Here is a 57,671-nt window from a genome sequence, read left to right on the forward strand (position 1 = left end):
GGCCGAGAACGCATTCCTTGACGATGGAAGCCATCTGGATCAAAAAGTCATCAGCGCCGATCACGCTCGGCGCAAAGAGACCTGCTGGCCTTTTCCCGCCGCTGCTTCCCAACCTAGGACGTTGTCGCTGACGATCGTTCCGGGCTTGCCACGCTGGGCGATCAGCTGGGTCAGCTCGCGCACGACACGGTGCCCGGAGATGGACGTGTCCGGCACCGCCGCTAGGCACTCCCGGGTCACGTCATCGACCACGTTCAGCACGCGGAACCGCCTGCCAGAGGCCATCTGGTCGTGAACAAAGTCCAGGCTCCAGCGCTGGTTCGCCAGCGCCAGCACCGGAGCAGGTGCCCTGGTCCCGACAGCACGCTTGCGGCTGCGTCGCCGCCTGACCGCCAGCCCTTCCTCGCGATACAGACGTTGGGTTTTCTTCCGGTTGATCATCACGCCCTCCCGGCGCAGCAGGATGTGCAAACGGCGATAGCCGAACCGGCGCCGCTGGTTGGCCAGATCGCGCAGCTTCTCACGCAGCGCACCATCGTCCCGTGTGGAACGGTAGCGCACGCTCTTGCGATCAGCATCGATGACACGGCACGCCCGCCGTTCGCTCATCCCGTGGCACGCCTGGAGATGAGCGACAGCTTCCCGCTTCGCGGCGGGCGTCAGAACTTTTTTGCCAGAAGATCCTTCAACGCAGCCTGGTCCAGCATTGCATCGGCCAGAAGCCGCTTGAGCTTGGCGTTCTCGCTCTCGAGATCACGCAGCCGCCGGGCCTCGGATACCTCCAGCCCGCCATACTTGGCCTTCCAGTTGTAGATCGTCGCTTCCGACACCCCATGCCGCCTAGCCAAATCAGCGGTCTTTGCGCCCGCCTCTGCCTCCTTCAGCACGCCAATGATCTGCTCTTCCGAAAACCTTGCACGCTTCATCGTCTGTCCTTCCTTCAAGGCCAGACTCTAATCGCTCGTGGAGGAAAATCAGGGGGTCACGTCAGGACGACCTCCGCTGCGCAAGAGCTTTCTGGCATTGATGACCTCGGTCGGGTGCATCCATGTGTTCGGCCTGTTCGCGCAGTACCGCATGGCTGCTGGCCCTGATGAAGTCCGCAGGTCGGCTCCCTAATCACGTCATCGCGCTCGAAGCGCTGTGACCCCCTGGGTTTCACCAACCCCCGGTCTGACCGGTTCGTCATCACTACTAAGCTGCTCCAACGCATCCCATCACGCGATTATCGAGTGACGGAGACCTCATGCGGCGGCGGTGTAGACCTCCTTCCGCGTCATCACGGCCCAGGCAATCCGTGCTGTTTTGTTGGCGAGCGCCACTGTCGCGATCTTCGTAGGCTTGCGCTCGAGCAAGCCCGCCATCCAGGGTTGGCGAGCCGGATTCTTGCGCGTCATTCGCATAACAGCAGTCGATCCGACGACCAGGAGCCGGCGAAGATAGCCATCGCCCTGCTTGGTTATTCCGCCGAGCCGCTCTTTGCCGCCCGAGCTGTTCGAACGCGGAGTGAGACCAAGCCAGGCGGCGAACTGACGGCCCGATCGGAACAGAGATGCGTCGGGCACTGCCGCCGCGATAGCCGAAGCCGTAATTGGACCGATACCCGGGATGGTTGCCAATCTCCGGCTCGTTTCGTCGTTACGGTGCCAGTCAAGAATCTGCGCCTCAAGCCGATCGATCTCGCTCGCTAGTGCCCTCAACTGAGCGGCAATGCCATGGAGAGCGGAACGCGCATGTGCGGGAAGCCTATCCTGCTCTTCGTGCAGCGCCTTCAGGGAAGCCGCTACGCCGCCGGCGCCGAGACCCGTCACAATCCCGTACTCAGCCAAGTGGCCGCGAAGCGCGTTGATCAACATGGTGCGCTGCCTGACCATCAGGTCGCGACTTTTGTGGAGCATCAGTACCGCTTGCTGCTCGACCGACTTCACAGCGACAAAACGCATCGTCGCGCGGGTGACCGCTTCACAGATTGCTTCAGCATCCGCGGCATCGGTCTTCCCCCGCTTCACATACGGCTTAACATAGGCTGGCGGCATGAGGCGCACCTCATGGCCGATCGCCATCAACTCACGCGCCCAGTGATGCGCCGAGGCACACGCTTCCATGCCGACCAGGCAAGGCGGCAACTCAGCGAAGAAGCGGATAACTTCGGTCCTGCGCAGCTTGCGCCGGATCAGAACTGCGCCATCGGCAGCGATAGCGTGAACCTGAAACACATTCTTCACCAGATCCAATCCGACGGTGACAACCTCCTGCTCCATGGAACGACTCCTAGACGTGGACCTACAACGACCACATCATCGCACAGCTCTGCTTGGTGCGGAGGTCGTCCACGACATCACGTCACGGGTCATGAAACCCTCAAGGGATCACACCGCCTAGCTCTGCAATTACAGATCTACTGCCTAACTCAAAACGATCCAGTTTTCCGGGATCAGATCACCGCCCCCAAGCACAAGCAGTCCAAATGCACTTATCATGTAAAGGCCGGGAATTAGCGCCCGCAAAAGGCACCAGTGCGACCGCGGAGGCCATCTCTTGTCCCCTTGAGAATATGAATGAAACTACTCCGCCTCAGGGGACCAAGAAGAATGGCAAGGCAGCAGGAAGCAATGTGAGCGAACGAAAGCTTTGCGATAAAGAATGGGTAATGACTAAAATATTCCCTTACAACAATAACATGATTTCGTGCCATGTAGTATCTTCGAAGGGGACTATGAAGCGAATGGAATGGAGTCCTGGTTGGCCTATCTCCCAGATCGTGCTTTATCCGCGCGGCTGGGACATGGAAAATCCGGTAGCCCTTCATTCTGAGCCGGAGTGAAAAATCAATATCCACACCGTCAATGAACAGGTCTTCACGAAATGGCCCGACATCCGCAAGGAGCTTCACGGGCAGCAAATTTCCCGACGTTATCGCAAAACCGACCTCGACAACATGCGAACTGCCCTTCTGGCGAAGGCCCGTACCGTAGGGAGTAAAGCAGCAATCCGGCTCCAAAGCCTCCCGGACTCTATCCAATTCCATCATGAAATCGTTCGACACTACAGTATCCTGGTCCATCGTGAGGATCCATTTGGCGTTATTGCGGACAGCCTCCTCTACGCCGCGGTTAAGCGCAGCGCCAATTCCCTTGTTCTCTTCGAACTTTATCAGAACGGCATTGTGATTCCTGGCAGCTTCTTCAACAAGGTGTCTTTCTGAAGGTCCCGACCCATTATCCACAACGATAACCCTGTCGAGCTGCGGAGACAACGCTGCCAGCGTCGCATCCAGCTTTCGCGACGAGTTGTAGCTGACCACAATTGCAATTGTCCGAGAGCTCGATGTCTTACCCATCTCTGTTGCTCATTTCGCTTCCTGCGTAGGTCGACAACAGTGGCAAAACCGCAATCACCAAGAGAAAGTCGAAGGAGCCGAGGTAGGGATTCGAGTAAGTTCCGATCAGGAATGTTACAGTACCGCACAAAAGCTCAAACGCACCCTTCACGGTACTTCTCGCTGGATCAGCAACGCGTAGCGCCTGACGAAAGTAATACCACGCCGTAACCGCGATGACGGCCGTGCCGACCAAGCCGAAGTTGAACAGTATCTGATGATAGGTGAGTTCATACAACCAAGGGGAAACATCGCTCCTGAGGTAACCTGCGCTCATGCCGAAGCCCGAGCCCATCACTGGAAAACTCAGGAAGCCATCTATCAGATAGCTGCTCTGGATAGACCTCTCATCTTCAGGAGAAAACGCAGACTGGACGAAGTCGAGCGTCTCATCAACCGGTGCAATGAGCAATGCCACCACGGCCAGCACTGCACCGACTGCCAAAAGTCGACCGAGGTTTCTCGTACGAACCATGGAATGGGACAGGATGCTAAGAACCAATATGGTTACTGGTGTTGCTAGAAGGGCGAGCCAGGTCGCGCGTCTGCCGGAAAAGATAGTGATCGCGATCGTCATGATCAGCGACACGGTCGTAAGCTTACCAAGGCCGGTCTGCTTTCCTTCGCTCCGGCAATGCCATGCTATGAGATATCCGCCCACGAACATGAGATAACCGATATTGTGGGAAGTGACCTGAACATAGCCGTCATGGAAGCCAACCATCATTGACAGGTCGTCCAGCAACCATGGCGGAAACAAGCCGATCCTGAAGTAGAAGTCATAGATGCCCAACGCATTCACAACAGCGATGGCAATGCCCGCAAGGACGATGGCATTATGCAAAATGGCGGTGGCATCGAATTGCCTGAGAACAATGATCAGCAGAAAATAGGCTGCACTCCAGCCGACGTAGAGACGGAGCGAGTCTGCAAAGGCCTCCGGATCCCCACCGTTGATGGCCCCCACACCAGTCCAGATGATCCCGAGAGCAGCGACGATCAGATAGAATACGCCAGCCGGAAGAGCTCGACGCAATTCCAGCTGTCTTCCCCGCGAGAGCGACAGAACGAGGTTCGTCGCAAGAAACAGACCAATCAGTGCGATCTTCACCTCCGCGAACGAGCGCGGAAACGTGATCATCGTTCCCAGCATCAGCACGCCAGCGATATTGGTGTCGCTACTAGCTCCCGATGATCGTCGCTCGAAACTGCTGGAGAAGGCTTGCTGCTGCATCATGCGAGCCCTACCAAACCGTCCTGATACCACGTGTAGCCGGCTGACAGCGCCGGACTGACAATCGTGTCCGGCGGGACACCATCGTGCGTTTTCCGCCTGAAACCGGTCACGGACTTCTCGAGACAGCGAAGGACGGCGACATCGTCGTCTCCCGAGATCGCTGCATGCAATTTGGTCAGTACTGGCTCGAGATTATGCCAGGGAACAAAACATTCCTGCGCCCTGAAAATACGAGGATGTGACGTTGCGACTGCCTCAGCGTCGATCAGCAATTCCTCATAGAGCTTTTCTCCTGGGCGCAATCCAGTCACTTCGATTGCGATGTCGCCCTCCTGGGTAGCCTCGTCATAAACCCGCAAACCGGACAGCTCAATCATCGATCGAGCCAAATCCATGATTCTCATGGGTTCCCCCATGTCGAGCAGAAAGACATCACCACCATCCGCCATTGTGCCGGACTGTAGAATAAGCTGAGCCGCTTCAGGCACGGTCATGAAGTATCTGGTCATTTCCTCGTGAGTGACCGTGAGCGGGCCCCCTGCCCTTATCTGTCTTTGGAAGAGGGGAATGACCGATCCACTCGAACCAAGTACGTTTCCAAACCTGACCATGGACATGCGACAGGCCCCACTGGCCTCCGACAATGCCTGAAGTACCAATTCCGCAAGCCGCTTGCTGGCTCCCATGACACTTGTTGGGCGAACAGCCTTGTCCGTACTCACCAAGACAAAGTTACTTGCACCAAACTCTATGGCTAGCCGCGATACCACTAGCGTTCCAAAGACATTGTTTCGGACAGCCTCACAGATGTTATCTTCCACGAGCGGCACGTGCTTATACGCTGCGGCATGATAGACTGTATCCGGTCTGCAGTCGGAGAATATCTGCCGCATGCGCGACGAGTCGGTAACCGAGCCCAGAAAAGCAATCACCTCCAGTGCAGCTGGAGCAAGTCGCGATAGCTCTTCCTTGATCGAATAAAGCGCAAATTCGCTGTGATCGACGATTACAAGAGTTCGAGGCTGCCCTGCGAGCAATTGCCGGCAAAGTTCGCTTCCGATCGATCCCCCGGCACCGGTGACAAGCAGTGTCTTGCCATCCACGGTGCCTCTCAGCAAAGCGGGGTCAGGGTGGACGGGTTCGCGACCGAGCAACTCGCCAATACTAACCTCCCGCAGATCCGTCACTGCCACCCGCCCGCTGACAAGATCGCTCATCAGCGGAATTGTGCGAACAATCAGGCCCTGCTCCTTTAGCATGGCCACGATGGCAGCGCGGCGCTCATTGGATACTCCGGGCAACGCCAGAAGAACGATGCTTATGTCATGCTCGCGGCACAACCGAGCTAGCCGGGCGGTCTTGAAGACCGGAAGTCCGGACACGCGACGACCGACCAAGTTTGCATCGTCGTCGATAAATCCGATGACGTCATAACCGGACTTTCGCCCCAACCCCGTGAGCAGTTGCACTCCGGTCGCACCCGCGCCATAGATAAGGGCCTTGGCCATACCTTCAGATTCAAAGCGAGGGTTCGAGACCGTACCGAGCAGGAACTGGACTGTCGCTCGGGAACAGATCAGCAAGGCTGCCAGAATGAGCGGCCCGATTATGCCCGTCGCACGGGGGATTCCCGTTATGCCGGCGACCGAAATAACAAGTATCATTGGCAAAGAGGAAAGCGCTACCGTCCGCCCGATCTTGAGGTATTCATGCGCACCGGCATATCGAACCACCGTTCGGTAGAGGCCAGAAATCACCAAGAGCGGCAGCACGGTCAGGACAGCAAGGAGGGTCAACAGTTGAAAGGCCGCCAACGTAACGTCAATCTCATCTGTCCTTAACCACCAGGCCAGCGCCATCGAAACAACCACAAGAAATGCGTCCAGGCCAAAAGCGAGGAGCTTCTTTTGTCTCGGATGCTTTGCGATCAAGCGACTGGAAAGCGCCTCGCCAACGGCCAGCACTTTCTCTCTCGGGTCGAAGGTCACGTTTTACGCGCTCCTAATGTTCAGATCAAAGGCGGCCATAAATGGCCGGAACCGAATGATTCATGACGCTTGAGGTTTTGTGCTCCAAGTGCACGAACACCGAGGCCACCCTGCTTTTCGGGTCCACCCCCAGCCGAGATGCCTTACGGGCCGCACACGCAGCGCGGCCAGAACCGCGACCCCGAACAGCATTTTCGTGAGAAGTTGCGATATGTGCCGTTCCCCACACAAATTGCCGACAGTGCATTCACAGTTGGCGGATAGATGGTGGATTCCCGTGTGATTGTCAAACAGTATTGCACTGATTTTGCCATGGCGGACAGTCTTTTGCTGCCATTGATCGATCAGGATTCACGCTGACCTTCGAGGGTGGAGGCGTAGTGAAAAGGCCTGCCTCCCACCATGCCTGCAGTGCCGCCGGGACCCGGAGCAATCGTAACCGTGGGCTGCAGGCCGCCTTGCACGGCGCGGGATGAGGCGCTGATAGCCGCTCCTTTTGCTGGGGTGGCGTAGATGGACGGTAGCGAGGCGGAGCGAGCAAGTAGTCATATGAGTGGTCATATGACTACTCGGATTGAGGTGGCCGGCCGGGTGTCCGGCCGCCGTCGCTGGACGGTGGAGCAAAAGCTGGCGATCCTGCGGGATGCGTTTGGGCCGGATGGTTCGGTCCGGGCAGCGTGTGACCGGCACGAGGTCGGCAGCGGGGCGATCTACACGTGGCGCCGGCAGGCGATGTCGGGGGAGCTGGCCGGCGTCAGGCTACAGGCCTTGCCGACATTCTCCGAAATTGAGGTTGCAGATCCGGTCGTCCGCGATGTTGCGCCGCCGGCGCCATCGCGTTGCGGGCAGATCGGCATCGAACTGCCGACTGGTGTCCGCCTGACCGTGGACGCGATGGTCGATGCCGACGCCCTTGCCCGGGTGATCGCCGTGCTCGTTCGATGATCCCGCTGCCACCCTCGACGCGGATTTACCTGGCCTGCGGCGCGACAGACATGAGGAAGGGTTTTGATGGGTTGGCGGTGCTGGTCCAGCAGGTGCTGGAGCAGTCTCCGCATTCCGGCGCGCTGTTTGCCTTCCGTGGCAAGCGCGGCGATCTGATCAAGCTGCTCTGGTTCGACGGCCAGGGGATGTGCCTGTTTTCCAAGCGCATGGACCGTGGCAAATTTGTCTGGCCGGTGACGAAGACAGGCAAGGTCAGCCTCACCTCGGCCCAGCTTTCCATGCTGCTCGAAGGCATTGACTGGCGCCGTCCCGAACGCACTGCGGTGCCGCTTCTGGCAGGATAAAAAGCCGCAGATTTGCGCGGTTTTCCTGGTGCGGAAGGACCCACTTTGCTAGTGGGTCACGGTGTCGGACGCAGCCACTTTCAGCCTTGATAAAGATGCCCGGATCGCCGAGCTGGAAGCAGCCTTGGCGGCTCGTGACACGCTGATCGACACGTTGCGTTTCCAGCTGGCGCAGTTGCGCCGCATGACGTTCGGCCGATCGTCGGAGAAGCTGTCGGCGCAGATTGAGCAGCACGAACTGACACTCGAGGAGCTCGAAGGCGAAGCCGCTGTCGCCGATTCCCGCAAGGATGCGCCAGCGGCCAAGCCCGAACGGCCAGCGCCGGTCCGCAGCCTTCCGCCCCATCTTCCTCGTGCCGAGCAGCGGATCGAACCGGAGGCAGGCCACTGCAATTGCCCTGATTGTGGGGGCGTCCTGCGCCCGCTGGGTGAGGACAGCGACGAGATGCTCGACGTCCTGCCCGTGCAGTCGCGCGTGATCCGCACCATCCGTCCCAAGTACAGCTGCCGGTCCTGCGAGAAGATCGTGCAGGCGCCAGCCCCGGCGAAGGCCATCGCCCGAGGCAAGGCCAGCTTCGCCACGCTCGCCCATGTGGTCGTGTCCAAGTTCGACCATCATCTCCCGCTCTATCGGCAGGCAGAGATGATGGCGGCTCAGGGCCTCGACATCGATCGCTCGACGCTGGCCGGGTGGGCAGGACAAGCCGCGCATCTTCTCGACCCGATCGTCTCCCGGATCCGCGAGGAAGGCCTGAAGGCCGGCAAGATCCACAGCGACGATACGCCCGTGCCGATGCTGGTCCCCGGCAAGGGCAAGACCGCGCAGGGCCGGTTGTGGACCTACGTCGTCGACGACAGGGCCAGCGGATCAACCGCCCCGACGCTGGTGTGGTACAGGTTCACGCCAGACCGCAGCGGTATCCATCCGCAAACCGAGCTGAAGAGCTTCACCGGCCTCCTTCAGGCCGATGGCTATGCCGGGTACGAGAAGCTCTATGCTGGCAACCGGATTCAGGAGGTCGCCTGCTGGGCGCATTTCCGTCGCAAGATCTTCGAGAACCACCAAACCAGCCCGACGCCGTTGACCACCGATCTGCTTGAACGGATCACGGCGCTCTACCGGCTCGAGGACGAGGTACGGGGTCAGCCCCCTGATGTTCGCAAACAAAAGCGACAGGAAAACACCAAACCGCTGGTCGATGGACTGCGCGCAGCCATCGACGACGCCTTGCGCCGCCTGTCGCCAAAGTCGGCGATGGCCAAGGCGCTCGTCTATGGTCGCAAGCGCTGGATCGCGCTGACACGCTTCCTCGATGACGGCCTGGCCGAGATCGACAACAACATCGCTGAACGCGCGATGCGCAGCGTCGCAATCGGTCGGAAGAATTGGCTCTTCGCAGGGTCGAAAGCCGGAGGCGAGCGCGCTGCCGCCATCTATTCTGTTATCGAAACGGCAAAACTCAACGGCATCGAGCCGCAGACCTACGTCGCCGATGTCATCGCAAAGATTGCGGGTGGTTGGCCAGCCTCGCGCTGGGACGAACTCATGCCGTGGAACTGGACAGCCGCGAGCCAGCCCGTCAGCCCCATTTGTGTTAACAGGGCGGCATGACCGAAACCGTCGCCCGCCTGCACATCGCGCTCCCCGATACCGACCCGCTCATCTGGCGCAGGGTCGATATGCCCGTCGATGCGAGCCTGAAGATGCTCCATGATGTCATTCAGGGCGCCATGGGCTGGCTCGATTACCACCTCTGGGAGTTTGAGGCGGATGACAAGCGATATGGCCTGCCCGACCCCGACTGGGAGGATGACAGCCTGTTCGCGGCGAAGAACATCAAGCTCAAGACCCTGCTCGACCGCGGCGTCCGTCAGCTTCTCTATACCTATGACATGGGCGACAACTGGGAACATGTCGTCACCGTCGAGGCGATCGAGGACGGCCAGCCAGGCGCCAAATATCCACGATATATCGACGGCGAGCGCCGTGCTCCTCCCGAGGACGTCGGCGGAATGCCCGGTTTCGAAGCGTTCCTCGACACCATCGCCAAACCCAGAGGCCGCGACCACAAGGACGCTGTCCAATGGCACCGCGGCTGCTACGGCAAGGATTTCGACCCGGAAGAGATCGAGGAACTCGCCGCCAAGCTCCGAATAGGCGACATCGCCAAACGCCGCGCCGCCGGCAAAGCCTCCTTCGCCAAGCGAAAGTCACCCTGACAAGACGGCCTGCCCACCACGCTTACGAGCAATCCATATCTGGCGCAGGCGATCTCGCAGCGCCGCGCTTGCAGGGGCCTCTCTCGCGGGAGATCCCTCGCCCGCCTGCTCATGAAACGCCCGTCGCTAGGCACCTCGGACAGCCAAATGAGATGAGGCGGCCCGATCTTCCCGGCATCGCAGCCTTCAATCTGCTTTGGCTAAAGTCAGATCTCCAGATCGGAATATCATTTTGTCCCGCGAGATCTGTGAGCAATTCCAGCCTAGTGTTGGGAAAGTGGCACCGAGACTACTCTTTGTATCTGCGCTCGTCGTCACGACGTCTCGAGCAAAAAGGTCACTCCCCGGTTCCCCCGCGAATGCAGCCGTAGTCCAAGGTCCGCCGGGCTATAGGGGGGCTGGCTGGTTGGCTGAAATCCTGACGCGGTCAGACCTACCTTTGCCGCCCAGGGTATTCAGGACAATCGCTAGGTCGAGAATCAAGCCTCTGGTAGCCCTGTAGCGAGCATCGGAAAACGCCAGCCGAGCAGGGTTACTCATGTCGACATCCTGAATCTGGGAGAGCCCCGTGATGCCGGGTCGCAGCACATCGACCCCAGCCTCCTTCCGAGCAAGACAGACATCCGTTTGTTCAGGCAGGCAAGGGCGAGGCCCCACCAGCGTCATCTCACCTCGAAAGAGGTTAATGACTTGCGGCAATTCGTCGAGCTTCCATCGCCTGAGGAAACTTCCAATTACAGTAATCGAACTTGGGTTGACCTCATGCGTACCCAACTGCGGAGTACCGACTTTCATGGTCCGAAACTTGTAACATGTGAAGTCCTTCCCGCCTTGCCCGACTCTAGCTTGCGCAAAGATGCCAGGACCGCTCGATTGCAGGCGAACGAGTGCCCAGATTGGCAGATACAGCCACCACATGAGGCAGACGATGATCAGACCCGCAGCGAAGTCTCCGCACCGCCTGACAGCACGATAAAAAGGGTTGCAGTCCTTGTCATCGAACAAGCAGATATCGTGACTGCCGCTTTCTTGCACACTCGAAAGCACAAATGACGCAATCTTATTAACATGCACCACCGGCTTTAACGCGGCAATGGGCGCAAAGAGCGTGTTGGCAACGCGAGGCGGCAACACGTTGAGCACCGATAGCCTCCCGGCCCACCGGCGACCATAGACCATCGGGAGGTAAACGATTGTCAACTGCTCGTCTTCCGACCGGAGGACCTCGGCCGCCTCTCGCTTCGATACACTGTATGGATCGAGTTTTGACTCGTCGAGAGCATGAAACGTCGACACAAACACGAACTTGCCAATCTGAGCAGCCTTTGCTGCCCTCAGCACGCTGTGCGCGAAGTCCACATTGACCTTTCGGAATTCCGCAAGATCGCCCTGCTGATTGTTGTTCTTGGCCGCGAGGTGCAGGAGAACATCAAATCCTCCACCGCATGCTCCAAGCTCATCGAGCGTCGCGCATTTCAGGTCAGGATAATGCGCTTTCATTCTGGACCTGTCCGGCCCTACCAGCAGCAAGTCCGCTCCGGCAGAAAGCAGGATCGGAATGATCTGCCTGCCCACAAAGCCCGTACTTCCTGTAATGACTATACGCAAACGACCTTGCACGCGTTCAATCCACCTTGCCATGTGACACCAGCTGCGGCCGCAGCCTCTGCGCGGCTATGCGCGACACCCACCGAAACAGCAACACATATTACGAACTGCTCCGACACAGATTTTGCACATTAGCACTCATGTGCGCTCCCTGCACGATCTCACTGCATTGGAATCATGGACTCACTAACAACTCTGAAAACAACATGCTTGCATTGACGCACTGTTTGGCTATCTAGACTGCCGTGTTTCAACTGTGGTGGCACTGAAGCTACGCATCTCGCGACAACCCAGTGCCCGGCGAGGAGGTGTATGAGGTATCTCATACCAATAAGTGTTTCTGTATGTCTTATGCTGACATCGTGCGCGGGCGGAATACGGCCAAAGGCTAGCGGTGACCTGACTCTGACAACGGATGCTGAGTTGCCTGCGCCAGCCATGACGGACCAATCAAGCATGACTCGCCCCTATCAAGTGGGTCCGGGCGACAAGCTGCGTATCGATGTATATGCGCTTGACGATCTCTCGCGCGAGGTCACGGTCGATAGCTCCGGATGGATCTCGTTTCCGATATCCGGCGCACTCGAGGTAAATGGCATGTCGCCCAGGCAGATTGCGGCCGCGATTGGCGCTCGTCTTTCAGCTGGTTTTGTCCGAGACCCACAGGTTTCCGTAAACTTGGTTGATGTTGCCAGTCAGATGGTAACGGTTGATGGTGAGGTGAAAGATCCCGGTCTTTACCCTGTCGGAACCCATACAAGTCTCATGCGAGTCATCGCAGCCGCGAAAGGTACCACGGAGTTTTCAAACCCGAGAAACGTAGTGATCGTCAGGACGATTGGCACGAAGCGCTATGCGGGCGTCTACAATCTCGTTTCGATCCGCTCCGGGAAATATCCAGATCCGCAAATCTATTCGAACGATGTGGTTCTTGTTGGCGACTCTTCTGCAAAGAAGGTGCTTCACGACTTCATACAGCTTTCACCGGCCGTTCTCACGCCGCTCGTTCTTCTGCTGAATTGAGAGAGCACCTTTCCAATGAACAGTATTGCCTCACCAGCAGGTGCTGATGCGCCTAACATGAATGTTTTCCAGACGCCTCCGATGCTACGGCAGCAATGGAGCGTTCTCGTCCGCCGACGCTGGATTATCATCGGCATAGTCTCTCTTGCGCTGCTTGCAGGTGTGGTTGTGACCATGTTCATGACCAAGCAATATGTCTCTTCTGTCACGCTTGAGATTTCTCGCAAGGGGGAACAGGTAGTCAAGGTCGACAATCTGGAGCCGCCATCCTCGTTCGATGACCGCGAGTTTTATCAGACCCAATACACGCTTCTCGGGGCGCGTTCTCTTGCTGAAAATGTAGCGCGGCGATTTCGACTGGCGGACGACCGCGCCTTCTTCGAAACGTTCGGTGTGGATTCGACAAGCAGCAACTTTCTCGAAGACGCAGCAAACGGGTCGGCGGCACAGAAAAGACAAAAGCGCTTTGATGCTGTTATCAAGATCCTTGGTGACCACCTTGTTATTGATCCTGTCCGCAATTCGAGATTGGTCAGAGTGGGTTTTGTCAGTCCTGATCCGGCCCTGTCTCAGAAGATCGCCAATGCCTGGGCTGACGCCTTCATCGAGAGCCAGCTTGCCCGCCGCTACAGCGCGGCCTCTTATGCCCGCAGTTTTCTGGAAGGCCGCCTGGAGCAGCTTCGTCAAAGATTGGAAGCGTCTGAAAAAGCAGCCGTCGACTTTGCCGTCAGTAACAAGATCGTCAACATTGGCACTGTGGAGACCGGCGGCGAAAGCTCGTCACGCGTCGAACGTTCACTCGAAAGCGACGATATCGTCGCCTTGAACAATGCCTTGGCGCAGGCGAAAGCAGACCGTGCTGGAGCTGCAGCACGGTTGTCGAGCAACTCCATTGATCACGGCGATGCCGGAAATCTCCTGGGAACGCTCCGGCAGCGGCGCGCGGATGTTGCAACTGAGTACGCGAAGCTAAGTGTGCGGTTCGAAGCCGGCTATCCTTCGGTAAAGGCTGCAGCAAGACAGCTTCAGGTTCTTGATAGCGAGATTGCGGCAGAGAAGAACAGGTTGCATCAGAAGCTCGTAGCCGACCTTAATGAGGCGGTGAATCGGGAAGCAACGCTCACCGCAAAGGTGGACGGCCTCAAGGACAGCCTGCTCCAGGCAAAGTCCAAATCCATTGCTTATGGCATCTATCAGCGAGATGCCGACACAAACAGGCAAGTGTATGACGCGCTGCTGCAGCGGTACAAGGAAATCGGCGTTGCAAGCGGCGTGGGCCTGAGCAATGTCGTAATTGTCGACAGCGCCGATTTGCCAAAGGAACCCTCGAGCCCCAAGCTGTTCCTGAACCTTGCACTCGCTGGTGCAGCCGGACTGGTTGCAGCGGCGTTGGTTGTGGTGGCACTTGAACAGATCGATGAGCAGATCAAAGATCCGGGCGATGTCGAGCGATTGACGCAGCAACCCCTGCTCGGCGTGATCCCGCTAAGTGACCGGGACCCGCTGGTCGAACTTGCCGATCCCCGCTCGTACATCACGGAAGCTTACTTGTCCTTACAGGCGCTTCTCCAGGTTTCGACCTCGCTTGGTGTGCCGCGAAGCCTTGCAGTCACGAGCACCCGCAAGGGTGAAGGCAAGTCGACGACCGCTTATGCAGTCTCACACTTGTTAGCGAAGGGTGGTCGGCGCGTTGTCCTGGTCGACGCTGACATGCGCTCACCATCGGTCCACAAGCTAATCGGCATCGAGAATCGGTCCGGAACCAGCAACTACCTGTCCGGAGATCATGACATTTCACGAATGCTTGTGCGGACGGAAGGCCATGCTGTCGACGTGCTGACCGCAGGCCCTACTCCGCCGAACGCAGCAGAGCTGCTGATCGGGCCTGCGATGGAAAACTTGGTCACCGAACTCCTGCGCCATTACGAGTATGTCGTTGTCGACGCCCCTCCTTCGATCGGCATGGCCGATGCCCCTCTCATCGGCCATTCCGTGCAGTCGGTACTGTTCGCAATGGAGGCTGCAGGTGCAAGGGCCAACATGATCAGACTTGCGCTGCAACGCATGGTCGGCGGCGGAGCCAACCTTCTCGGTGTCATCATGACAAAGTTTGATGCAAGCAAATCCGGATATGGCTCTGACTATGGGTATGGCTATGGCTATGGCTATGGCTATGACTATGGTCGTAAGTCGGCTGGCCTGAGCGCCTAACGGCCACTTTTTAAAGCACTTTGATGGACCGGCAATCAGGCGAACTTCTTCAGCGGCGAATGTTAGTCGTTGTATGCTGCTTCAGCCTGATTGCCGCAAACGTGTTCAATGGCTTCATTGTTTTCCAAAGACCTGCCACTTCACTCGCGCCTGAACGTCAAGAAGGCTCTCACCAAGGCCCGGTTCGCTCAAGTCGCCCGGCAACAGGCCACAAGGCAAGCACCATGATTAGTCCAATGACGCTACCGAGCGCGAGTCTGATTGCAAGCATGCTCGATCCAACCAATCCCATCCCCGTGCGCCAAGCAGCCGACGCACTTTTGGCCCAGGGCCGGATTGGCCAGGGTGAGGCACTTTACGGGCTTGCGTCGCGGCTTTCTCGCCGGGATCTGGTTACGAATGTCCACATGCTTGAACAAGCAGCCCGTGCAGGCGATGCGGAAGCCGCACTTACGTTTTACGACGCCGCGCTCCGGACCACCCCGGCTGCAGGCCCAATCTTGATGCCAAGCCTTGCCCGCGGATTTGGTCGCGAAGAACTGATCCCCGCCCTTGCCGGCCTCATGTCGAAAGACCCTCCGTGGATTTTCCAATTCATTGATTGGATGCGCCAGAATCAACCGCAAGAGGTGGGTCTCTCCCGCGTCCTAATTGCAGCACCCGGCTCACGGGCGAGCCAGAACGCCGGCATCCGCGGTGTAGTGGAGGCAAGCCTCGTGCATGAGGGGCGAATTGGCGAAGCGGCGCGGTTACACGCGGCATTCAATCGTCAATGGAAGCGCAACGGCGCCGATCTCACATTCATCTCTGCCACCTCCCCTTCCCCGTTCGAGTGGCAGGTTATGGACAACAACACTGATACCCAAGGGTTTGGTGCAGAAATTGATTCAGCAAAACTGAAGTATTGGCTTCATGGCTCGGGCGGTCTTGTGGCGCAGAAGCTCCTTGTACTGTCAGCCGGCAATTATCGCTTGACCGCGGAACAGGACGCAGCCGAAGCAAGAATCACTGCAATACTCCGGTGCTTTGCGGACAAACGGGTAATTGGCATGCTCGAACTCACCGAATCGAGACAAGGATTTGAGCTTATCATTCCCGAGACATGCAATGCTCAATGGCTGGACATACAGATTGCACCTCTCGCCAACGCTGACGAACGAGGCAACGGAACAATCGCTCTCGAAATGATCAGGCAACAAGATGACAAATAACGCAAATACAACTTCGCGGATTGGCATTGTGACTATCAATTATAACAATGCCCGCCTCACCCAAAAACTTCTCGAATCTGTTTCTCGCGCCGTCGGTGCCGACGATGTCACTGTTGTTGTAGTTGATAACGCGTCCAACGAGAACGACCGCGCCGATTTAATGGAAGTTGAGACAAGTTTTCCTCGCGCAATGTTCATCTATGAGGATGTTAATCACGGATACTTCAAGGGGATCAACGTCGGCTTAGCGGCCTTGAGGCATACTGCGGAAGCACCGGGCACTGTTATCGTGTGCAACAATGACATAGAGTTTTCGGACGATTTTTTCATAACTTTGAAGGCCTCAGGAAGATTACTCGAGGATCACGCGGTAATTTCACCACGCATTGTCACGCCGTCCGGTCGCGAGCAAAATCCCCACGTCATTCAGCCTATTTCCCGAGCACGCGTAATTGTCTGGCAGATCTACTACTCCAACTACACCCTTGCCCGCATAATATTCTGGCTCGCTCGTCATAGTGCACCAATCACAGCAAGGCGTGACTATCGCCAATACAAGGTCGCCCAGAAAATCGAGCAAGGTTATGGAGCCTGCTACATTCTGACAAGTGATTTTTTTGCGCATTACAAGGATCTTTGGGCTCCGACTTTTCTGATGGGCGAAGAATACTTTCTTTCTTGTCAGCTGAAGGCGGTCGGTAAATCAGTGTATTACGAACCGAGCCTGCGCGTCGTCCATCAGGACCATGCGACGATGGGCATGCTACCGAACAAGAAGGTCTGGGACATCTCGCGTCGATCTTTCCAGGTCTACCTTTCGTATCGCCAGAAGTACGGCCGACCGTGATGTGTGCTATGACTACTACTGCCGTTCGAGGAAGCGGTCGCAGCTATCAAGTGTGTCGCCGCTGCGTAATGGACACGAGTGACACCCATATCTCGTTCGATGAGACTGGTCTGTGCGAATACTGCCAGCATTTCGACACGACCATCGCGCCTAACTGGCAGCACGGTGGTGATCCCGCGCGCCAGCTGCCCGAGCTTGTAAGAAAGATAAAAAAGGTCGGCCAAAGAGCCCGTTACGATTGCGTGATAGGGGTCAGCGGCGGTTTGGACAGCTCCTATGCAGCATATGTAGCCGTAAAAAAACTCGGCCTCAGACCCCTCCTGTACCATGTGGACGCCGGCTGGAACACCGCCCATGCCGTGAGGAATATTGCTTCACTTGTCGACGGCCTCGGCCTGGATCTGGTTACTGATGTCATCAACTGGTCCGAAATGCAGGATCTGCAGCTCGCTTTTTTCAAGGCTCAAGTACCTGATCTTGACATGCCGCAAGACGTTGCCTTCTTCTCCTCACTCTACAGGTATGCCCGGCGCAACGATATAAACTTTGTGGTTACGGGGACGAATTTCTTGACGGAGTGCTGCCGCGAACCCGAAGAGTGGGGCGCATACCCAGGCATTGATCGGGGACTGGTGCGGGACATCCATCGAAAGTTTGGCCATCGCAAGCTAAGAACGTTTCCGATCGCCGATGTATTAGAATACAGGATTCTGTACCACTACATCTATCGTATACGTCGCGTCGATATCCTCAATTTCATTCCATACTCCAAGTTGCAGGCGGAGCAAGAACTGGCAGAAAATCTGGGTTGGCAACCGTTTTTACACAAGCATCACGAATCTCGCTTTACGAGGTTCTTCGAGGATTACTGGCTTCGCGAGAAGTTCGGTTATGACAAGCGCAAGGCGCATTTCTCCAGTCTGATAATGACCGGTGAGATGACAAGGGAGGACGCAGTGAAACGCCTCGAATCCCCTGAATTGGACGAACAGACTATGGCTGGTGAGTTCTCTTTTATCGCCGCTAAACTTGGAATTGCAGAGAACGACCTTAGGCAGCTTTTTTCGGGACCAAACGGAACGGTCAGAAGCTTCCGTAACAAGCACATGTTGATCTCGGCAGGATGGAATTTGCTCAGGCGAGTGGGCCTTGAGAGGAGGCTGCTCAGATGATCCGTGTGCTCGATTATGGAGTTGGCAACGTTAAGGCTCTTCTGAACGTGTTGCATTCCAGGGGTGTCCAGGCCGAAAGGGCCACTTGCCCCGAGGAGCTTCGCGATGCTGCGGGTCTCGTGCTGCCAGGGGTCGGCGCTTTTGATCATGCAATGCAACGTCTCAACGCCAGTGGCCTTCGCTCAGAGCTTGAGAGACTGGTGCTTGAGGAGAAGCGTCCACTGCTTGGGATTTGCATTGGCATGCACATGCTGTCTCAAGGCAGCGACGAGGGCATTGAACCTGGACTTGGATGGCTGGAAGGCCGTGCGAGGCGTCTTGACAGTGGCGACGCTGCGTTACGGCTGCCGCACATGGGCTGGAACGAGTTGCAGGTCATGCAACTCGACCCTTTGATAGGCGCCAAAAATCGGCAACGCTTCTATTTCCTGCATTCCTTTCACCTTGATGGAATTGCGCGGAACGAGATCGTAGCGAAGACTTCCTATGGCATCGAGTTTCCCAGCATGGTGCGCAAAGGAACGATCTGGGGGGTACAGTTTCACCCCGAGAAGAGCCATCGCTCCGGCGAAGGCCTGCTTCTGTCATTTGCGCGAGAAGCAGGATGCTGAGGCCGCGGATCATCCCAACCCTGCTGATGGCCAACGGCGAACTCTTCAAGACGAGGAAATTCAGCAATCGGCGTTATCTGGGTGATCCCCTGAACACAGTTCGGATCTTTAATGACCTCGAAGCCGACGAAATCGTTATCTTGGACATTGATGCTACCCGCAGGGGTACCAGACCAGATTTGGCCCTCATCTCACGACTTGCGGCCCAGTGCCGGATGCCCGTGTGTTACGGAGGGGGCATCACCGAACTGGATGATGCACGCAAGCTCATCGAGAATGGCGTCGAAAAGGTTGCAATCGGTGCTGCGGCACTGTCCGATCATTTGCTGGTGAGCAGGATTTCCGAGCGCTTCGGCGCCCAGAGCGTCTGCGTGATCATCGACGTCGGCGTAGCGCGCGACGGTGGGTACGAGATTCTAGCCGAGCAAGGCACGCGATTTACCGGACGAAATCCGTTGACGATGGCGCGGGTGATGGAAAAGCGGGGCGCTGGAGAAATCCTCTTCAATTTCGTTCACAGGGACGGATTATGTGAAGGGTACGACTTGGCCTTTGCCACACAGGCGTCTGATGTTCTTCATTGTCCCTTGACAATGCTTGGTGGTGCTGGTTCTATCTCCGACATTGAGAATCTGTTCCGCATAAGCAGTACTATAGGTGCTGCTGCGGGCAGCCTGTTCGTGTACAAGGGTGCCTTGAGCGCGGTTCTAATCAACTATCCTACGCAGGATATACGCGATGCGCTCGCTCATCGTGTTATGGCGGAGCCTGAGAATTGAAGAATACGGTTCATCTGCTCGAACGCGTGGCCATGTTCGAGAATGCGACATTGCTGATAACCGGCGGAACAGGCTCGTTCGGCAGCACACTCCTTGCTCATCTTGCCGAATGGCCCTTTCGCGAAATACGCATCTTCAGCAGAGACGAGAAGAAGCAGGACGACATGCGCCGCCTGCATATGAACAGCAGGCTGAAATTCTACATAGGCGATGTTCGTGATCCACGAAGCATTGCCTCAGCGATGGCTGGAGTGGATTATGTTTTTCACGCCGCAGCGTTGAAACAGGTCCCATCTTGTGAATTTTATCCGCTTGAAGCCGTCAAGACGAATGTTCTGGGAACGGAAAACGTCCTCGAGGCAGCGGAAAAGTACAAAGTCAGGCGCGTTGTTTGCCTGAGCACGGACAAGGCGGTCTACCCGATCAACGCAATGGGCATTAGCAAGGCGCTGATGGAGAAAGTTGCGGTCGCAAAGGCGCGCAGCATGGCGGATGACGGACCGGTCATTTGCGCCACGCGGTATGGTAATGTGATGGCTTCACGTGGTTCGGTGATACCGCACTTCATCCGGCAAGTCAGTTCAGGGGTTCCGCTGACGATTACGGATCCGGCAATGACCCGCTTCATGATGTCGCTGGATGACGCGGTTGAGCTCGTGCTCTACGCGTTCGAGCACGGCCATAGTGGCGATCTTTACGTCCAGAAGGCTCCGGCTGCGACCGTTGGAGATGTCGCACATGCGGTCCTTGAGCTAATGGGCCGGCCAGATCATCCTATCGAAATCATTGGAACACGGCACGGCGAGAAGCTGTTCGAAACACTGCTCAGCCGCGAGGAGTTCGTTTCGGCGCATGACCAGGGTGGCTACTATCGCGTCCCACCCGATACACGCGACCTGAACTACGAGAAGTTTGTGGATCGGGGAGAAGTCGCGATAAGCGGAAGTGGCGATTACACCTCGCACAACACGCAAAGGCTGACGCGCAGCGAGGTTGTGCAACTCCTATGGGGACTGCCCAGCGTCCGCAGGCTTTTGAACGGCTCGGAAATGGAGACGGCGTGAGATGCAGGTTCTGGTGACGGGATCTGATGGATTCATCGGCAAGAACCTGCTCGTGCATCTCGCCGAGCGCGGCATAAAGAATGTTCTGAAATTCGGACGGCAACACAATGTGGATGATCTTGTTCAGTTGGCGCGCCAAGCTGACGTGATCGTTCATTTGGCCGGCGCCAATCGGATTGAGCACGGCCAAGATTTCCAACGGGACACGGTGAACCTGACCCGGGCGCTTTGCGACGCACTTGCGACGCGAGTTTCACCAGTTGCGGTCTACTTTGCATCATCACGACAGGTCGGCAACGGCTCCGACTATGCGGCGAGCAAGCAGGAGGCCGAGAGGATGCTTCTTTCGGTGGCACGCCACGCGAAGGTCACTCTGCACATAGAGCGGCTCCCGAACGTGTTCGGCAAGTGGTGCAAACCAAACTACAACTCAGTCGTGGCGACATTCTGCCATAACCTCGCTCGCGAGCTGCCTGTCGATTGCCATGATGCTTCTGCCGCTGTCGATCTAGCATACATTGACGACGTGTGCGCTGGGATTTCCTGCTTCATCGACCAGGCCTCCGGTGGAAGGGAAACCGCCATCGGCGAACTTCCCTGTTATCGAATGTCTGTAGGGGAATTGGCGAATGTCCTTACGGCGTTCAGAGACGGCCGAGACCGCATGACTACAGAAAATGTGGGAGTATCACCCTATAGAGAGCTGTATGCAACTTTCCTAAGCTATCTGCCACATGATGATTTCGTCAGAACTCTGCCCCTGCACGAAGACAAAAGGGGTGTTTTTGTAGAAATGCTCAAGACTCCGTCTGCAGGTCAGTTTTCCTATTTTACCGCCGGTCCTGGAGTCACGCGGGGCGGACATTATCACCATACCAAGAGCGAGAAGTTTCTTGTTTTGCAAGGACAAGCCCGTTTCAGGTTTCGAAACATCGTTACCGGAGAGCAGCTGGATTTCACGACTTACGGAGACTCGCCTGCAGTAGTGGACACAATTCCCGGTTGGTCGCACGACATTACCAATATCGGCGATTCGCAATTGCTTGTCATGCTCTGGGCGAGCGAAGTGTTCGACAGGGATCGGCCAGATACTGTTCCGGCAAAAATTGCATGAGAAAGCTTCGCGTCATGACGGTTGTGGGAACACGACCGGAAATCATCCGCCTATCGCGGGTGATCCCCGCGTTGGATGCTGCAACGGATCATATCTTGGTCCACACTGGCCAGAACTACGACTTCGAGCTGAATGATGTGTTCTTTTCTGATCTGGGCATTCGGCGACCGGACCATTTCCTTGGTTGCGGCGGCGGAAGCGCCGCAGAAGCCGTTGGAAAGATTATCTCGTCGGTCGATATGGTGCTGGCGAATGAGCGACCCGATGCCTTGCTGGTGCTCGGAGATACAAACAGTTGCCTTTCGGTCCTGGCTGCGAAGCGTCGACATATTCCGATATTCCATATGGAGGCGGGAAATCGATGCTTCGATGAGCGCGTTCCCGAGGAAATGAACCGGCGCATTGTGGATCACGTCGCTGATCTCAATCTGCCTTACACCGCCATCGCCCGTGAATACCTGCTTGCTGAGGGCAGGCCGGCAGATCGCATTGTGGTTACGGGAAGTCCTATGCGCGAAGTGCTTGAACACAATCGCCAAGCGGCGGAGCAGTCCGACATTCTCGATCGGCTCGGTCTGTCATCCGGCCAGTACTTTGTTGTCAGCGCGCATCGCGAGGAGAACATCGAGCCGGTTGCTTCATTTAATCGCCTTACCACCCTGCTGGACGCGCTGGCTGACAGGTTCGGGCTCCCGGTAATCGTGTCGACGCATCCGCGGACCCGCAACAGGATAAATGCCACGGGACACGTGTTTCATGAAGGCGTGAGGTTGCTGAAGCCCTTGGGATTTCACGATTATATCTATCTACAGATGCATTCGCGAGCCGTACTCTCGGACAGCGGGACGATCAGCGAGGAATCTTCCATCCTGGGTTTCCCGGCGATCAACATTCGCGAGGCACATGAGCGCCCCGAGGCGATGGAACATGGCGTTGTCATGATGACCGGTATAAACGTGGCTAGGGTCATGCAGGCCCTAACAGTGCTGGAACTCGCCGACAGCCGCAATCTACGGCCGGCGCCTGTTCCGGACTATGCGCCAAGGACGGTTTCCGAGGTTGTTGTAAAGGTAATCATTAGTTATACCGACTACATCAGACGCAAGGTCTGGCAGGAAGGCACTTGAAGTTGCGCATTCTTGTCATGACCCAATGGTTCGACCCCGAGCCGACACTCAAAGGTGCAGCCTTTGCCCAAGCCCTCCAAGGACTGGGGCACAAGGTCCACGTGATAACTGGTTTTCCCAATTATCCAGGCGGAAAGATTTATGACGGATTTCGGATCCGCCTCCTGCAACGTGAGACCTGCGGAGATGTCGTGGTCTGGAGAGTTCCCCTTTTCCCCAGCCATGATTCTAGCAAAATAGGACGGATCGCGAATTACCTGAGCTTCATGTTTGCTGCAGTCATTGCGGGACTTCTTGCACCGCGACCAGACGCCATATATGCATATCATCCGCCATTGACTGTCGGCATTGCGGCCGCGTTCGTCGGGTGGCTTCGTCGTGCCCCTGTATGCTATGACATACAGGACCTGTGGCCTGACACGCTTCATGCGACTGGAATGATCCGGAGCGACCGGCTTATCGGTCTCGTTGGCTGGGTGTCGCTCTGGACATACCGGAGGATGACCCGCATCGCAGTCTTGTCGCGTGGCTTCCGGCGGACGCTACATGCCCGAGGCATACCAGCTCATCGCCTCGAACTCATACCCAACTGGGCACCAGCAGAACTCGATTGCCTTGCCCCCACGCCGCCCCAACCCCATGATGGCCCCGTGAAGGTCGTTTTTGCAGGTAACATGGGCCGCGCCCAAGGACTGAGGTCTGTCCTGGACGCAGTGAAGGTCGCGAACCTCGAAAAGCCCATCGTCGAGCTTTTGCTTGTCGGTGGAGGGATCGAGTGCGAGGGACTCAAGGACTATGTAGCAGCCAACGCGATTGCAAACATTAAGTTTCACCCCCAGGTTCCTTCAGCGAGCATTCCGTCCTTTCTCGCAGAAGCTGACGTCCTCCTTGTGCATTTGCTTCCTGACGAACTTTTCGAAATTACCATTCCATCGAAAACGCAGGCTTATCTAGCTGCCGGTCGTCCCATTGTCATGGGCGTGTCCGGAGACGCTGCGGATATTGTTATGGAAGCAGGCGCAGGAGTTTTAGCAACACCTGGAAATGTAGCCTCGATTGCCCAGGCTCTACGGGAGCTTGCGACTGCATCGCCGGAGGAACGTTCAGACATGGGTCGTCGGGGGCGCAGGTATTACGACCGGGAGCTGTCCTTCAGGCGCGGAGTCATGCACTTCCACGCGATACTAATGGAAATGACCGAACGAAGCCAAAGGCGACGCTGACCGAGTGAGAATTCGAGTGTTCAGCAGTATCAACGCCGCTTTGTAGCACTCCCATGCCGCTTTGGTATTTTCACTTGCTACTGGACCGCCCAAGACCTAAGGTGACTTTGCATAGAGTGCTCGAATCAGGCATAGCTTTTGGAGTGTGCTACCATGAACAGAGTTGGCAAGATCGTTTGTCTGGCATCGATCGTTGCGTTGGTTGCCAGTTCGCCTCTTTCGGCAGAAGTGGTTTCTGACAATGTGCCATTGACCTTCTCGGACGCGACTGCAGTGTTCGAGTTGCCAACAGACCAGGCCAGCCTGGCTCTCATTCCTGATTTCGCGCTGGATGGCTCACCATCTGCTGCCAATCTGATGCTGGTCGGTCAATCGGCAGGGGGTGGCGGGGCCGTTGGTTCTGGCGCTGCGGGCGCTGCAGGTGCTGCTGGTGCGGGCGCTGGGGTTACTGGACTCGTTGTGGGTATTGTTGCCGCAATTGCTGTAGCAGCCGGCATCGCGAAGGCCGCTACCGCTTCCGAAGATCCCGTCAGCGCGTAATCGTATTGGTGCGTTGGGGCCTGTATGATTTCCTAGAGAATGCAGGCCCTTCCCCTCTTCCGCCGTCTCCGTACCAGCGAAAGCTTCGTTCTGGTAGCTTGGCTTTGTGTTGTTTTTGCGCTTGGTGGCGCCTCTCGGGGCGATGAGCCCGCGCAGCACGTACTCCGCTTAATTGCCGTGACTTTGTGCTCCGTCTTGGCTTGGCGGCGACGCGATAAAGCCAGTTGTTTTCCAATTTGGATCAGTCGGACTTTGGCGGGGCTCGCTCTCTGGACCTTTCTCCAAATCATTCCACTTCCGCCGAAGGTTTGGCTGACCCTGCCAGGGCGGCAATCTCTTGTCCCGCCTCTTGCGGAGTTCCGGGATATCTGGAGACCGATGAGTTTGGCGCCGTTGGCCACGTTCAATGCTCTTCTGGCCTTATCTATACCCGTTGCCACAATAAGCGCATGTCAGACTGTCTCCTTCCGACGCATCCCCGATGTTGTGTTTACGATAGTTGTTTTGGGCTGTGTTAGTTGCATCCTCGCTGCTCTTCAGGCGTCTGGTCTCATCATCCATTCGCAATTTGACACAGTGTCCGAGCTTAGTGCCATTGGCCTGTTTGCCAACCGTAATCACCAAGCCTTGCTGCAGGCCTGCTTGCTACCTTTCCTAGGATGGCTGGGTGCAAGGTTTTTGCAAGGTCCCAGCCGTTCGATCCTGCGTTTTGTGACTGTAGCGAGTGCCGCTCTGTCTATCCTGGCTCTCTCAGCCATAACGGGTTCGCGCTTCGGGCTCTTCCTGTGCTGTGGTGGTGCGATTTTGGCTGTTCTCATCGCGATCCGCGAAAGTCGCCAACGGGTGTCTGCACTAGCCAGGGCATGCTTCTGCGCGGGAACAGTGGTCTTCCTTCTGTTCTCGTGGACTGCGGTTCGGCATTTGCCAAGGGCGGAATCAATTGTACGCCTGATTTCGCTCGATGCCGACCAGGATCTCAGATGGGCCGTACTGCCCACCACCACAACCCTAATCGGGAAATACTGGCCGATAGGGGCTGGTGTGGGAAGCTATGCATCAGTGTACCGAGTGAGCGAGCCACTCGCTACACTGGGTCCTTCCTACGTAAACCACGCACACAATGATTTGCTCGAGAGCTTAGTCGAGGGGGGCATGATCTCTGGAGCACTGCTCACTTCAACACTGGGCTGGATATTGTTCCGCGCTTTCGGAACATCGCGACGCGGAATAGATGCAGCTAACGCCGGGCCAATTCGCTTGGCGGCCGTGTTCCTGCTCTTGGTGTGCGTTGCCAGTCTAGTCGACTATCCAATGCGAACGCCAATTTTCCAAGCGTTGTCGGTCATAGCCGTTTGGATTCTTGGCGCACCTTCAGGTTCCAGAGATCTCGAGTACAATCAGCCGCTCGATAATGGGGCTGCAGGGTCTGTGCGCAAATGATCAATGCAGGCCGGTTTTCGGTTGGACGATGGCGAACCAACGTTCATCCAATCACCGACGTGCTGGAGGTATCACTTCACGGTGACGTGACCGCCAGCTTTTCCCCGGCTTGGATAAGATCCAGACCGTTTTGTTGCGCGTGAGCGCAGCGTAAGCAGTGCTTGTCGAGCGGAGCTCTTGAGCGCTTTTCATTCATTTCGGTTCATAGTCGTATGATTTGAGGTGATTGGCGCATTCGGCGGGCTGGAAGATGTCTACGAGCCTCCCGATCATATCCCGCAAACCGTCGACCTTTCGCTCGCTCACCTTGCGGAGCATGACCTTGAGCCGTGAGAAGGCCTTCTCGAAGGGATTGTCGCTAGAGACGTTGTCCATGATGACAATGTCGCTGTACTGCAGTTCGGGCACCAGGACTTGCGCCACATAGGCTTCGAACCAGTCACCGGATCATCATCGGCGCGACCATACCGGTCATGCGCAGACCCGGGCCCGGCGTGGTAGTCTTGCGGCGGCCGTGCGGGAAGCCAATCCGCAAAAGCTCACCCCGGCACAGCGGTCATGGCCGCGCGTCATGTTGGTGGCGGTCCCGGTCGCATTGATGAACACGAAGCGATCGCGTTCGATGTCGATCGGGGCGTAGAACCAGTGCCGGCTAGCGCCTGGACGTCGGGAGGGTCCCGCTCGATCGCGCGCCCGGTCTTTTTTCTTGCGCGTGATCCGTGACGAACAAAGGGCCGATGCAGCGTGCCGATCCCAACGGAGGCGCCGCGCCAAATCTGCCGCGCCTGTACCTCGAGCAAGTCCATGTCTCCATGTTCAGCGATCAGTCCCTGGATAAATCGGCAATGTGCCTCGATCTTGCCCGAATGCCGATCACCGCCGCGCGGCTTGACTACAGCCCGACCATGATCGAGCGCGCGTCGCCGTCAACGGATCGCGCTCGACCCGCTGATCCCGACGCGGGCCGCCGCCGCACGGCAACTCAGGCCCACATCAATCGCTGCGACCACCCTGTCACGAAGATCATGTGAAAGCGTTCGTGCCATCCTCGCTGGCCTCCTGCCACCAGCAGGAAATCTGAATGTCGCGCGACGATCAGGGTGAGAAAGCGCGACAATCAAGATGAGAATCCGGTGTGTCGGGATCGGCGGAGGGCGTAGCCCGTAGCCGGTCCCGACACACCGGAGGCCCTCTTTGCGAGGTGCCTGTGATGGTCGTGGTGGCCGCTATGTGTTGGGTTTTCCGGGGAGGAGGACCTGACGTGTGGCTGGCCGACACATCAACGATCATCAGGTGAGACTTTTCATGACCAACAGACGTAATGACCCCGTCGCTCTGGCGGCGGCTAAGGCCGGGTTCAGCCCGGCAACGGGCTATCGGGTTTTGCAGGACGCCCGGTTGCCATCACAGCGGCAAGCACCGCGCAGCCGGCGCCGACCCGACCCCCTTGCCGGTATCTTCGATGAAGTGGTCGTGCCGATGCTTGAGGCTGCTCCCGGCCTCCGACCTATCGCGATCTTCGAGGAACTGCGACGCCGATACCCCGAGACGGTGTTCGGTTCCCGGCGAACCCTGGAGAGGCGCATTCGCGACTGGCGCGCCATGAACGGGCAGGATCGCGAAGTCATTTTCCGGCAAGTGCACGAAGCGGGACGGCTCGGCCTGTCCGACTTTACGTGCATGGACGATCTGGCGGTTTCGATCGCCGGACAGCCTCTGGACCACCTGCTTTATCACTTCCGGCTTCCTTGTGGCGGCTTCGAGCATGGGCACATCATCCTGGGCGGCGAGAGTTTCGTTGCCTTGGCCGAAGGGCTACAGAACGCGCTCTGGTCCGCAGGCGGCGCGCCGAAGCTTCATCGCACCGACAGCCTCTCGGCCGCTTTCCGCAATCTGGACGCGGATACCAGGATCGACCTGACCAAGCGCTATGATGCGCTTTGTGCCCATTACGGAATGGAGCCCACGAGGAACAACCGCGGCATTGCCCATGAGAACGGCGCGATCGAGAGTGCCCATGGCCACATCAAGGCTGCCGTGAAGGATGCGCTGCTGCTGCGCGGTAGCGCCGACTTCGCCGACCTTGCCGACTATCGCCGTTTCATCGACGAGGTCGTAAATGCGCGCAACCGGCGGCACGGCCCCGGGATCGATGCCGAACGCAAGTTCCTGCAACCGCTGCCGGATGTGCGTACCACCGACTACGAGGAGATCCTCGTGACGGTCACGTCCTCGGGCGGCTTCACGCTGCGCAAGGTGTTCTACACGGTCCCATCCCGCCTGATCGGGCACCGTTTGCGGGTCCGCCTGTATGATGATCGTCTCGACGTCTTTATCGGCGGCACGAGGCTCATGACCCTGTCGCGTGGCCGTGCCGGCATGAACGGGAAGCACGGCCATGTTGTCGATTACCGCCACGTGATCCATTCCCTGCGTCGCAAGCCCATGGCGCTGCTGGGGCTGGTCTATCGCGACAGCCTGTTCCCGCGGGATGCCTATCGCCTGATGTTCGACCACTTGCTGGAGGTTCAGGGTGAACGGGAGGCCTGCCGTACCACCGTAGAACTTCTGGCCATGGCCCACGAACGCGCATGCGAAGCCGAACTCGCCGGGCTCCTGACCGAGGACCTGGCCGCGCGCCGAACACCGTGCCTGACAACCTTGCGCGCCCGGTTCAGTCCCGATCCTGCCGACCTACCCGAAGTCGTGGTCGAACTGGTGCCGCTCTCGATCTACGATGGACTGATCGAACAGGGAGAAGCCGCATGAACGCCGCTCCCATGATCGATGCACAGCGCCTGAGCCTGATGCTCAACGAACTGCGCTTGCCCACCATCAAGCACATCTGGGGGGACTTTGCCGCCCAGGCAGACAAGGAAGGGTGGCCTGCCAGCAGGTTCCTCGCCGCGCTCGCTGAGCACGAACTCGCCGAACGGGATCGCCGCCGGATCGAACGCCATCTGGCAGAGGCCCATCTACCCGCAGGCAAGACCCTCGACTGCTTCGCCTTCGATGCCGTGCCGATGATCTCAAAAGCGCAGGTCATGGCCATGTGCGCTGGCGATGGCTGGCTCGAACAAGGCGCCAATCTCATCCTGTTCGGCCCGCCCGGCGGCGGCAAAAGCCATCTTGCCGCGGCAATCGGCTTGGCGATGGTCGAACGGGGTTTGAGGGTTCTGTTTACCCGAACTTCCGACCTCGTGCAGCGCCTGCAGGTCGCTCGGCGCGAACTCGCACTCGAATCCGCGATGACCAAGCTCGACAAGTACCATCTGCTCATCCTCGACGACTTCGCCTACGTCTCGCGCGATCAGGCCGAGACGTCGGTGCTCTTCGAGCTGATCAGCGCCCGATACGAGCGACGGTCATTGCTGATCACTGCCAACCAGCCCTTCGGCGAATGGAACAGGGTCTTCCCGGATCCTGCCATGACGCTCGCCGCCGTCGACAGGCTCGTGCACCACGCCAACATCTTCGAGATGAACGTCGAAAGTTACCGGCGGCGTACCGCACAGGCCAGGCGCACCGGCGCCGGACGCCCCGCTGCTTACACCACACCAAAGGTCATCGAGACCATCCGCGACAATCAGGATGAGAACGACGAACTTGCCAGCGACAATCAAAACGGGCACTGATCGACGCGCCGCGACAATCACATTCTCATCCTGATTGACGCGCAATCCTCATCCAGTTTGTCGCGCTACAATCTGAATCACAACGCAGCCGAAAAGTGTATCCTCACCGAGTCAGGTCGTGTGGAAACCGCTTGTCTTATGACATTCTCGTCCATTTGGGTCATGCTGGATTGCCCGGGCCGGGGTGGCCACCCCGGCCCGGGCGGAAGGGGACGGATCGCGAAACCGCCGGTCGTTCAGGGACCGGGCTAGAGTAGGATCGCCCCTTTCTTTTCCATCAGGCCCGAACGGATACCGGGGTTTTTGCCCCGGATGACAAGCATGGGATAGCGGAGAAGATGAGCGACAATCTATCACAGACGATCGGCATCGACATCTCCAAAGCGAGCCTTGATTGCCACGCCCACCCCGCCGGCGCCGAGCGCCAGTTCGCCAACACCGCCAAGGGTCACAAGGCGTCGATTGCCTGATTGCGACAATGGCCGGTCGAACGGATTGCCTCTGAGGCAACAGCGACCTACCATCGGGCGCTGGAGGCAGCCTTGGCCGACTGGCCGTGCGTAAAGCTCAACCCGGAACGTGCTCGGCGCTTCGCCCAGGCGACCGGCACCCGGGCCAAGGCCAATCGTATCGACGCCTTGCTACTGGCCCGCATGGCTGCAACCCTGCAACCGCCGATCAGGCCAGCACGGTCTGCGCAGCAGGCACAGATGGCCGAACTCATCAATGCACGCGACGGTCTGGTACGCGATCGCACTGCGCTCAAGAACCGCGAGAAAAACCTCACCATCGCCTTCCTTAAGCGCCAGTGCCGGCAGCGGCTTGAACAGATCGATCGGCATATCGAAGCCCTCGACGCCGAGATCGCCAACCTGATCGCCACCGATGCCGCACTTGCCCGCCGGCACCGCATCCTGACCAGAATCGCTGGCGTGGGAACGCTGACCGCCAACCAACTCATCGCCACCATGCCCGAACTCGGCAGCCTCGATAACAAGCAGGCCGCATCCCTCGCCGGCCTCGCCCCCGTCGCGCGGCAGTCCGGCCAGTGGAAAGGCAAGAGCTTCATTCGCGGCGGACGCGCCAAACGTCCACCATGCGCTCTACATGCCGGCCCTTGTTGCCGCCCGGTTCAACCCTGATCTCAAGGCCAAGTATCAGAAGCTCATCGACGCTGGAAAGCCCGCCAAAATCGCCATCACCGCCGTCATGCGTAAGCTCGTCGTCACTGCAAACGCTCTGCTCAAGGCAGATCGCTGCTGGTCGCAATATCCGGCTTGATCATCACGGATACTCTAGTGCGTAGCGTAGCGGAGGGGGCCATTACTTGGGCAACTCGGTGGGGAAGGCTGCGGGGTCTCGCAGCCAATGGCTTAGTGCGGTCACTCGTGTTGTAGTCGTCCACTCACGCCGCGATCTGGACGCGGGCATGGTCCATGCTGAGGAGAATGGGGTCTCGTCAAGCAGTTCGTCGCGCATGCGGTCATGGAAGCTCTCCAAAAAACCGTTCTGCATCGACTTACCCGGCGCAATGTAACCATGCCACCTAAGCCTTCCGACACCAAGCCAGCGCGGCCTTGGAAGTGAGTCACGTGCCATTATCGCTGACGATCATACCGCGCTTGCCACGTTCGGCAAGCAGGTCGGTCAGTTGCCGCACGAGACTGCGCCTTGAGATCGAGGCCCCCGGTACGACCCGCGTACACTTGCAGGTCAAGTCAGCAACAATGTTCTGCATCTGCCCGCGCTACCGACGGGTCGGACTCTACCGTGCTTTGGGGAAATCAGTGGAGCACGTCCATGTAGGCCGACCCCCATGTAACTCAAAATAAGAAATTAAAATAACATAAACCACAAATATACATTATGTATTTATGCAGAATCATAAAATTAATATGGATCAATTGGGACGAACATTTAATGCTCGTATCCTTAGAGATTATCTATCTATACAGTTTTCTTTTCTATGAAATATCCAAACCCGGACCGGCTCCTGATGTCGAGGAGCCGCGCCACTTTCTTTCGGAGGATGGAGACTGCAACACGCAAGGCGTTCATTTTCGCTACGCCCCTGCCCCCACCGACCACATCTAGCAAGTCGTCATAGCTGATGCCCACAGGAGAGTGGCTTATGAGTGCCTGCAACATGAGGGTTTCACGATATGTCAGCTTAATCGCAGAAAGCGCGTCGGCGTGCGATGGGCCGCAAGCTCGCTCATGTTTGAGTGAAACGGCCTTTCGTATCTGCATCCGCCTTGTGTGAGCTCTCACTCGAGCTGCAGCTTCCTTCTTGGCACACTGTCGAGTAATGACATCGTCCGCCCCGGCCATCAGCAGAGCTGCCCGCTCGCCTCCTCCCCCAGTACAGTAGAGACAGATGATCGCTTTGCTTGGAAGCACCGATCGGATTTCCCTTACGAGGCGTACCATCCGCGTGAGGTCTTCGCCGTGGAGAATGTAGATATCAGTTAGCCTCGATGACTGAAGGAGATAGGACCAGTCGCCATACCGATACCGGTAGATGTCCGTGGTTGAGAGCCAGCTCAAGAGCCAGTCAAGCCGTTCCGCATACCCCTCATTCCCCAATCCCACAATGCGAACATGCAGTTCGTCCAAGTTCAATGGAGCACCAAATTGGCTTTCACTCCAACGACGGGCGGCATGCCCCAACGTTGCATCGACGTCCCCTTGATCGACCAGCGACACCACCTGCGGACTCCCCTTTCAGATCAGGGTGAATCAGAGATCAGCCATGCAGCTTCGACAATTCGCCGTGTCGCAACTCTGCTTGCATTCAGAGTCTACTATCGCTCCTGAATTCAGCCTTCCGCGCGTCCCGAGTTAGCGCACTGCGCGTTCGGACCGAATGACGTGCCAATTTTCCCTCTGGAGAGCCGCCCATTGCATTTAGGATTAGAGCGGTGGACTGTTGGATTATGCAATGGAAGGCAAGTCGGATTCGAAGAGCAGGATGCGCCGAGACCTCGGTCCGTGCCGCACTGTCAAGCAATACTGCCGGACAGACTTTGTCAGAGAAGGGTCTTAATAGAACCTTTTTTGCTTGAGTGCTTGCACATCCCAAGCGATTGTGGGATTGCAAAGTCGAGGTAGCACTGTGGGACCAGCCGCGGTGTCGGGCGATTTGTCACGCCGTGCCAGGCTATTGCGGCCTGCGTCTGCAGTGTTGCCTCGTCAGTTTTTTACACTCCGGAGGGGCGGCGCGGCCGTCTCACTGTTTGTGAGCAGCCGCCTGAATTTGAAGGGCTTGCGCCCCATCCGAGGTGATCCCATACAGTCCGATTTGTTACCCTTCCCGAAGTAGGGACGAGAAGATGCTATCTTCTATTTTCCGCAGTAACCCACGGGAAAGTTCCGTCAGACGTTGAAATATGTGGCAAAGCATGTACCGGTATGTTCTTGTCGGATTTACAGCGCGTCAGGAAGCGCAGCGGCACTGCATATGCCTTAAACCGGGCTGAGAATTCGCGCCGGCGCGGATCGAAATGCCTGCTGACATCCGTGAGTGGCGGTAGGATCGTTCATTCGGCCAGGCGCAACGACGCATGCTTAGCTCAATGCGGAACTGTTAAGACGAGTATATGGCTTACACGAATGGTAACGCCATCTTTGGCGACAGCATCGCCAACCGCCGCTTCAAGGAACAGAGCGAGTTCCGGCTACGCCCCGCCGATGCGAAACCTCCGCGGCCGGATACCCTCGCCGGATAATCTGGGCCACCGCGTCACGCTTACACTCAACGCTGGGAAAAGCCTTCCCCATCGCCCCCGTCTGCTCCTCAAAATCCAGGATAAAGGGCGTTCGGAATCTAGCGGCCACTCACGCGATCAGTCTGGCGTTTGCGATACAGCGCGGATCCACTCATCAATCTCGGCCTCAACCCAGACTGCGCATTTGGGACCAAGCGACCGCGACTTGGGAAATCGTCCGTCACTCATCCGCTGGTAAATCGCGGATCGCCGCAAGCCAACACGCACCATGACTTCTGGCAAGCGAAGCAGCCTCGCCGGAGGAGCAGCAGCTCTAACAACATCTGTTTGATTTGGTTCGCTCATTTCCTGTCTCTTTTGCAAGGTTCGGTCCCCTCCGAACTCAAGGACTTACCGGGACAGCGACATCGCAATGTCGCTACCCACAAAATCATCGATGTGCTTGGCAAGCATCCTCGCAACGAGCTGCGAGGTGCCGCTAGCCCACCTTGGCCGCAGGTCTTCAACCCGCCGCCCCAGGGTCCGATGCAGATGGATTGGAAGACTTGTGAAAAATTCCTCGAGAAACTCCCCCATCTCGCCATGCATCCACTCGCATGCGAGGTCCTCGTGCCCGGCGAGAGCGAGAATCATGGTCGCGCGAGGGGGCGCGCCACAAGCAGCGAGCACACGCGCTGCTTCATCAAGCCCGATAGATCGTTCTCCGCGCGCGACGCGAAGCAGGGTCTCGCGGTGCATGCCGCTTTCAGTGGCAATTCTGTGGCGGGGCTTGCCAGCGACTTCAATTGCATGGGCAAGGACATGAGCCAGACTGTCATTGGCCTTCCTGGCGACGGTAGTTGGGAGGTGCATTGTAGTCTCCTTTCTCTTGCACTTGTGCGAATCGCAGACATATCGCGAAGCATCCTACGTAGGAAAATAAAAAGAACATAAATGGAACATCTCGTTTAGCAGCGAATCAGTTCCTCTAGCCGAGTCGTCGCCGAATCCCGGCTGCGGTGAGGGTTCTTACCGGCACAAAAGACTGACTTTACGTCCTTATCGTCGATTTCATGCGCTGGGCTGGAAAAGATGCGTCCGCATCCTTCCACCTCCAGAAGGTATTGCCGCTGAAAACTTTCCTACGACCGTTTCCTAGATGCATGTGGAACACACACAGCGAACGCAAGAACGCTGTGACCACCCTCCAATCGGAGCTTCACATGCAGTCTCTCACCCTCCCCCGGCGCGCCAGCGTCAAGGGTCTCGGCCCAAAGATACTCGGCAGTGCCCTCAACATTGCCATCCCGGTCGCAATCGCGGCGCTTGCAGCTAGCGCGGCCTACGCCGGTACCGATGCAACCTTCACCCCTGCCCTCACCAAGTTCACCAACTTCCTGCAGGGCTCGGGCGGCAAAATCATCACGGTCCTCAGCCTCGCCAGCGGCCTGATCGGTTTGGCATCCGGCCGCTTTTCGCTCGGTCAGGTCGCCGTACCGGTGGGCGTCGGCATCGGCGTCGGCACGGGCGTCCCGATCGTCACTTCGGTGATCACCGCGGTCATCTGAGCGCGGCAGCGGAAGGCGGCGTTGCCATGTCAGACCCATACATCATTCCCCGGCGGCTCAATGACCCGGAGCTTATCGGCTTCTGGACCATCGACGAGTTCGCGGGAATGCTGGTCCCCTTCACCTGGGGGATCCTCACCCAGCATATCTTTATCGGCATCATCGTCGCCTTCGGCGCCTGGTTCGCATTGCGAAAGGCAAAAGCAGGACGCGCCAGCTCCTGGGTAGCCCACGCCGCATACTGGTATCTGCCTGCAGGATTTCTGGGCCTCAAGGCAACGCCGCCTTCCCACTGCCGACTACTCGCCGGTTGAGAGGCACTTCCATGTTTTCCGACATATCCCACGAACGGCAGCAATCGCTGCTGCGCCAGCGGAACCTCTTTGCGCTCACCAGCGCCGGCCTTGGCCTAGCACTGGTCGTCACGGCAAGCCTTGCCGCCACCCGCGACCGCGAAGTGGTGCTGGTTCCGACCGTTCCCAAAGCGCTCACCGTGAGCAGTGCCGGGGTCGAGGCCGATTATCTCGAGCTCGTCACCCGCGATGCGGCTCTTGTTCTTCTCAATCGCAGTCCGGAAGGCCTCGATTACTGGATGAACGAGATCCTGAAGCTCGCTGATCCTGCAGGCTATGGCCGACTCAAGGCCGAGCTTGTCCGGATCGTCGAAGAGCAGCGGGGCTCGGACGTCACCCAGGCGTTCGTGATCCAGTCGATGACCGTCGACCCCAAGGGCCTGACCTCGGATGTGACCGGCACGCTCAATACCTTCGTCGGCGCGCAGGTGATTGCCAGTGACGAACGCCGCTTCCGCTTCAGCTGGACTTACCGCGGCCTGCGCCTGGCGCTGGCTGGCTTTGCCCAGCTCCCCCCACAGGACAAATCCAAGGAGGCCCAGTGATGGCTTACCGACCAGCGGCCCACGCACGGGTCCTACTTCTGAGCGCGGCGGCGCTGCTCGCCGTAGCAACTACCCCCGCTCATGCGGCCGACCAGTTCAAACAGGCCGCGGATGGCGCCGCGATCGAATGCAGCATTTCAGCGCGCGAGCTCACCCGCTTCGCCTTGGTCGACGACCAGTTCGCCAGCGTCTCGAAAATCTCGACAGGTACTCCGTACAACGACTTTGCCGTGACGAACGAGCCGGTGCGCGGCGACATCTACGTGTCCGTGCCCGAAACCTACGCGGCGCGGGCCATCAGCTTCTTCGCCACCACCAAGAGGGGTTTCGTCTACAAGGTTGCGTGCCGGGTCGAGCAGATCCCGGCAGCGCAGATCTTTGTGACCAACCCGGGAATCGCGAAAACCAAAGCCGCTGACTGGGAAAGCCAGACCCCGCTCGAGACAAGCGCCGTCAGGCTCATCCAGGCGATGGCCAATGACCGGTCGGTCGATGGCTTCGAGGTCCGCCAGACTACCGCTAGCCCTGCGCGCGTTGGCGATCTCGAACTCCAATTGATCGCCGATTATCGCGGCGCCAGCCTCACCGGCAAAGTCGTCCGCATCCACAATCGCGGATCGAAGAGCGTGACGCTCGCCGAACGCGATCTCGCACCGCGCGACACGCTCGCCGTCTCGATCGCCGAGCTAAAGCTCGAACCCGGGGCCAGCACCACGGCCTTTGTTGTCGGCGCAAGCGGGGAGACCGGCCATGACTGATGCAACCCATACGCCAGGCACTGCCCCTTTGCAGGCCGAGAGCGCGGCATCGTCCGAACTTTCCGGGCTCAACGCCCGCACCGCGCGTCGTCAGAAGCTGCTGCTGGGGTCGCTTGGAGCACTCGCCCTCATCGGCGGAAGCTGGTTCATCCTTGGCGGCGACGACAAGGCCAAGACCGGTGATCCCGATGCGGCGCAGACGATCGACACGGCAGGTCTCGTCAACCGCGATCTGTCCGAGCGCGAGTTCGTCGCGACCTATGGCAACCGGCTTGATGCAGTCACGCGCGAACAGAAGGCGCTGAAAGACGGCAGCATCCCGCGAAGCGAGATCGAAGCGCAGCTGGCGGCTCTCAAAGCCGAGAACCAGGCCATGCGTGCCGATGGACAGGCTGCGATCGATGCTATCTCGGCAGAGAACGCCGAGCTCAAGACCCGGCTTGCCGCGCAGCCTGCATCACCGGCGCCGGCTGTACCGCCACCGGCTTATGGGCCGCAGGCAGGCGGGTATGATGCACGGGCCCATTCATCTCAAACCAGTACCGGCGCCGCAGCAGGCGATCCGCAGGGCGGCATGATCCCTTCGCCTGGCGAGGTGAAGCTGATGAGCTTCAGCTCCGACAAGGCAGCGACCAATGGCCTCCGTGTGGGCCGGCCCGATGCGCCACCGGTCGTTGTCGAGGATTCGCCCGATTATCTGCCGCCCAACTCCTACGCGTCGGCACGCGTAATCGTCGGCGTCGATGCCTCGGCAGGCGTCGCCAGCCAGACCGATCCGCTGCCTGTGGTGCTTCGGATTACCGGCCCTGCTCGTTCGGTCATGCAGAACGGAAAGGTTCTGACCACCCGGATCCAGGGCTGCGTTGTCAACGGCGCGGCACGTGGGGATCTCAGCAGCGAGAAGGTCTATGTGAAGCTCGCCCGCATGACCTGCGATCAGCCTGGCGGCAGGGTCGCAGTGAGCGAGGTCAAAGGCTTCATCAGCTTCGCTGGCAAGTCCGGGGTCCGCGGCCGCGTCGTCAGCCGCGAAGGCAGCCTCATCAGCCAGGCCCTGCTGGCCGGGATCGTCGGCGGCTTCGGGCGTGGCTTCTCGGCCAATGCGGGCAGCGTCTTTTCCGGCGTCACGGCCAACTCCGACGGCAGTCGCTCCAAGTTCTCAGGCAGCGACATTCTCGGTGGCGGGCTTGGCCAGGGTGCCGCCGACGCTGCCGACACTACAGCCAAATACCTGATCGAGCGCGCCGAACAGTACCAACCCGTCGTCGAGATGCCGACCGGCATCGAGGTCGAGATCGTGTTCCTCGACGGCGTCTACGTGAGGAACTCCCAATGATCGAGAATTCATCCCAAGAGAGGGACAATCGCCGGCGCCGCTGGTTGCGTACCAGCGCCGGACTGGCGGCGATCATCGCCGTCTCGGCCGCGACGGGATGGGGTGTGGCAAGCCTTGCTGCCCCTGCTGCCGTTCCGGACACGGCGAAAGTTCGAGAGGCGCTCAAGCTGCGCCTGCCCAAGACGCCGATCGACGCGATCAACTGCAAGGGCCTTGGCGGCCTGTGCGAGGTCGCGTCCAAATCGACGCTCTTTTACGTCGACCGGGCCGCAAAGTATCTGGTGATCGGCCGGGTCTACGACATGGAAGCCCGTCAGGATCTGACGGCTGCCCGGTTGCTTGCCCTCAATCCGGACTTGTTGGCAGCGGGGGCAGCGCGGCGCAGCAATCCTGAAACACAAGCAGAAGGCGGCCCGAGCGCAGCCGCAGCTTCAGCCCGGAACACCCCGCCGCGCCATGTCCCGCTCGGCAATCTTCCCGCCAAAGGCGCGATCACCTGGGGTCCTGCCAACGGTCCGCGTGTCGTCGTCTTTTCGGACTTCCACTGCGGCTATTGCAAGAAGCTCGAGGCAGAATTGAAGGCGATCGGAGCGCGGGTCGAAGAGCGGCCGATCTCGATCTTCGGGGCGGAAAGCCGGCGCGATGCCGAACGGGTTCTGTGCTCGCCGCGGCCTGAGCTGGCGCTGCATATGGCCTATTCGGGTCTCGCGCTCGCCAATCCCAAACCCTGCGACACGAGCGGTCTCGATGCCAACGAGGCCTTCGCGCGGGCGCACGGATTTGGCGGCACCCCTGTAGTCGTCCGCCCCGCCGATGGCGCCGTTCTTGAAGGCTTCCGGCCTGCAGCTGTGCTCCGGGACTTCCTGCGCGCTGGCCCCTCCATGGCCCCCACCCCTGCTCCCAAAGGATAGACCCATGCGTTTTACGACACGTCTCCTTGCCTGCGCCTGTCTGGCCGGTCTTGCCAGTGGCTGCGCCACGTTCGGCACCAACGTCGAGGGCGATTTCACCTGCCGCGCGCCGAAGGGCGACTGCGCACCGGCTCACGTCATCGATGCCAAGGCGACGGACAATCTTTCGAATGGCGCGCTGCTCCATGCTGACGCGCGGCAGCGGTCAGGCGTCGTGGATGCCGATACCAGCCGCACAGCGGAACGCACCTTGCGCGTCGTCTTCCCGGCTCATGTCGATGAAGCTGGAACGCTGCATGACGAAGCGGTCGCCTGGACCATCGTCGAAAATCCGCGCTGGGCGACCGAGCTGCGCCGCAAGGTGGGCGAGGACCAGGGCGGATCCCTGATGCGCCAGGTCCGTCGGCAGCTGAAAGCCGCTCAGAGAGCCCCTGCACCGGACGGTGCGGAGGGAGACCCGAACGTAGCTGACGAGGCGTCGCCCTTCTCGTCTGCACGCGACGACGCGGGTCAGGCTGGCGGCAGCTCGGGCGCCGATGCCCCCAGTCCCTTCAACGAAATTTCAGATGCCTCGCCGCTGGTCCTCCCCTCCACGGCGCGCGAGGCCGTTGCCGGTGCCAAGGCACCGGCGGTCGAGGGGTTCGACACGTCGCCTCCCCCGCGTGATCGAGCCCCTCGGCCTGAGGCAGGGCAGAGCGCTCCGCTGTTCCCGAGCGCAGCGGCGATTGAAGCCGCGAAAGCTGCAATCCGCCCGGCAGTCAGAAACGGCGAACAGCCAATCGTCAGCACCTCGCAGCCCAAGGAGCCCAAGTGATGGCCGAACAACTCAAGACCGTCGTCGATCGGCTGCTCAGCGGATTGCTAGGTGATGCCGAGCACGCCGAGAAGGCCCGCCCGCAGCTCATGGTCGACATGCTCTCCGACTGGCTCCCCTACCGGGTCTACGATCCGGCAACCCGCCTGTACTTCAACGCACGCTCGAAGGGCTTTGTCCTTTCGGTTACGCCGCTGATCGGAGCCGACGAGCGCACCGGCGAAATCCTGGGACAGTTCTTCTCGGAAGGCCTGCCAGCGGGCGCCTGCCTGCAGGTGCTCCACCTTGCAAGCCCGCGCATCAGCAGGATCATCGCCCCGTGGTTCGCCCCACGGTACATTCAGGGCGGGGTATACGAGGCGATTGCCCGGCACCGGGCGCGGCGGCTCTATTCGCTCGTCTGGGAGTCCGGCTCGCCTGACGCGCCCTTCCATGCGCGGCATCACCAGGTCATCGTCTCGGTCGGGGTGCCGACGTCCAAATCGGTCAGCAATGAGGATCTCAAGCAGACCCGCGAGGGCCTGATGGCGATGCTCAAGTCGCTCAATCTCGGCGTGGTCGAAGTCGGGCCGGAAGCGCTCATCGCTGTCATCGATGATCTGACTTCGCCCACCACCGCCCCGCAGGACGATGCGGTGCCCTACAACCCGAACGATCCGATCGCCTCCCAGGCGATCCGCCAAGACATCGAACTGGTGGTGGCTGAAGACCGCATGCGGCTCGTGACCGAGCGTTTCCGTCCCACTGGCAAGGTCAATGACGGCGTGCCCGAAATCGGGACCGTCTATCCCGATGCCTTCGATGTCCGGCATTTTGCCGTACGCAACATGCCATCGCGCTGGGCCCCGTGGGAATGCGCGCGGCTGATCGGCGACCTGTTCACCGACAAGCTGCGCTTCCCCTGCCCGGCCGCCACCATTCTCTGTCTCGTCTATCCGGACCAGGAGGCGGCTTCGGCGAAGGCCGGGTTCAAGTTCATGCGGACAACCAGCCTCGCCGGGACCCGCAGCGCCCGGTTCCTGCCGCGGATCGGCGAACAGGCCGCCGAGTGGCAGCATGTGCAGGCCGAGCTTCAGGAAGGCCGCCGGCTCGTGCGGGTCTTCTACGGCGTGACGGCCTATTCGCCACTTGGCCAGGGCGACCGCCACGAACGCGCGATCAAATCGATCTACAAGGCGGCGGGCTGGGACCTTACGGACGAGCGCTACCTCCAGATCCAGGGATTGCTCGCCGCGATGCCGCTCACCCTGGCTGACGGACTTGGCGCCGACATGGAACGGCTGAAGCGGTTCAAGACCGTGCTGTCGACGACCGCTGCCAATATCGCGCCCATGCAGGGCGAGTATCTCGGCAGCGCCCACCCCCACCTGCTGTTCGTCGGGCGGCGCGGCCAGCCCTTCTTCTGGTCCCCGTTCGAGAACGAGGCCGGCAACCACAATGTCGCGATCTGCGGCAAGTCGGGATCGGGCAAGTCGGTGCTGCTCCAGGAGATGTGCGCCGCGCTGCGCGGTGCGGGCGCACAGGTTGTCGTGATCGACGATGGCCGCAGCTTCGAGCACTCGGTCAAGCTGCAGGGCGGGCGCTTTGTCGAGTTCACGATTGCAGCGGGCTTCTGCCTCAACCCGTTCTCGATGATCGATGGGACCCGCGCCGCCGAAGACGAGGACTACCGTCTCGACTGCTTCGGGATGATCAAGGCCATCGTCGGGCAAATGGCTCGCCACAGCGCGAAGCTGACGGATACTGAGCGCGGATTGATCGACCGGGCGGTCAACCTCGTCTGGGCGCAGCACGGCGCGGCTGCCACAGTTACGACCGTCGGCGAGATGCTGGCCAGTCTCGGCCATGACACTGCGGCAGATATCGCAACCGCGCTTGCCCCCTACATGGCGGGCGGAACTTACGGCGCCTTCTTCGAAGGCCAGGCAAGCCTCGACCTCGATGCGGACTTCACAGTCTTCGAGATGTCCGACCTCGCGAGCCGGGAGGATCTGCGCAGCGTCGTGCTCTCAGCCATCATGTTCATGACCAGCCAGGCCATGACGCGAAGCCCAAGGTCACTGCGCAAGCTTCTGCTGATCGATGAAGCCTGGTCGATGCTCAAGGGCGGTTCGATGGGTGAATTCGTCGAAACCTACGCCCGCACCTGCCGCAAATATGGCGGCGCGCTGGCGACCGCTACCCAGTCGCTCAACGACTACTACAAGTCCGACGGGGCAACGGCGGCGCTCGAGAACAGCGACTGGATGCTGATCCTCCAGCAGAAGCCGGAGACGATCGCCGATTTCAAGGCCAGCAAGCGCCTCGACATGGACGATCGCACCGAGACGCTGATCCGCAGTCTCAAGCGCTCCGGGAGCGACTATTCCGAGGTGTTCATCAAGGGTCCGGAGACCGAGGCGATCGGGCGGCTCGTGCTCGATGACTATTCGGCAACGCTCTTCTCGAGTTCGCCCCAGACCTTTGCCGCCATCGATGCCGAGGTCGCCCGCGGCCTGCCGCTCGCCGAGGCCATCGAGCGCGTGGCGTTCGCGGCCCGCAACTGATCCAGAAACAAGGAAACCTCCATGTCAATCGATACCCGACACCCTTTTGACGACCGCTTTTCCAGTACGCACGGCGATCTGCGCGAGCGGATCGAGAGACGCGAGTCACTGCGGCAGCGCGGCGCCGACCTCTGCTTCATCGCGCTCAAGGGCGCGATGTTCCTTGCCTCGTCCTACCTGATGGCACTGGGGCTGCCGCTGCTGTTCTTCCTGCTGCTCTCGGGCGGCCATGCCGACGCCCTGTTTGGCCATATCGCCAATCTTGCCGAGCGTTTCCTTGCCGCTGACGTGCTGCGCCGCGCCAACTTCCTGAGCGAGTTCAAGACGCTCCTGATCGGCGCAGCGACCCTGGTCGTGATTGCGCGCCTTCCCCGCTTCATCCGCGATCTCGACCGCGAACTCTCGGGAGAAAAGTTGTGAAGAACATTATGGCAACATTGCGCCTGCGCGAGCGGCTGGCATCAATCAATCTCACCGCTGCCGTGGTCGGCGCCGGCATGATCGGTCAGACGCTATGGGGGATTTGGGCGACCGACAAGCTGCTCACCCTGGAAAGGCGCGAAGTCGTCACGGTCCAGCTGAGCCGGATCATGGGCGACTTCATCGAAGCCGAAGCACGTGCCGGTCGGCCGCCCGAAGAAACCAGACTGCGCGTCCAGGCCTACCTCAAGGCCGTGGAAGCCTCGGTACAGAAGCTCGGCCGCGAAGGCCGGACGGTCCTCGTCGCCGAAGCCGTTGTTGCCGGGAGCACGCCGGACCTGACGCAGTCTGTGCGTGCCGACGTCGTGCGCCGCATGGGAGCACTTCCCGATGCAACCCGCTGATCGCTTGATCCGCTCGGCGTCTGCGCGCCCTCTCGCGCGACGCCTCGTGCTTTGGGGCGGGCTTGGCGCCGGGGCGCTGGCGCTCTCCTCGCTTGCCGCCTTCGCGCAGGGCCATGCGCTCATGATCAATGTGAGCCCCAGCCTGCCCTACTGGGCCATCTGGGTCACGCGGGGGGCACCCGTGCATCGCGGGGACATCATCCTGTTCGACCCGCCCACCTCGCCTTTGTTGGTCAAGCATTTCGGGGCGAAGCCAAAACCGTTCGGCAAGCGTGTAAGCGGTGTGCCGGGCGACATCGTCACCGAGCAGAACCGCATCTTCTTCGTCAACGGTGAGGCCGTGGCGCAAGCCAAGCTTTTGAGCCGCCTCGGCGAAACGCTGGCGCTTGGACCTACGGGGCGCGTGCCGAAGGGCTGCTACTTCGTCACCAGCGAACACAAGGATGGCTTTGACAGCCGCTATGCCGCGATCGGTTGGGTCTGCCGCCCACGTATTCTCGGGGTCGGGAGGCCGATCCTGTGAGGCACCTCACTTTGCCGGTTTGCGCCACGGCGCTTGGCATTGCCATCGCACCACAGGCAATGGCTCGCGATTACGGCCAGCACGGCGCGGTATGGCCGGTCATCGAACCGGACCTGCTTCAGCAGATCCATGCCAGGCTCACCCAGCTTGAGAAGACCGGCGAAACGGCCCGTCTTAATGAAGAGCTGAAGCGGCGGACCATCGCTCGGGTCAACCGGCCCGAGCCTGTCGCAGGCATCTCCCTCGCCTCGGCGCTCCGCAGCTGGCGCTTCGATCCGACGATCACCGTGGAGCGCGATATTGCCGACGACAAGGGCCGCGTCATCATTGCCGCAGGCCGCCAAGTCAATCCTCTGGATACCGTTCCGCTCCGGGCTCCTCTCGTCTTTCTCGACGGCGACGACCCGGCACAGCTCGCCTGGGCCACCCGTCGCTATGCCAGCACGAAGGCCAAGCTCATCCTCGTGCGGGGTGCGCCGCTCGAACTCATGAAAGCCCGCCAGCGGCGCTTCTACTTCGATCAGGGCGGCAGCCTCGTGAAGCACTTCGGCATTCGCGCGGTGCCGGCAACCGTCGAGCAGCAGGGCCGCGCGCTCATCATCACCGAACAGCCCATGCCTCTCAAGGAACGTGCGCCGTCATGAGCAAAAGAAAACGCCTTCTGTCATGGCTTTGCGGAGCACTTCTGCTCACCAGCCTGAGCGTCATTTCCAGTGCCCCGGCCCAGGCTGCGGCCGGTCCTGGCCGCTGCACCGGCAAGTTCGTCAATCCGATCACGGACATCTGCTGGTCATGCCTGTTCCCGATCTCGATCGGCGGCCTGAAGATCTGGCCGTCGAGCCGTCCCGATACGAGCAACCCGGCTCTCCCCGTTTGCCTCTGCGGCTTGCGGCCGGGCATCGCCATGGGGTTCTGGGAGCCGGTCCGGCTTGCCGACGTCAGCATGAAGCCGTGGTGCTTCGTCAATCTGGGCGGGATGAAGCTCGATCCGGGGTTCGACATCGGCTTCAAATCGATGGCGGGGCCATCTGCGGTCGGCGGCAACACCCAGTACAATTCGCAGTGGCATGTCCACTGGTATGCTTATCCGCTGATCTACTGGATGGAGATCGTCGCCGATTTCCTGTGCCTCGAGTCCGGCTCGATCGACATCCTCTACATCACCGAGATCGATCCGCTCTGGCAGGACAGCGAACTCACTGCGATCATCAACCCTGAAGCGGTGCTGTTCGCCAATCCCTTGGCGCTTGCGGCCTGTGCTGCGGACTGTGTGGCGGCAACGGCCAAGCTGCCGACCGACGAGCTGTTCTGGTGCGCGGGCTGCCAGGGCACGATGTATCCGCTCAACGGCAATGTCTCGGCAACGATCGGCCATGTCCAGGCGTCACGGCTCGCGCTCGCCCGCTTCTCCTACAAGCTCCACCGCGAGCTCGTCGCCTGGGGGACGATGGGCAGCAAAGGGCTTTGCGGCAAATACCTGATGCCGGTGATGCGCAAGCAGCAGTACCGCTTTCAGGCCACCAATCCCAATCCGCAGACCAAAGGCCGCTACGCCTGCGCAGCCCTCGGTGCCTCCACCACCTTCATGTCGGGGACCCAAGTCTATCCCGCCATTGGCGAGGACATGGGCTATCTGGTCTGGCGCAAGCGGAATTGCTGCGCGCTATGAAAAAGCTTGCCTACCCTCTTGTAGTCGCTTCGCTTTCAAGCCTTGCCGCTTTGGCGGGAGCCTCGGCACAGACGGCCGAGCCGGACCTCGATCTGGCTGCTATCCGGGCGCGGGCCAGTGCTGGTGCCCCCGATGCCGACGCGCTGTCTGCCAATGCCCGCGCCAGAGCCGAAGCCCTGGCGCGGGAGGCGAGGACCAGCTCCGACGAGGCCGAGGCGCACGCCCGCCGCTACACGCGTGAAGCCGCCGCAAACGCGAAGCCTGGTGAGGCCAGCACATTCGATTTTGACCGGATGGTGGCCGACGCCGGCACCATGACCAGTGATGGCATGGGCGAGGCTCCGAGGTTCATCGCCTTTGCTTCGCTATCGATGCCGCCTGCGGCGCTGCGTGCGATGATCGACGACGTGACCAGGGCTGGCGGTGTTGTTGCCTTGCGCGGGCTGCCCGGCAACAGCGCCAAGGCTCTCACGGCAGCATTGGCCAGAGTTGCCAAGCCCGGCGAGCAGCTGGACGGCGTCGGCATCGACCCGCGGCTGTTCCGCGCCTTCGGGATCGAGGCGGTGCCCACCTACGTCGTCACCAGCAGCGACTTCGATCTGTGCGACGGATTCAACTGCCGGACGCAAGTTCCGCCGCACGACCGGATGAGCGGCAATGTCAGCGCAGCTTACGCGCTCGAGACCTTCGCGCGCGGTGGCGGCCCCGGCGCCTTGCTCGCCGCCCAGCACCTCGCACGTCTTGAAAGGCAGGTTCCATGAAACGATCGGTCCTCTCGCTCGCTGGCGTGGGCGCGCTTCTGCTCGCCCTCGTCGGCCAGCTCCACGCCCAAACCACAACCGATGCTGCCAAGGCCGACGGCAAGGCTTTCGGTCGGGACAAGGCAGCCTCGGCGCAAAGCGCGGCAACGACGAACCCGGATGCGAGCCGCATTCCCAATTTCCGCGGCACGCCGAGTGAGGCAAGGTACTTCGACGATCCTGACCGGATGAGCCGCGAAGCGGCGAGCCAGGCGACGACCAACGCCGGCTACAAGGCCATGCGGGATTCGATGGACCGGCGCGCCCGGTTTGCGCCGCAGGATCTCGACGCAACGATCGCGCGCAGCAATGTGATCAGCGATGACCCGCTCGCCTATACGAGCGGAATGGCCATCGGCGGTTCACAAGGGCGGTGCGTGCCCTTGCCGCCGGCCAGCGGAACCGCGGCGCGCTACATGGCGACCTGCAATGTCGGCTATACGGCGACACAGGAAACGCGGACCTGCCCCGTGACGTTGACCGCGCGTGTCGAGCAACTGCAGGTCTACGGCTACTATTGCGTCGGTGGCAGCGGTGTGGACCCGGCTTCGGTCTACAATTGCAACCGCTACCCCGCGCCGCAATGCACTGTCACGCAGTCCTATCCGATCAACCTTTGCGATCCCTATTTCGGGATCACCTGGGGCTGTAACTCGGGCGATCTGAGGGTCGATCTCGTGAGTTGCAAGGCGCCGGTCGATGGCGCCACGCCCTACACGGTGACAGGCGAGAACGTCGTCACGACCTCGCGCGATGAAAGCCAGTGTGCTGGTCTCGCGGCCGATACCTCGTGCCAGCAGGACACCGAGACGTGCACCGACAGCGATCCGGTGACCCGCATCGTCGATGGCATCGCCGTGACGCAGCCTTGCTGGGCTTGGAGCCGCAGTTACAGCTGCGCGCAGTTCACTGAGGCCCAGGACTGCCAGACACTTGAAGCCACGCCGGGCTGCAAACTGGTGCGCGAAGACTGCCTCGCGGGGGAGCCCTGCCGCACCTGGGAGCGGGTCTATGATTGCCCGGTCCCAGACCAGCCTGCGACGACCGGCCAGTTCATCTGCGACGGCGACGTCTACTGCATCGATGGCTCGTGCGAGACCATCCAGCGCGAAGCCAACGACGAGTTCAAGGATGCCGCTGTCGCGCTCAATGCGATGGCGCAGGCCCGGCGTGAGTTCGATCCCGACACGCTCACCTTGTTCAAGGGCACGCGCAACACCTGCTCGTCCAAGGTCTTCGGTGTGCTCAACTGCTGCAAGGGCAAGGGCTTCCCGCTCATCCCCGGCATCCAGCTGCTCGTCGCGCTGGGCTGCAGCCGCGAGGAGATGCTGCTGCATCAGACGGATGCGCAAGGGTTGTGCGCCTACGTCGGCACCTATTGCTCGTCCTCGTTCCTTGGCGTGTGCCTGACCAAGCGCAAGGTCTACTGCTGCTTTGAATCCAAGCTTTCGCGGATCCTTCAGGAGCAGGGCCGCCAGCAGCTGAAAAAGCCCTGGGGCAAGCCGAAGACCGAGCAATGCCAGGGCTTCACCATCGACGAGTTTGCCCGGCTCGACCTCTCGAAAATGGACTTCAGCGAGGTCTACGCCGAGTTCACCGACGCTGCCCGCCTGCCTGACGAGCTGCAGGCCACCCAGGACATCCAACACAAGATCGAGGACTACTATGCCCGCGCCCGCCAGTAAGGCCGCGTGGCGGCTGCTCGCCGCCTGCGCGATTACCAATTCCGTTTTTCAGTTTTCTCCGGCGACCGCCCAGCCCGTCGCAAGCCGGACCGATGTGCCGCCCAGCGCACAATCGGCCGAGCGCCAGGATAGCTTCTATTGCGAGGAGCGGCGGCTCGGATACTGGTTCTACTGCGAGCGGCCCAAGAAGCCGGAGCAGAATTCGCCTTCGCCCGGACCTGCGGCCAGCGCGACCAGCCAACTTGACGCGATCACGGCGACGTTGCGCGAACTGAAGGCCAAGGCGATCCTCGAGCCGACGCCAGCCAATGTGACGGCCTATATCCGGTTCCAGCGCGCGCAGCTCGACCGGGCATCGCTCTTCAGCGACGTCTGGCAGCGGGCGATCTGGCAGGATCCCGAGCTCGACTACACGCTGCAGCGCCCGGTCTCGACACTTGGCAAGCGCCAGTGGCAGGATTCGCGAAGCGCGGAACGGAACGCTGCGATGGCCCAGCTTTCCGTGCGCTACGGGCTGTTCTACTTCTTCGCCCAGAGCTGCGGCGCCTGCGAAGTCATGTCGCCAATCGTGCAGAGCGTTGCCTCGACCTGGCATATCGCCGTGCGCGCGATTTCCACCGACGGCGGCCCGTCGCGGCATTTCCCGAACTACACGGTCGAGACCAACCAGCGCAGCCGCATGGGGCTCGAGCCCAAGATCACACCAGCGGTCGTGCTCTGGGACGCGCGGACCGGCCGCCCCATTCCGATCGGCTACGGCGTCATGAGCGCCGACGAGCTTCAGGACCGGATTTACCTCCTCACATCGAAGGAAGCTGGACGTGACTACTAGGATGAAAAGAACCGTCGCTGCGCTTCTTGCAGCCGCCATCCCCTTCGCCCTCCCGCTGTCTGGCGCATCGGCCGACGTCGGCAGTTCGATGGACTCGTTTCTGAACGACGTCGGGGGCGCTGCCAACGTCAACGGACCGACCGCGTTCCAGGGGCAGTCTGCTGGCTATTACAGCCTCGGCAATGTCTGGACGCGGTTCCCGCAGAAGACCACCAACATCGCCAATCTGCAGTTGCCGCGCGCTCGCGCCGGTTGCGGCGGCATCGACATCTTTGCGGGGTCCTTCAGCTTCATCAACGCGAGCGAGATCGTCGCGATGTTGAAGGCAGTCGCGAACAACGCTGTCGGCTTTGCCTTCAGCCTGGCGATCGACACGGTCTGCCCGGAATGCTCGAAGATCATGCAGGAGTTCAGCCAGAAGGCTCAGCTCATGAACAACCTCAACATCAACTCCTGCGAAATGGCGCAGGGTCTGGTGGGCGGGATCTGGCCGAAGGGCGACCTTGCCGACAAGGCGATCTGCGAAGCGATCGGCAACTCCGAGGGCATCTTCACCGACTATGCCGCGGCCAAGCATGGGTGCGGCACCAGGGGGCAGCGATCGAGCACGACCGCGCAAGGCTCGGGCAAATACGATGACGTCAATCCGGGCGTGCCGCGAAACTACACCTGGACGATCCTCAAGAAGTCGGCGTTCTTCTCGCCGGGCGGCCGGTTCGACGAGGAGCTCGCCGAATATGCCATGACGCTGCTCGGCACGATCATCTACGTGCCCCCCAAGGACGACGAGCCGGGCAAGTTCGTGCCGATCGTCGGTGAGGCATCGTCCACCCTCGTGACTTCGCTGCTGGATGGCACTTCGAATGGCAACGTCCTCATCTTTGACTGCGACGAGCCGGAGAAGTGCCTCAACCCCGGCTTCAAGTCGCTGAGCCTGCCGGCATCGAAAGCGCTGCGACCGCGGGTGGCCGCGCTCATCGGCGGTATGGTTCAGGCCATCCGCGACGACACCGCGATCAGCGAAGAGCAGAAGGAGCTGCTGCAAGTCGCGTCCATCCCACTCTACAAGATCCTGACCGTCCAGGCGGCCTATGGCCGCGGCATGCCGACCGACGACCGGGAGACCCTGGCCGAGATCGCTAGTGTTGATCTGCTGTTTGCCGTGCTCGACCGGATCGTGAGCGAGGCGGGCCGCTCGATGTCGAGCTTCATCGGGGCCGACGAAGCCAAGATCGCGATGTGGCAGAACCAGGTCAATGTCGTGCGTCAGGCTCTCGCTGACCGGCAGGCCAACACGCATCTCAAGGTCAATGCGGTGCTGCAGATCATTGAGAAGACGGCGTTCATCGAGAACGTGCTGGCCGCCTCGATGTCGCCCGGAATGGCCGCCTCGCTGGACTGGTCTCGCGGCGTCCAGAGCCGCGCCCTCACCCACTGACCGGGCCAACCACATCCAGGCGGGATAACAGACATGGTCGAGATTTTCACGGTCGGCGGCGGGGACTATCTGGTCAACGTCTTCCAGGCGGTCGCCGCCTGGACCGGCAACGGCGGCTACAAGAGCCTGCTCCAGGTGGTGATGGTGATGGGGCTTGGCCTGTCCGCCCTGACACTTGCGTTCAATCAGGACTGGCGCGCCTGGATCAACTGGTTCCTCGGTGCCACGCTCATCTACTCCTGCCTCATGGTGCCGCGGCTCGATGTCCATGTGACCGACCGGCTCAATCCGAGCCTTGCCCCGGCCAATGTCAGCAACGTGCCGCTGGGCTTGGCCTTGATGGCGAGCTTTACCAGCCAGGTCGGCGACTATCTGACGGGCTCGGCTGAAGTGGTGTTCGGCCTGCCCGGTGATCTCAACTATTCGAAAAACGGGATGATCTACGGCGCGCGGCTCTACGATGCGACCCGGTCCTTGCGGATTTCCGATCCGGAGTTTGCTGCCAATCTCGACGAGCATTTCCGGCAATGCGCGTTCTACGACGTCCTGCTCGGCCGCTACTCGATGAAGGAGCTGGCGGAAACGGGCGACATCTGGGCGACAATCGCGCCGGGAAGCCAGGCGCGCGCGCAGCGATTCCTGACCCGGGATACCACTTCAGGCCAGGTGAGCTCAAACATCGTGACCTGCCGCGAGGCCTACGACACGCTCAATGCGCAGTGGGCCGGCCTCGTCGATGCGATGGGATCGGTGTTTGGCCGTCAGCTTTACCCCAACCAGACGGCCGCGCTCGCCAAGGCGAAGCTCTTTGCCGACCTGCCGGTGGCCTATCAGTACCTGACCGGCGTCTCGGCAAATGCGACAGAAATCTTCAAGCAGACGCTGACCATCAATGCGATTGAAGCTGCCATGCACTCGATGTCCGGCACCAGCGGCGCGGGCAATGTCGACGTCTACGCGCAGACCCGCGCCGACATTCAGACCGAGCGGACCTATGGCTCGATTGCGAGCAACGCGATGAAGTGGGTCCCGCTCCTGAACGTCGTGCTGACCGTGCTGTTCTACGCGCTGTTTCCGGTGCTTTTCCCGCTGTTTCTGCTCCCGAAGACGGGACCTGTCGCACTCAAGGGCTACGTGACGGGCTTCTTCTATCTCGCGGCCTGGGGACCCCTGTTCGTGATCCTCCACATGATGCTGATGTACAAGGGCGCGGCTGACATGAGCGCGGTCACGGGCAGCAACGGCCTCAGCCTGGCGAGTTTTACCGGCATGGCCGACGTCAACAGCGATATCGGTCTTCTGGCAGGCTATCTCATCGCATCGGTGCCCTTCCTGGCAGGGGGTGTGGCCAAGGGCGCCATGGCGATTTCTCATCACGCGACGAGCTACCTCAACCCGAGCCAGAACGCGGCCGAGGAAGCGGCCCGCGAGGCGAGTACCGGCAACGTCTCGCTGGGCAACACCAGCTTCGAAAACTCGAGCGTTCTCACCCGCCAGTTCGCACAAGGCACGATCGCGCCAAGCTTCACCTACGGCGCGCCGCAGACTCGGACCTTCAGCGACACCGGAGCAATGACCACGAGCTTTCCTGACGGCAGCTACGACCAGATCCCGACCTCGAGCTATCCCTTCACGCCGACGCTGGGCCAGGAGTTCACGGCGCGCCTTTCGACGATGGCATCGCAGGCCCGCGCCAACAGCGAGACCTATGCGAATGTCGCGACGGAATCGACGACCAGCGCCGTGACGAAGTTCCGCGAACTGAGGGACCAGTTCAGCCGCGGCGCATCCTTCGAGAGCGCGACCGGCACCTCGAATTCCGACAGCATCCAGACCGCATTCAGCGAGGTCGATCAGGCATCGACCAGTCTGCAGCGGCAATTCGGGCTGTCGCGCAGAGCAGCGGACGACATCACTGTAGCGTGGTTCTTGAACGGGGAAGCTGGCGCGAGCGCCGGTGTAACGAACGGCGTCGCGTCCGCCAATATCGGCGCCAAGGGAGGGCGCAACCAAACGTGGACAGACAGCGACATTGGCATTGCATCGGAGGATCGCTCGCGGATCTTCGGTAGCTTGGCCCAGATGTCCGACAGCAGGAATTGGTCGAGTACCCGCGATGGTTTCGTTCGATCGGTCAGCACCTCGAGCAGCTCCTCAATTTCGAGCACGGCAAGTGGCATGAACGCGTCCCTCACCGAAGCGCAAAGCTACAGCCGCGAGGCAAGGCGCGCCGAGGAGCTTGCCAACCGCCTCGAAAGCCAGGCGTCTTTCTTCAAGGGCAACAGCGCGGCAGGAAGCCTCAATTTGTCCCAAGCCTACCGTGAATGGGGATTGGCCGAGATTGAGCGCAACCGAGACTTCTACGGCAATGTGCGGTTCGACGACGTGACCTTCCAGCTCAGTCCGGAAGGCCAAGCCTTGCAGGCCAAGTTCATTGAAGGTTATGCCGAGCAGCTTCGGGACGGGATCGAAGATCGCCTGGTTCTTGCCCCCGGAAAGTCCGTGTCCCGTCCAGCTATCTCTGACGCCGGATCAGTACGCGGGCGCGCGCAGACTGGCGGAGGCGGTTCCGGCTCAGTGCCCCAAGTGGGCGCCGGCGATCTCCATGATGAGGTACAAAAGGCTCAGGCTGCTGGTCGCCAGAAGATCGAAGGATCCAGGGGACGCCTCGACGCGGTCACTAAGGGAGCGCAGGGCGCAAGTGCGGAGGCCGCCGATGACGTCAAAGAGTGGTAGGCGTCAGCCCCTGAGGAGATCCCAGTAGATCACGAACCCCGCAAAAAGGGCGAAGATAACTACGACAATGATGCTCAGGATCCGCGACCACGGATCAGCCCAAGCTTTCTTGATCCGATATTCTGTCAGACGGTTTTCGCGGATTGCCTGATCGATTTCAGACAGCCCTTCCCACTTGCGGGTTCCGTGCGCCTCGGCGCTTTCAATGTCGAAATTCGTCATGATGGCGTTCATCTCAGGTCTCCTTGGAACATAGCAGAAACGAGGCCGAGGGACAGGAAATTCTGACCCCCAGCAGCTGATGCAACCTCTCCTCAACTTCCAAGCTTTCCGCGATAGAGATGCGAACAGATAGGGAACACATTTTGCTTGTAAAGCGTCTCTTTACGCGCCACAGTGCCTCAAATCAGCTCGGGGCGGAAAGGCTATGTATGCAAACCGATAGCAATCCATTGTTATGTGGCCATCCTGGAGACTTCCTAAAAAGCGCAATCATCGAGGCCAATGGCTTGTCAGTGACGGATGCCGCTCAGGTTCTTGGCGTGACTCGCCCTGCGCTTTCTGCACTGCTTAATGGCCGCTCGGATCTCACGCCTCAAATGGCGATTCGAATAGAGAAGGCGTTCGGCGTCTCCATCGAGCAGCTGATGGAGATGCAGACAAGTTTTGACATCGCGGAAATCCGAAAACGAGCCGACGAAATCATTGTAGCGCCATTCAGGCCGAAAACGGCTAGGGCACGGCCAAGGGGGAAGATATGACAAATCCCATATCAGCTGCACGCTTGAAAAAGCCCGCGACGGCCGACTCAGCCGCAGCGGTCGACGTCAAACGTGTCGAGCTGGCGCGCGCCCGTGTTATCTCGAGGGCTTGGGCAGAAACAATCCCGGAGACACGCCGCACCAGCCAGGCAGCCCTTTTTGCCAGAGCAGCCATTGAGGCATTTGCCGCCTGCGTCGCGCCTGAACTGACCCTCAGTCCTCCCTTCGTGACTGTGCGGGCAAGGTTGGACGCGACCCCGCGCCAGCTCGCCACATCCATCGGGCGCGAGGCGGCGACGCTGCCGACCCTAGAAGGTTGCCACTTCCTAACCAGTCTCTACACAACCCTGTTACCAAGGAAGGAGCGCAGCGCCCTCGGGGCATTTTACACGCCCCCGGCGCTGACTCAGCGCTTGCTCGATCTCGCAGATGAAGGGGGCGTAGATTGGTCAAGTGCACGTGTGCTCGATCCGGCGAGTGGTGGGGGTGCCTTCCTGTTGGAAGTTGCCGCACGCAAGCGCCGGGCGCTTGAAAAGTGCGAGCCGCCTTTTGTACTTGCTCATCTCGGGACTCATCTTTCGGGCCTCGAACTCGATCCGCATGCGGCGTCACTCTCCCAGGCCGCGCTTGAAATCTTCCTATCTGATCTCAGCATGGCGAGCGGCCGCGACGCGCCCGTCTTCGTGAAAGTCTGTGACTCGCTGGAAGAAACGCCGGTGGCACAATATGACTTGGTAATCGGTAATCCGCCTTATGGGCGCGTGACGCTCTCCGCCGCGCAGCGCTCGCGCTATGCACGCAGCCTTTACGGCCATGCCAATCTCTATGGGGTGTTCACAGACGTTGCGCTGCGATGGACGCGGCCGGGCGGGGTTATCGCTTACTTGACGCCCACAAGCGTCCTGGGCGGGCAGTATTACACTGCCTTGCGCCAGCTTCTCGCAGCCGAGGCTCCGCCTGTCGCGATTGATTTCGTGCATGCGCGCCGAGGCGTCTTCGAGGATGTGCTCCAAGAAACCCTCCTCGCGCTCTACCGGAAGGGCGGAAAGCGCAATGCTTTCCAGGTCCATTATCTCCATGTTGATAATGAGGGCGAGGCGCGCTTAACTAAGAATGGCAAGGTCGGTTTGCCGGAGGCCGCTGGCGCGCCCTGGCTCGCGCCGCGCGAACCCGGTCATGTTGGGCTTATCAAAGCGGCAGAGGGCATGGCCTCGCGCCTCTCTGACTGGGGATATGGTGTTTCGACCGGCCCGCTCGTCTGGAACAGGTTCAAGCCGCAGATGCGGACTCGCGCGGCGCGTGGGCTGCTTCCACTGATCTGGGCAGAGGCGGTGACAACCGACGGGCGTTTCGTTTTCCGTGCGCAGAAGAAGAATCATGCGCCCTACTTCAAGACGGAGGCCAGTCATGACTGGCTCATTGTCGATCAGGGGTGCGTCCTCGTGCAGCGGACGACGGCCAAGGAGCAAGCGCGTCGCCTCATCGCCGCAGAGTTACCACAGGAGTTCATTGACGCGCAGGGCGGCGTCATCGTCGAAAACCACTTGAATATGGTGCGCGCGATCGGAAAGCCGAAAGTGACCCCCGCTGCCGTTGCCGCCGTGATCAACAGCGATGTAGTCGATCAGGTGTTTCGCTGCATTAGCGGGAGTGTCGCTGTGTCGGCGTTTGAATTGGAGGCCATTCCGCTGCCGCCTGCCTCGGCCATGGCGGAAATCGAGCGGCTTGTCGCAAACGACGCTCCGCGTGCAACAATCGAGAGGGCTCTGCGCGGCCTCTATGGCCTCAAAGCATGACGCTCCCTCCACTCCTACCGTGGAAGGAAATCCACGCGCGCTTACCGGAAATTTTCCCCGAAGGTTCCGCAAACCGCGAGCATTCGATCTGGGAGATCGCAGCCAAGACGATTTTTGTGATGCTCTACGTCGGCGCTGTGGAAGGAAATGGAGCTTGGCTCCGGCCTGATCAGGTGACGCGAATGACGGACGCGCAGGCGGCATTGACAAGTGCCGATGATCGCGCAGCTTGGGTGCCCGTCTCGATGAAATCCAGCAAAGGCTTGAACATCCCGGACCGTTGGTATGCGGTCAACACGCGGGAATCGATCCGGGACGATACGATCCGCTACGCTCTGCTCCAAAACGGCGCCGTCATCGATCGGCCGGTGGCCACCACATCGTCGGCAGGGAGGTATGCCCTACAGGCGGAGTTCGCGGAGCTATTTTCACCTGATCTGAACGAGGCGACCTTTATCGCCAAAGCAGCCGCGTGGCGCGAGAAACACCTCAATGCGGGTGCTCTCGCCCGCATCGCGATTGTGCGCAAGGGTGCTGCCGCAGGCGGCACTTACGAGCTGGTCACGTTCCCCAATGGTGAAACCCGCCGCATGGCGACCGGGCCGAGCGCTGATATCTCCAAAGCGGTTGTTGAGGTTTTTGCGCCAAAGTTCCTGCAAAAGCCTGGCGTGATCACGTTGAGCGAGAGCGGAAACAAAGTGGTCGCACGGGACGACGAGCTCGCCAAGGCAATCGGCCTGACCATCCCGGCCGACAAGAGTTTGCCCGACATTGTGCTGGTCGATCTTGGCCCAGCGCATCCGCTATTGGTGTTCGTCGAAGTTGTACATACGGATGGTCCTGTGAATGATGCGCGCAAGACTGCGCTCCTGCAAATCGCAGAGGGCGCGGGTTTTGCACCCCAACACGTCGCGTTTGTGACCGCATATCTGGATCGCGCCTCAGCAACTTTTCGAAAGACTGTGAGCAGCTTGGCTTGGGGCAGCTACGCTTGGTTCGCATCCGAGCCTGAAAGCCTTATGGTCTTCAGTGGCAAACCGCTTCAGATTGAGGGTGGCTAACGGCATGGCCTACTCAGACCATACTTTCGACAGCGGTGGCGCCGAGGAGCGTCAGCCGCGCGAGGGAACCAAACAGGCACTGCTCGTCGCTATGCTGTCACAGAAGACCGGCGTGACTATTTCAGAACTCGTCGATGCCACGGGCTGGAAAACCAATACGGTACATGCCGCACTCTCAACTTTCCGAAAATCTGGAAAAAATATTGTTGTAGAAAATATCTCAGCAAGGCGGATTTATCGCATCCACAACAAAGGCCAACGCTAAATAATAGGAGGTTTCATTAATAATATCTACATGCTCGATAGATTTGGAACACTACTTTAATTTTTGGAATTTCCTGACGGAGCTATGAGCGCCTTCACCCTCGCCTGCGTTGTCAAGCGCGGTCGCCGACCTTCTCGCAAATCTTTCACAAATCGCGGGTCTCCAACCGCCAACCGACCAAAGGTGCTCGGCGGCGTGCGTGTTTGTGCCAGATATGCCTCGATCTGCTCCAGTAGCTCCATCGCTCTCGACTCGCTTTAAGCTTGCGTTCTTGCTATGTTCTTACTAGGAAGGCTTCCTAGAGTCTAGGATCGATTTTCCTAGGTGCCCGCGATAGGACTGGCAGTCATGGACGACGCACGGAGAGCCCTGGACGAATTGATCCAGCAACGAGGGGTAAATTACTCCTCGGTTTCGCGCCTGTTGGGGCGCAATGCCGCTTACATCCAGCAGTATATTCGGCGCGGCAGCCCGAGGCAGCTGGACGAGCAGGATCGCTCGGTTCTGGCCCGATTTTTCGGGGTCGATGAGAAGGTTCTTGGAGCCCCTGCCCGCCGCTCAGGCCCGGTGGTCGAGCTCGTCCATGTGCCTTTGCTCAATGTCGAGGCATCAGCCGGCCATGGCGCTCTGGCCGAAATGGAAGCCAAATCCGCGCAGTTCGGCTTCGACGAGAAGTGGCTGCGCCGACTCACCGCGAGCAAGGCATCGAGCCTCTCGATTATCGCGGTCCATGGCGACTCCATGGAGCCTACCCTCCACGATGGCGACGAGGTCATGGTCGATCTCGGGGATGGCCAGTCGCGGCTGAGAGACGGGATCTATGTGCTGCGCATGGATGACATGCTGAGCGTAAAGCGGATTGCCCTCGAACCACAGGGCAAGCGCGCGTCAGTTCTGAGCGACAACCCTGCCTATCCAAGCTGGCGTGGCCTTGAGAAACGCACGCTCAATATCGTCGGACGGGTTCTCTGGTTCGGGCGGGCGCTCTAAGGTGGTCTTCTGATGCTTGCCCTCCTTGCCGCTTCGAT

At 59.8% G+C, this 57,671-nt stretch carries 52 protein-coding genes and 4 pseudogenes (1 of these 56 running past the window's edge); 44 read left to right on the forward strand and 12 right to left on the reverse strand.

What is annotated here, in order from left to right:
• Positions 1-120 precede the first annotated feature (120 nt).
• The 5 genes and pseudogenes from I2488_RS14080 to I2488_RS14100 all read right to left on the reverse strand — a co-directional run.
• A pseudogene (locus I2488_RS14080) lies at positions 121-926 on the reverse strand (IS3 family transposase); the annotation flags it as partial.
• 318 nt (positions 927-1,244) lie between these two features.
• On the reverse strand, positions 1,245-2,261 hold the full coding sequence (locus tag I2488_RS14085; protein ID WP_196276459.1) for an IS110 family RNA-guided transposase: 1,017 nt from the start codon (positions 2,259-2,261) through the stop codon (positions 1,245-1,247).
• Positions 2,262-2,494: 233 nt separating this feature from the next.
• Positions 2,495-3,340 (reverse strand): glycosyltransferase family 2 protein, encoded by an 846-nt coding sequence (locus I2488_RS14090; RefSeq protein ID WP_196276460.1) that lies wholly within the window; start codon positions 3,338-3,340, stop codon positions 2,495-2,497.
• A complete protein-coding gene (locus tag I2488_RS14095) occupies positions 3,333-4,613 on the reverse strand; it encodes a hypothetical protein (protein WP_196276461.1) in 1,281 nt (426 codons plus the stop codon). Before I2488_RS14095 ends, I2488_RS14090 begins: the two co-directional genes overlap by 8 nt.
• Positions 4,613-6,604 (reverse strand): polysaccharide biosynthesis protein, encoded by a 1,992-nt coding sequence (locus I2488_RS14100; protein WP_196276462.1) that lies wholly within the window; start codon positions 6,602-6,604, stop codon positions 4,613-4,615. Before I2488_RS14100 ends, I2488_RS14095 begins: the two co-directional genes overlap by 1 nt.
• A 561-nt stretch (positions 6,605-7,165) precedes the next feature.
• Between I2488_RS14100 and tnpA the strand changes: the two genes are divergently transcribed.
• The 4 genes from tnpA to I2488_RS14120 all read left to right on the forward strand — a co-directional run bounded on the left by tnpA (position 7,166) and on the right by I2488_RS14120 (position 10,113).
• On the forward strand, positions 7,166-7,549 hold the full coding sequence (tnpA, locus tag I2488_RS14105; RefSeq protein ID WP_196276463.1) for an IS66-like element accessory protein TnpA: 384 nt from the start codon (positions 7,166-7,168) through the stop codon (positions 7,547-7,549).
• Complete coding sequence (tnpB, locus tag I2488_RS14110) at positions 7,546-7,893, forward strand: IS66 family insertion sequence element accessory protein TnpB (protein ID WP_196276464.1); 348 nt, start codon at positions 7,546-7,548, stop codon at positions 7,891-7,893. The genes tnpA and tnpB overlap by 4 nt, the downstream gene beginning before the upstream one ends.
• A 61-nt stretch (positions 7,894-7,954) precedes the next feature.
• On the forward strand, positions 7,955-9,505 hold the full coding sequence (gene tnpC / locus I2488_RS14115; RefSeq protein ID WP_196276465.1) for an IS66 family transposase: 1,551 nt from the start codon (positions 7,955-7,957) through the stop codon (positions 9,503-9,505).
• The gene (locus tag I2488_RS14120) at positions 9,502-10,113 is read left to right on the forward strand and encodes a plasmid pRiA4b ORF-3 family protein (RefSeq protein ID WP_196276466.1); all 612 of its coding nucleotides are present in this window, start codon (positions 9,502-9,504) and stop codon (positions 10,111-10,113) included. Before tnpC ends, I2488_RS14120 begins: the two co-directional genes overlap by 4 nt.
• A gap of 387 nt (positions 10,114-10,500) precedes the next feature.
• Here I2488_RS14120 and I2488_RS19430 read toward each other — a convergent pair whose 3' ends face one another.
• Positions 10,501-11,754 carry a hybrid nucleoside-diphosphate sugar epimerase/sugar transferase gene (locus I2488_RS19430; protein WP_214652391.1) on the reverse strand — a complete coding sequence of 418 codons (1,254 nt, stop codon included), beginning with the start codon at positions 11,752-11,754 and terminating at the stop codon, positions 10,501-10,503.
• Between the two features lie 423 nt (positions 11,755-12,177).
• Between I2488_RS19430 and I2488_RS14130 the strand changes: the two genes are divergently transcribed.
• The 13 genes from I2488_RS14130 (at position 12,178) to I2488_RS19895 (ending at position 26,083) form a co-directional block, all read left to right on the forward strand.
• Positions 12,178-12,744, forward strand: coding sequence for a polysaccharide biosynthesis/export family protein (locus I2488_RS14130; protein WP_196276467.1), 567 nt, complete (start codon positions 12,178-12,180; stop codon positions 12,742-12,744).
• Between the two features lie 15 nt (positions 12,745-12,759).
• Positions 12,760-14,955, forward strand: a complete 2,196-nt coding sequence (locus tag I2488_RS14135) for a GumC family protein (RefSeq protein WP_196276468.1) — start codon at positions 12,760-12,762, stop codon at positions 14,953-14,955.
• A 59-nt stretch (positions 14,956-15,014) separates the two neighbouring features.
• Positions 15,015-16,166 (forward strand): hypothetical protein, encoded by a 1,152-nt coding sequence (locus tag I2488_RS14140; protein WP_196276469.1) that lies wholly within the window; start codon positions 15,015-15,017, stop codon positions 16,164-16,166.
• The gene (locus tag I2488_RS14145) at positions 16,156-17,013 is read left to right on the forward strand and encodes a glycosyltransferase family 2 protein (RefSeq protein WP_196276470.1); all 858 of its coding nucleotides are present in this window, start codon (positions 16,156-16,158) and stop codon (positions 17,011-17,013) included. The genes I2488_RS14140 and I2488_RS14145 overlap by 11 nt, the downstream gene beginning before the upstream one ends.
• A gap of 8 nt (positions 17,014-17,021) precedes the next feature.
• A complete protein-coding gene (locus I2488_RS14150) occupies positions 17,022-18,185 on the forward strand; it encodes an N-acetyl sugar amidotransferase (protein ID WP_196276471.1) in 1,164 nt (387 codons plus the stop codon).
• Entirely contained in the window at positions 18,182-18,796 is a 615-nt protein-coding gene (gene hisH / locus I2488_RS14155) for an imidazole glycerol phosphate synthase subunit HisH (RefSeq protein ID WP_196276472.1), read from the forward strand. The genes I2488_RS14150 and hisH overlap by 4 nt, the downstream gene beginning before the upstream one ends.
• A complete protein-coding gene (locus I2488_RS14160) occupies positions 18,790-19,575 on the forward strand; it encodes a HisA/HisF-related TIM barrel protein (protein WP_196276473.1) in 786 nt (261 codons plus the stop codon). Before hisH ends, I2488_RS14160 begins: the two co-directional genes overlap by 7 nt.
• A complete protein-coding gene (locus tag I2488_RS14165; protein WP_281390081.1) occupies positions 19,572-20,639 on the forward strand; it encodes a polysaccharide biosynthesis protein in 1,068 nt (355 codons plus the stop codon). Before I2488_RS14160 ends, I2488_RS14165 begins: the two co-directional genes overlap by 4 nt.
• A 1-nt stretch (position 20,640) precedes the next feature.
• Positions 20,641-21,753: a polysaccharide biosynthesis C-terminal domain-containing protein gene (locus I2488_RS14170; RefSeq protein WP_196276474.1), complete on the forward strand. Its 1,113-nt coding sequence runs from the start codon at positions 20,641-20,643 to the stop codon at positions 21,751-21,753.
• Positions 21,750-22,880: a non-hydrolyzing UDP-N-acetylglucosamine 2-epimerase gene (gene wecB, locus I2488_RS14175; RefSeq protein WP_196276475.1), complete on the forward strand. Its 1,131-nt coding sequence runs from the start codon at positions 21,750-21,752 to the stop codon at positions 22,878-22,880. Before I2488_RS14170 ends, wecB begins: the two co-directional genes overlap by 4 nt.
• Complete coding sequence (locus I2488_RS14180) at positions 22,877-24,103, forward strand: glycosyltransferase family 4 protein (RefSeq protein ID WP_196276476.1); 1,227 nt, start codon at positions 22,877-22,879, stop codon at positions 24,101-24,103. The genes wecB and I2488_RS14180 overlap by 4 nt, the downstream gene beginning before the upstream one ends.
• A 153-nt stretch (positions 24,104-24,256) precedes the next feature.
• On the forward strand, positions 24,257-24,643 hold the full coding sequence (locus tag I2488_RS14185) for a hypothetical protein (protein ID WP_196276477.1): 387 nt from the start codon (positions 24,257-24,259) through the stop codon (positions 24,641-24,643).
• 378 nt (positions 24,644-25,021) lie between these two features.
• Positions 25,022-26,083 (forward strand): O-antigen ligase family protein, encoded by a 1,062-nt coding sequence (locus I2488_RS19895; protein WP_196276478.1) that lies wholly within the window; start codon positions 25,022-25,024, stop codon positions 26,081-26,083.
• A 192-nt stretch (positions 26,084-26,275) separates the two neighbouring features.
• On the opposite strand, the pseudogene I2488_RS14195 reads toward I2488_RS19895, so the two are convergent.
• Positions 26,276-27,129: pseudogene (locus I2488_RS14195) on the reverse strand (transposase).
• 217 nt (positions 27,130-27,346) lie between these two features.
• On the opposite strand from I2488_RS14195, the gene istA reads away from it, so the two are divergent.
• From istA to I2488_RS14210, 3 genes and pseudogenes are all read left to right on the forward strand, one after another.
• Positions 27,347-28,852 (forward strand): IS21 family transposase, encoded by a 1,506-nt coding sequence (gene istA / locus I2488_RS14200; protein WP_196276479.1) that lies wholly within the window; start codon positions 27,347-27,349, stop codon positions 28,850-28,852.
• A complete protein-coding gene (gene istB, locus I2488_RS14205) occupies positions 28,849-29,718 on the forward strand; it encodes an IS21-like element helper ATPase IstB (protein ID WP_196276480.1) in 870 nt (289 codons plus the stop codon). Before istA ends, istB begins: the two co-directional genes overlap by 4 nt.
• A gap of 338 nt (positions 29,719-30,056) precedes the next feature.
• A pseudogene (locus tag I2488_RS14210) lies at positions 30,057-30,999 on the forward strand (IS110 family RNA-guided transposase).
• Between the two features lie 127 nt (positions 31,000-31,126).
• Here the strand turns inward: I2488_RS14210 and I2488_RS19625 are convergent.
• The 4 genes and pseudogenes from I2488_RS19625 to I2488_RS14230 all read right to left on the reverse strand — a co-directional run.
• Positions 31,127-31,465 (reverse strand): annotated as a pseudogene (locus tag I2488_RS19625) (integrase core domain-containing protein); the annotation flags it as partial.
• A gap of 200 nt (positions 31,466-31,665) precedes the next feature.
• A complete protein-coding gene (locus I2488_RS14220; protein WP_196276482.1) occupies positions 31,666-32,334 on the reverse strand; it encodes a winged helix-turn-helix domain-containing protein in 669 nt (222 codons plus the stop codon).
• A 1,229-nt stretch (positions 32,335-33,563) separates the two neighbouring features.
• Entirely contained in the window at positions 33,564-33,791 is a 228-nt protein-coding gene (locus tag I2488_RS14225; RefSeq protein ID WP_196276483.1) for an AlpA family transcriptional regulator, read from the reverse strand.
• 45 nt (positions 33,792-33,836) lie between these two features.
• A complete protein-coding gene (locus tag I2488_RS14230; protein WP_196276484.1) occupies positions 33,837-34,298 on the reverse strand; it encodes a transcriptional regulator in 462 nt (153 codons plus the stop codon).
• A 350-nt stretch (positions 34,299-34,648) separates the two neighbouring features.
• On the opposite strand from I2488_RS14230, the gene I2488_RS14235 reads away from it, so the two are divergent.
• From I2488_RS14235 to I2488_RS14320, 18 genes are read left to right on the forward strand one after another with little or no spacing between them, the layout of a single operon-like run.
• Positions 34,649-34,993: a hypothetical protein gene (locus I2488_RS14235; protein ID WP_196276485.1), complete on the forward strand. Its 345-nt coding sequence runs from the start codon at positions 34,649-34,651 to the stop codon at positions 34,991-34,993.
• 26 nt (positions 34,994-35,019) lie between these two features.
• The gene (traL, locus tag I2488_RS14240) at positions 35,020-35,307 is read left to right on the forward strand and encodes a type IV conjugative transfer system protein TraL (RefSeq protein ID WP_196276486.1); all 288 of its coding nucleotides are present in this window, start codon (positions 35,020-35,022) and stop codon (positions 35,305-35,307) included.
• An 11-nt stretch (positions 35,308-35,318) separates the two neighbouring features.
• Entirely contained in the window at positions 35,319-35,891 is a 573-nt protein-coding gene (locus I2488_RS14245) for a type IV conjugative transfer system protein TraE (RefSeq protein ID WP_196276487.1), read from the forward strand.
• The gene (locus tag I2488_RS14250; RefSeq protein WP_196276488.1) at positions 35,891-36,649 is read left to right on the forward strand and encodes a type-F conjugative transfer system secretin TraK; all 759 of its coding nucleotides are present in this window, start codon (positions 35,891-35,893) and stop codon (positions 36,647-36,649) included. The genes I2488_RS14245 and I2488_RS14250 overlap by 1 nt, the downstream gene beginning before the upstream one ends.
• On the forward strand, positions 36,642-37,982 hold the full coding sequence (locus I2488_RS14255; protein ID WP_196276489.1) for a TraB/TrbI/VirB10 family type IV secretion system protein: 1,341 nt from the start codon (positions 36,642-36,644) through the stop codon (positions 37,980-37,982). Before I2488_RS14250 ends, I2488_RS14255 begins: the two co-directional genes overlap by 8 nt.
• The gene (locus tag I2488_RS14260; RefSeq protein ID WP_196276490.1) at positions 37,979-38,893 is read left to right on the forward strand and encodes a DsbC family protein; all 915 of its coding nucleotides are present in this window, start codon (positions 37,979-37,981) and stop codon (positions 38,891-38,893) included. Before I2488_RS14255 ends, I2488_RS14260 begins: the two co-directional genes overlap by 4 nt.
• A 4-nt stretch (positions 38,894-38,897) precedes the next feature.
• Positions 38,898-39,707, forward strand: a complete 810-nt coding sequence (locus I2488_RS14265) for a conjugal transfer protein TraV (protein ID WP_196276491.1) — start codon at positions 38,898-38,900, stop codon at positions 39,705-39,707.
• Positions 39,707-42,253: a type IV secretion system protein TraC gene (traC, locus tag I2488_RS14270; protein WP_196276492.1), complete on the forward strand. Its 2,547-nt coding sequence runs from the start codon at positions 39,707-39,709 to the stop codon at positions 42,251-42,253. Before I2488_RS14265 ends, traC begins: the two co-directional genes overlap by 1 nt.
• A 21-nt stretch (positions 42,254-42,274) precedes the next feature.
• The gene (locus I2488_RS14275) at positions 42,275-42,673 is read left to right on the forward strand and encodes a hypothetical protein (protein ID WP_196276493.1); all 399 of its coding nucleotides are present in this window, start codon (positions 42,275-42,277) and stop codon (positions 42,671-42,673) included.
• A complete protein-coding gene (locus tag I2488_RS14280; protein ID WP_196276494.1) occupies positions 42,670-43,077 on the forward strand; it encodes a TrbI F-type domain-containing protein in 408 nt (135 codons plus the stop codon). Before I2488_RS14275 ends, I2488_RS14280 begins: the two co-directional genes overlap by 4 nt.
• The gene (locus I2488_RS14285; protein ID WP_196276495.1) at positions 43,064-43,600 is read left to right on the forward strand and encodes a S26 family signal peptidase; all 537 of its coding nucleotides are present in this window, start codon (positions 43,064-43,066) and stop codon (positions 43,598-43,600) included. Before I2488_RS14280 ends, I2488_RS14285 begins: the two co-directional genes overlap by 14 nt.
• Entirely contained in the window at positions 43,597-44,244 is a 648-nt protein-coding gene (gene traW / locus I2488_RS14290; protein WP_196276496.1) for a type-F conjugative transfer system protein TraW, read from the forward strand. Before I2488_RS14285 ends, traW begins: the two co-directional genes overlap by 4 nt.
• A complete protein-coding gene (traU, locus tag I2488_RS14295; protein ID WP_196276497.1) occupies positions 44,241-45,269 on the forward strand; it encodes a conjugal transfer pilus assembly protein TraU in 1,029 nt (342 codons plus the stop codon). Before traW ends, traU begins: the two co-directional genes overlap by 4 nt.
• On the forward strand, positions 45,266-46,030 hold the full coding sequence (gene trbC, locus I2488_RS14300) for a type-F conjugative transfer system pilin assembly protein TrbC (RefSeq protein WP_196276498.1): 765 nt from the start codon (positions 45,266-45,268) through the stop codon (positions 46,028-46,030). The genes traU and trbC overlap by 4 nt, the downstream gene beginning before the upstream one ends.
• A complete protein-coding gene (locus I2488_RS14305; RefSeq protein WP_214652394.1) occupies positions 46,027-47,754 on the forward strand; it encodes a conjugal transfer protein TraN in 1,728 nt (575 codons plus the stop codon). Before trbC ends, I2488_RS14305 begins: the two co-directional genes overlap by 4 nt.
• A complete protein-coding gene (locus I2488_RS14310) occupies positions 47,735-48,586 on the forward strand; it encodes a conjugal transfer protein TraF (RefSeq protein WP_196276499.1) in 852 nt (283 codons plus the stop codon). The genes I2488_RS14305 and I2488_RS14310 overlap by 20 nt, the downstream gene beginning before the upstream one ends.
• 1 nt (position 48,587) lies before the next feature.
• Positions 48,588-50,024, forward strand: coding sequence for a conjugal transfer protein TraH (locus I2488_RS14315; RefSeq protein WP_196276500.1), 1,437 nt, complete (start codon positions 48,588-48,590; stop codon positions 50,022-50,024).
• A 33-nt stretch (positions 50,025-50,057) separates the two neighbouring features.
• Entirely contained in the window at positions 50,058-52,760 is a 2,703-nt protein-coding gene (locus I2488_RS14320) for a conjugal transfer protein TraG N-terminal domain-containing protein (protein ID WP_196276501.1), read from the forward strand.
• A 3-nt stretch (positions 52,761-52,763) separates the two neighbouring features.
• On the opposite strand, the gene I2488_RS14325 is transcribed toward I2488_RS14320, so the two are convergent.
• Entirely contained in the window at positions 52,764-52,994 is a 231-nt protein-coding gene (locus tag I2488_RS14325; protein ID WP_196276502.1) for a hypothetical protein, read from the reverse strand.
• A 197-nt stretch (positions 52,995-53,191) separates the two neighbouring features.
• Between I2488_RS14325 and I2488_RS14330 the strand changes: the two genes are divergently transcribed.
• From I2488_RS14330 to I2488_RS14355, 6 genes are all read left to right on the forward strand, one after another.
• Positions 53,192-53,521, forward strand: a complete 330-nt coding sequence (locus I2488_RS14330) for a HigA family addiction module antitoxin (RefSeq protein WP_196276503.1) — start codon at positions 53,192-53,194, stop codon at positions 53,519-53,521.
• Positions 53,518-55,317 carry an HsdM family class I SAM-dependent methyltransferase gene (locus I2488_RS14335; RefSeq protein ID WP_196276504.1) on the forward strand — a complete coding sequence of 600 codons (1,800 nt, stop codon included), beginning with the start codon at positions 53,518-53,520 and terminating at the stop codon, positions 55,315-55,317. Before I2488_RS14330 ends, I2488_RS14335 begins: the two co-directional genes overlap by 4 nt.
• On the forward strand, positions 55,314-56,378 hold the full coding sequence (locus I2488_RS14340; protein ID WP_196276505.1) for a BsuBI/PstI family type II restriction endonuclease: 1,065 nt from the start codon (positions 55,314-55,316) through the stop codon (positions 56,376-56,378). Before I2488_RS14335 ends, I2488_RS14340 begins: the two co-directional genes overlap by 4 nt.
• A gap of 4 nt (positions 56,379-56,382) precedes the next feature.
• Entirely contained in the window at positions 56,383-56,643 is a 261-nt protein-coding gene (locus I2488_RS14345) for a DUF3489 domain-containing protein (RefSeq protein ID WP_196276506.1), read from the forward strand.
• Positions 56,644-56,991: 348 nt separating this feature from the next.
• Complete coding sequence (locus I2488_RS14350; RefSeq protein WP_007688341.1) at positions 56,992-57,633, forward strand: S24 family peptidase; 642 nt, start codon at positions 56,992-56,994, stop codon at positions 57,631-57,633.
• A gap of 12 nt (positions 57,634-57,645) precedes the next feature.
• Positions 57,646-57,671, forward strand: partial view of a thermonuclease family protein gene (locus I2488_RS14355; RefSeq protein WP_196276507.1) — the 5' portion only. Its footprint extends 400 nt past the window's final position; only the first 26 of its 426 coding nucleotides appear in the window; the start codon lies at positions 57,646-57,648; the stop codon falls past the right edge of the window.

The organism is Novosphingobium jiangmenense, assembly GCF_015694345.1.
GTDB classification, from domain to species: domain Bacteria; phylum Pseudomonadota; class Alphaproteobacteria; order Sphingomonadales; family Sphingomonadaceae; genus Novosphingobium; species Novosphingobium jiangmenense.

Excerpts from the sequence above, each read along its gene's own strand:
- I2488_RS14085 (WP_196276459.1), bottom strand. The coding sequence starts at position 2,261 with ATGGAGCAGGAGGTTGTCACCGTCGGATTGGATCTGGTGAAGAATGTG.
- I2488_RS14090 (WP_196276460.1), bottom strand. The coding sequence starts at position 3,340 with ATGGGTAAGACATCGAGCTCTCGGACAATTGCAATTGTGGTCAGCTAC.
- I2488_RS14095 (WP_196276461.1), bottom strand. The coding sequence starts at position 4,613 with ATGCAGCAGCAAGCCTTCTCCAGCAGTTTCGAGCGACGATCATCGGGA.
- tnpA (WP_196276463.1), top strand. The coding sequence starts at position 7,166 with ATGACTACTCGGATTGAGGTGGCCGGCCGGGTGTCCGGCCGCCGTCGC.
- tnpB (WP_196276464.1), top strand. The coding sequence starts at position 7,546 with ATGATCCCGCTGCCACCCTCGACGCGGATTTACCTGGCCTGCGGCGCG.
- I2488_RS14120 (WP_196276466.1), top strand. The coding sequence starts at position 9,502 with ATGACCGAAACCGTCGCCCGCCTGCACATCGCGCTCCCCGATACCGAC.
- I2488_RS19430 (WP_214652391.1), bottom strand. The coding sequence starts at position 11,754 with ATGGCAAGGTGGATTGAACGCGTGCAAGGTCGTTTGCGTATAGTCATT.
- I2488_RS14130 (WP_196276467.1), top strand. The coding sequence starts at position 12,178 with ATGACTCGCCCCTATCAAGTGGGTCCGGGCGACAAGCTGCGTATCGAT.
- I2488_RS14135 (WP_196276468.1), top strand. The coding sequence starts at position 12,760 with ATGAACAGTATTGCCTCACCAGCAGGTGCTGATGCGCCTAACATGAAT.
- I2488_RS14140 (WP_196276469.1), top strand. The coding sequence starts at position 15,015 with ATGTTAGTCGTTGTATGCTGCTTCAGCCTGATTGCCGCAAACGTGTTC.
- I2488_RS14145 (WP_196276470.1), top strand. The coding sequence starts at position 16,156 with ATGACAAATAACGCAAATACAACTTCGCGGATTGGCATTGTGACTATC.
- I2488_RS14150 (WP_196276471.1), top strand. The coding sequence starts at position 17,022 with ATGACTACTACTGCCGTTCGAGGAAGCGGTCGCAGCTATCAAGTGTGT.
- hisH (WP_196276472.1), top strand. The coding sequence starts at position 18,182 with ATGATCCGTGTGCTCGATTATGGAGTTGGCAACGTTAAGGCTCTTCTG.
- I2488_RS14160 (WP_196276473.1), top strand. The coding sequence starts at position 18,790 with ATGCTGAGGCCGCGGATCATCCCAACCCTGCTGATGGCCAACGGCGAA.
- I2488_RS14170 (WP_196276474.1), top strand. The coding sequence starts at position 20,641 with ATGCAGGTTCTGGTGACGGGATCTGATGGATTCATCGGCAAGAACCTG.
- wecB (WP_196276475.1), top strand. The coding sequence starts at position 21,750 with ATGAGAAAGCTTCGCGTCATGACGGTTGTGGGAACACGACCGGAAATC.
- I2488_RS14185 (WP_196276477.1), top strand. The coding sequence starts at position 24,257 with ATGAACAGAGTTGGCAAGATCGTTTGTCTGGCATCGATCGTTGCGTTG.
- I2488_RS19895 (WP_196276478.1), top strand. The coding sequence starts at position 25,022 with ATGAGTTTGGCGCCGTTGGCCACGTTCAATGCTCTTCTGGCCTTATCT.
- istB (WP_196276480.1), top strand. The coding sequence starts at position 28,849 with ATGAACGCCGCTCCCATGATCGATGCACAGCGCCTGAGCCTGATGCTC.
- I2488_RS14225 (WP_196276483.1), bottom strand. The coding sequence starts at position 33,791 with ATGAGCGAACCAAATCAAACAGATGTTGTTAGAGCTGCTGCTCCTCCG.
- I2488_RS14230 (WP_196276484.1), bottom strand. The coding sequence starts at position 34,298 with ATGCACCTCCCAACTACCGTCGCCAGGAAGGCCAATGACAGTCTGGCT.
- I2488_RS14235 (WP_196276485.1), top strand. The coding sequence starts at position 34,649 with ATGCAGTCTCTCACCCTCCCCCGGCGCGCCAGCGTCAAGGGTCTCGGC.
- traL (WP_196276486.1), top strand. The coding sequence starts at position 35,020 with ATGTCAGACCCATACATCATTCCCCGGCGGCTCAATGACCCGGAGCTT.
- I2488_RS14245 (WP_196276487.1), top strand. The coding sequence starts at position 35,319 with ATGTTTTCCGACATATCCCACGAACGGCAGCAATCGCTGCTGCGCCAG.
- I2488_RS14250 (WP_196276488.1), top strand. The coding sequence starts at position 35,891 with ATGGCTTACCGACCAGCGGCCCACGCACGGGTCCTACTTCTGAGCGCG.
- I2488_RS14255 (WP_196276489.1), top strand. The coding sequence starts at position 36,642 with ATGACTGATGCAACCCATACGCCAGGCACTGCCCCTTTGCAGGCCGAG.
- I2488_RS14260 (WP_196276490.1), top strand. The coding sequence starts at position 37,979 with ATGATCGAGAATTCATCCCAAGAGAGGGACAATCGCCGGCGCCGCTGG.
- I2488_RS14265 (WP_196276491.1), top strand. The coding sequence starts at position 38,898 with ATGCGTTTTACGACACGTCTCCTTGCCTGCGCCTGTCTGGCCGGTCTT.
- traC (WP_196276492.1), top strand. The coding sequence starts at position 39,707 with ATGGCCGAACAACTCAAGACCGTCGTCGATCGGCTGCTCAGCGGATTG.
- I2488_RS14275 (WP_196276493.1), top strand. The coding sequence starts at position 42,275 with ATGTCAATCGATACCCGACACCCTTTTGACGACCGCTTTTCCAGTACG.
- I2488_RS14285 (WP_196276495.1), top strand. The coding sequence starts at position 43,064 with ATGCAACCCGCTGATCGCTTGATCCGCTCGGCGTCTGCGCGCCCTCTC.
- traU (WP_196276497.1), top strand. The coding sequence starts at position 44,241 with ATGAGCAAAAGAAAACGCCTTCTGTCATGGCTTTGCGGAGCACTTCTG.
- trbC (WP_196276498.1), top strand. The coding sequence starts at position 45,266 with ATGAAAAAGCTTGCCTACCCTCTTGTAGTCGCTTCGCTTTCAAGCCTT.
- I2488_RS14305 (WP_214652394.1), top strand. The coding sequence starts at position 46,027 with ATGAAACGATCGGTCCTCTCGCTCGCTGGCGTGGGCGCGCTTCTGCTC.
- I2488_RS14310 (WP_196276499.1), top strand. The coding sequence starts at position 47,735 with ATGCCCGCGCCCGCCAGTAAGGCCGCGTGGCGGCTGCTCGCCGCCTGC.
- I2488_RS14315 (WP_196276500.1), top strand. The coding sequence starts at position 48,588 with ATGAAAAGAACCGTCGCTGCGCTTCTTGCAGCCGCCATCCCCTTCGCC.
- I2488_RS14320 (WP_196276501.1), top strand. The coding sequence starts at position 50,058 with ATGGTCGAGATTTTCACGGTCGGCGGCGGGGACTATCTGGTCAACGTC.
- I2488_RS14325 (WP_196276502.1), bottom strand. The coding sequence starts at position 52,994 with ATGAACGCCATCATGACGAATTTCGACATTGAAAGCGCCGAGGCGCAC.
- I2488_RS14330 (WP_196276503.1), top strand. The coding sequence starts at position 53,192 with ATGCAAACCGATAGCAATCCATTGTTATGTGGCCATCCTGGAGACTTC.
- I2488_RS14335 (WP_196276504.1), top strand. The coding sequence starts at position 53,518 with ATGACAAATCCCATATCAGCTGCACGCTTGAAAAAGCCCGCGACGGCC.
- I2488_RS14340 (WP_196276505.1), top strand. The coding sequence starts at position 55,314 with ATGACGCTCCCTCCACTCCTACCGTGGAAGGAAATCCACGCGCGCTTA.
- I2488_RS14345 (WP_196276506.1), top strand. The coding sequence starts at position 56,383 with ATGGCCTACTCAGACCATACTTTCGACAGCGGTGGCGCCGAGGAGCGT.
- I2488_RS14350 (WP_007688341.1), top strand. The coding sequence starts at position 56,992 with ATGGACGACGCACGGAGAGCCCTGGACGAATTGATCCAGCAACGAGGG.